The 57,671-nt window shown below is 59.5% G+C and carries 48 protein-coding genes (1 of these 48 cut by a window edge); 34 read left to right on the plus strand and 14 right to left on the minus strand.

What is annotated here, in order from left to right; translation table 11 throughout:
* The 4 genes from ccoN (MCB86_RS20650) to ccoN (MCB86_RS20665) form a co-directional block, all read right to left on the minus strand.
* The coding region (ccoN, locus tag MCB86_RS20650) for a cytochrome-c oxidase, cbb3-type subunit I (protein WP_239612031.1) at window positions 1-1,149 on the minus strand (1,149 nt) is incomplete at its 3' end.
* Window positions 1,150-1,504: 355 nt separating this feature from the next.
* Window positions 1,505-2,440 carry a cytochrome-c oxidase, cbb3-type subunit III gene (ccoP, locus tag MCB86_RS20655; RefSeq protein WP_239612032.1) on the minus strand — a complete coding sequence of 312 codons (936 nt, stop codon included), beginning with the start codon at window positions 2,438-2,440 and terminating at the stop codon, window positions 1,505-1,507.
* Window positions 2,441-2,539: 99 nt separating this feature from the next.
* Entirely contained in the window at window positions 2,540-3,151 is a 612-nt protein-coding gene (ccoO, locus tag MCB86_RS20660; protein WP_045161479.1) for a cytochrome-c oxidase, cbb3-type subunit II, read from the minus strand.
* Between the two features lie 10 nt (window positions 3,152-3,161).
* Window positions 3,162-4,586 carry a cytochrome-c oxidase, cbb3-type subunit I gene (gene ccoN, locus MCB86_RS20665; RefSeq protein WP_045161481.1) on the minus strand — a complete coding sequence of 475 codons (1,425 nt, stop codon included), beginning with the start codon at window positions 4,584-4,586 and terminating at the stop codon, window positions 3,162-3,164.
* Window positions 4,587-4,668: 82 nt separating this feature from the next.
* Here ccoN (MCB86_RS20665) and MCB86_RS20670 point away from each other — a divergent pair, with 82 nt between their 5' ends.
* Entirely contained in the window at window positions 4,669-5,352 is a 684-nt protein-coding gene (locus MCB86_RS20670; RefSeq protein WP_045161482.1) for an alpha/beta family hydrolase, read from the plus strand.
* 78 nt (window positions 5,353-5,430) lie between these two features.
* On the opposite strand, the gene MCB86_RS20675 is transcribed toward MCB86_RS20670, so the two are convergent.
* Both MCB86_RS20675 and acnA read right to left on the minus strand, forming a co-directional pair.
* The gene (locus tag MCB86_RS20675) at window positions 5,431-6,999 is read right to left on the minus strand and encodes a PAS domain-containing methyl-accepting chemotaxis protein (protein WP_239612033.1); all 1,569 of its coding nucleotides are present in this window, start codon (window positions 6,997-6,999) and stop codon (window positions 5,431-5,433) included.
* A gap of 190 nt (window positions 7,000-7,189) precedes the next feature.
* Entirely contained in the window at window positions 7,190-9,865 is a 2,676-nt protein-coding gene (acnA, locus tag MCB86_RS20680; protein ID WP_239612034.1) for an aconitate hydratase AcnA, read from the minus strand.
* Between the two features lie 300 nt (window positions 9,866-10,165).
* Here acnA and rlmM point away from each other — a divergent pair, with 300 nt between their 5' ends.
* The gene (rlmM, locus tag MCB86_RS20685) at window positions 10,166-11,215 is read left to right on the plus strand and encodes a 23S rRNA (cytidine(2498)-2'-O)-methyltransferase RlmM (protein WP_239612035.1); all 1,050 of its coding nucleotides are present in this window, start codon (window positions 10,166-10,168) and stop codon (window positions 11,213-11,215) included.
* Window positions 11,216-11,279: 64 nt separating this feature from the next.
* Window positions 11,280-11,531, plus strand: coding sequence for a sulfurtransferase TusA (gene tusA, locus MCB86_RS20690; protein WP_045161485.1), 252 nt, complete (start codon window positions 11,280-11,282; stop codon window positions 11,529-11,531).
* 42 nt (window positions 11,532-11,573) lie between these two features.
* Here tusA and MCB86_RS20695 read toward each other — a convergent pair whose 3' ends face one another.
* Genes MCB86_RS20695 through coxB form a run of 3 tightly spaced genes read right to left on the minus strand, consistent with a single transcriptional unit; the run spans window position 11,574 to window position 15,354 of the window.
* The gene (locus MCB86_RS20695; RefSeq protein ID WP_045161486.1) at window positions 11,574-11,933 is read right to left on the minus strand and encodes a hypothetical protein; all 360 of its coding nucleotides are present in this window, start codon (window positions 11,931-11,933) and stop codon (window positions 11,574-11,576) included.
* Entirely contained in the window at window positions 11,933-14,464 is a 2,532-nt protein-coding gene (gene ctaD / locus MCB86_RS20700; RefSeq protein WP_045161487.1) for a cytochrome c oxidase subunit I, read from the minus strand. The genes MCB86_RS20695 and ctaD overlap by 1 nt, the downstream gene beginning before the upstream one ends.
* Window positions 14,461-15,354, minus strand: coding sequence for a cytochrome c oxidase subunit II (gene coxB, locus MCB86_RS20705; protein WP_045161740.1), 894 nt, complete (start codon window positions 15,352-15,354; stop codon window positions 14,461-14,463). Before coxB ends, ctaD begins: the two co-directional genes overlap by 4 nt.
* 147 nt (window positions 15,355-15,501) lie before the next feature.
* Between coxB and MCB86_RS20710 the strand changes: the two genes are divergently transcribed.
* On the plus strand, window positions 15,502-15,966 hold the full coding sequence (locus MCB86_RS20710) for a DUF2231 domain-containing protein (RefSeq protein ID WP_045161488.1): 465 nt from the start codon (window positions 15,502-15,504) through the stop codon (window positions 15,964-15,966).
* 68 nt (window positions 15,967-16,034) lie between these two features.
* Here MCB86_RS20710 and MCB86_RS20715 read toward each other — a convergent pair whose 3' ends face one another.
* Both MCB86_RS20715 and MCB86_RS20720 read right to left on the minus strand, forming a co-directional pair.
* Window positions 16,035-16,448, minus strand: coding sequence for a CopD family protein (locus tag MCB86_RS20715; RefSeq protein ID WP_045161489.1), 414 nt, complete (start codon window positions 16,446-16,448; stop codon window positions 16,035-16,037).
* A gap of 148 nt (window positions 16,449-16,596) precedes the next feature.
* Entirely contained in the window at window positions 16,597-17,448 is an 852-nt protein-coding gene (locus MCB86_RS20720) for an ion transporter (protein WP_239612036.1), read from the minus strand.
* Window positions 17,449-17,681: 233 nt separating this feature from the next.
* Between MCB86_RS20720 and moaA the strand changes: the two genes are divergently transcribed.
* The 21 genes from moaA (at window position 17,682) to fliT (ending at window position 45,475) form a co-directional block, all read left to right on the plus strand.
* Entirely contained in the window at window positions 17,682-18,677 is a 996-nt protein-coding gene (gene moaA, locus MCB86_RS20725; protein WP_045161491.1) for a GTP 3',8-cyclase MoaA, read from the plus strand.
* Window positions 18,678-19,067: 390 nt separating this feature from the next.
* Window positions 19,068-22,556, plus strand: coding sequence for a chromosome segregation protein SMC (gene smc / locus MCB86_RS20730; RefSeq protein ID WP_239612037.1), 3,489 nt, complete (start codon window positions 19,068-19,070; stop codon window positions 22,554-22,556).
* A 180-nt stretch (window positions 22,557-22,736) separates the two neighbouring features.
* Window positions 22,737-23,552, plus strand: a complete 816-nt coding sequence (zipA, locus tag MCB86_RS20735) for a cell division protein ZipA (RefSeq protein WP_045161493.1) — start codon at window positions 22,737-22,739, stop codon at window positions 23,550-23,552.
* A 177-nt stretch (window positions 23,553-23,729) separates the two neighbouring features.
* Window positions 23,730-26,081, plus strand: coding sequence for an NAD-dependent DNA ligase LigA (gene ligA, locus MCB86_RS20740; RefSeq protein ID WP_239612038.1), 2,352 nt, complete (start codon window positions 23,730-23,732; stop codon window positions 26,079-26,081).
* Window positions 26,082-26,279: 198 nt separating this feature from the next.
* Complete coding sequence (gene rfbF, locus MCB86_RS20745; RefSeq protein ID WP_239612039.1) at window positions 26,280-27,050, plus strand: glucose-1-phosphate cytidylyltransferase; 771 nt, start codon at window positions 26,280-26,282, stop codon at window positions 27,048-27,050.
* Complete coding sequence (rfbG, locus tag MCB86_RS20750; protein WP_045161496.1) at window positions 27,047-28,123, plus strand: CDP-glucose 4,6-dehydratase; 1,077 nt, start codon at window positions 27,047-27,049, stop codon at window positions 28,121-28,123. The genes rfbF and rfbG overlap by 4 nt, the downstream gene beginning before the upstream one ends.
* Complete coding sequence (gene rfbC, locus MCB86_RS20755) at window positions 28,114-28,671, plus strand: dTDP-4-dehydrorhamnose 3,5-epimerase (protein WP_239612040.1); 558 nt, start codon at window positions 28,114-28,116, stop codon at window positions 28,669-28,671. Before rfbG ends, rfbC begins: the two co-directional genes overlap by 10 nt.
* Complete coding sequence (locus MCB86_RS20760; protein WP_239612041.1) at window positions 28,668-29,891, plus strand: class I SAM-dependent methyltransferase; 1,224 nt, start codon at window positions 28,668-28,670, stop codon at window positions 29,889-29,891. Before rfbC ends, MCB86_RS20760 begins: the two co-directional genes overlap by 4 nt.
* Window positions 29,888-31,012 carry a DegT/DnrJ/EryC1/StrS family aminotransferase gene (locus MCB86_RS20765; RefSeq protein ID WP_239612042.1) on the plus strand — a complete coding sequence of 375 codons (1,125 nt, stop codon included), beginning with the start codon at window positions 29,888-29,890 and terminating at the stop codon, window positions 31,010-31,012. The genes MCB86_RS20760 and MCB86_RS20765 overlap by 4 nt, the downstream gene beginning before the upstream one ends.
* On the plus strand, window positions 31,009-31,737 hold the full coding sequence (locus tag MCB86_RS20770) for a WbqC family protein (protein WP_052679279.1): 729 nt from the start codon (window positions 31,009-31,011) through the stop codon (window positions 31,735-31,737). The genes MCB86_RS20765 and MCB86_RS20770 overlap by 4 nt, the downstream gene beginning before the upstream one ends.
* Window positions 31,734-32,459, plus strand: a complete 726-nt coding sequence (locus MCB86_RS20775; protein WP_239612043.1) for a class I SAM-dependent methyltransferase — start codon at window positions 31,734-31,736, stop codon at window positions 32,457-32,459. The genes MCB86_RS20770 and MCB86_RS20775 overlap by 4 nt, the downstream gene beginning before the upstream one ends.
* The gene (locus tag MCB86_RS20780; RefSeq protein WP_239612044.1) at window positions 32,459-33,334 is read left to right on the plus strand and encodes an NAD(P)-dependent oxidoreductase; all 876 of its coding nucleotides are present in this window, start codon (window positions 32,459-32,461) and stop codon (window positions 33,332-33,334) included. Before MCB86_RS20775 ends, MCB86_RS20780 begins: the two co-directional genes overlap by 1 nt.
* Window positions 33,324-34,310, plus strand: coding sequence for an ATP-grasp domain-containing protein (locus MCB86_RS20785; protein WP_239612045.1), 987 nt, complete (start codon window positions 33,324-33,326; stop codon window positions 34,308-34,310). Before MCB86_RS20780 ends, MCB86_RS20785 begins: the two co-directional genes overlap by 11 nt.
* Complete coding sequence (locus tag MCB86_RS20790; RefSeq protein ID WP_239612046.1) at window positions 34,307-35,014, plus strand: metallophosphoesterase family protein; 708 nt, start codon at window positions 34,307-34,309, stop codon at window positions 35,012-35,014. The genes MCB86_RS20785 and MCB86_RS20790 overlap by 4 nt, the downstream gene beginning before the upstream one ends.
* A complete protein-coding gene (locus MCB86_RS20795; protein WP_045161503.1) occupies window positions 35,011-35,757 on the plus strand; it encodes a cephalosporin hydroxylase family protein in 747 nt (248 codons plus the stop codon). Before MCB86_RS20790 ends, MCB86_RS20795 begins: the two co-directional genes overlap by 4 nt.
* A gap of 59 nt (window positions 35,758-35,816) precedes the next feature.
* A complete protein-coding gene (locus MCB86_RS20800) occupies window positions 35,817-41,000 on the plus strand; it encodes a glycosyltransferase (RefSeq protein WP_239612131.1) in 5,184 nt (1,727 codons plus the stop codon).
* A gap of 505 nt (window positions 41,001-41,505) precedes the next feature.
* On the plus strand, window positions 41,506-42,669 hold the full coding sequence (locus tag MCB86_RS20805; RefSeq protein WP_045161505.1) for a flagellin: 1,164 nt from the start codon (window positions 41,506-41,508) through the stop codon (window positions 42,667-42,669).
* 72 nt (window positions 42,670-42,741) lie between these two features.
* A complete protein-coding gene (locus MCB86_RS20810; RefSeq protein ID WP_239612047.1) occupies window positions 42,742-43,101 on the plus strand; it encodes a flagellar protein FlaG in 360 nt (119 codons plus the stop codon).
* Window positions 43,102-43,166: 65 nt separating this feature from the next.
* Window positions 43,167-44,588: a flagellar filament capping protein FliD gene (fliD, locus tag MCB86_RS20815; RefSeq protein WP_239612048.1), complete on the plus strand. Its 1,422-nt coding sequence runs from the start codon at window positions 43,167-43,169 to the stop codon at window positions 44,586-44,588.
* A 132-nt stretch (window positions 44,589-44,720) separates the two neighbouring features.
* Window positions 44,721-45,107 carry a flagellar export chaperone FliS gene (fliS, locus tag MCB86_RS20820; protein WP_045161509.1) on the plus strand — a complete coding sequence of 129 codons (387 nt, stop codon included), beginning with the start codon at window positions 44,721-44,723 and terminating at the stop codon, window positions 45,105-45,107.
* 74 nt (window positions 45,108-45,181) lie between these two features.
* On the plus strand, window positions 45,182-45,475 hold the full coding sequence (gene fliT / locus MCB86_RS20825; protein ID WP_239612049.1) for a flagellar protein FliT: 294 nt from the start codon (window positions 45,182-45,184) through the stop codon (window positions 45,473-45,475).
* A gap of 137 nt (window positions 45,476-45,612) precedes the next feature.
* Here the strand turns inward: fliT and MCB86_RS20830 are convergent, their stop codons facing one another.
* A complete protein-coding gene (locus MCB86_RS20830; protein WP_239612050.1) occupies window positions 45,613-45,894 on the minus strand; it encodes a pyrimidine/purine nucleoside phosphorylase in 282 nt (93 codons plus the stop codon).
* A gap of 115 nt (window positions 45,895-46,009) precedes the next feature.
* A complete protein-coding gene (locus MCB86_RS20835) occupies window positions 46,010-46,351 on the minus strand; it encodes a DMT family protein (RefSeq protein WP_045161513.1) in 342 nt (113 codons plus the stop codon).
* 151 nt (window positions 46,352-46,502) lie between these two features.
* Here MCB86_RS20835 and MCB86_RS20840 point away from each other — a divergent pair, with 151 nt between their 5' ends.
* Together MCB86_RS20840 and MCB86_RS20845 are read left to right on the plus strand one after the other, a co-directional pair.
* A complete protein-coding gene (locus MCB86_RS20840; protein ID WP_080890569.1) occupies window positions 46,503-46,754 on the plus strand; it encodes a YkgJ family cysteine cluster protein in 252 nt (83 codons plus the stop codon).
* A gap of 28 nt (window positions 46,755-46,782) precedes the next feature.
* Entirely contained in the window at window positions 46,783-47,400 is a 618-nt protein-coding gene (locus MCB86_RS20845) for an START domain-containing protein (RefSeq protein WP_239612132.1), read from the plus strand.
* A 187-nt stretch (window positions 47,401-47,587) separates the two neighbouring features.
* Here MCB86_RS20845 and gltA read toward each other — a convergent pair whose 3' ends face one another.
* The gene (gene gltA, locus MCB86_RS20850) at window positions 47,588-48,859 is read right to left on the minus strand and encodes a citrate synthase (protein ID WP_239612051.1); all 1,272 of its coding nucleotides are present in this window, start codon (window positions 48,857-48,859) and stop codon (window positions 47,588-47,590) included.
* A gap of 350 nt (window positions 48,860-49,209) precedes the next feature.
* On the opposite strand from gltA, the gene sdhC reads away from it, so the two are divergent.
* From sdhC to lpdA, 7 genes are all read left to right on the plus strand, one after another.
* The gene (gene sdhC / locus MCB86_RS20855) at window positions 49,210-49,596 is read left to right on the plus strand and encodes a succinate dehydrogenase, cytochrome b556 subunit (protein WP_196298642.1); all 387 of its coding nucleotides are present in this window, start codon (window positions 49,210-49,212) and stop codon (window positions 49,594-49,596) included.
* Window positions 49,590-49,958 carry a succinate dehydrogenase, hydrophobic membrane anchor protein gene (gene sdhD, locus MCB86_RS20860; RefSeq protein WP_045161516.1) on the plus strand — a complete coding sequence of 123 codons (369 nt, stop codon included), beginning with the start codon at window positions 49,590-49,592 and terminating at the stop codon, window positions 49,956-49,958. The genes sdhC and sdhD overlap by 7 nt, the downstream gene beginning before the upstream one ends.
* Before the next feature lie 3 nt (window positions 49,959-49,961).
* On the plus strand, window positions 49,962-51,734 hold the full coding sequence (gene sdhA / locus MCB86_RS20865; RefSeq protein ID WP_045161517.1) for a succinate dehydrogenase flavoprotein subunit: 1,773 nt from the start codon (window positions 49,962-49,964) through the stop codon (window positions 51,732-51,734).
* Window positions 51,735-51,744: 10 nt separating this feature from the next.
* Window positions 51,745-52,449 carry a succinate dehydrogenase iron-sulfur subunit gene (locus MCB86_RS20870; protein ID WP_045161518.1) on the plus strand — a complete coding sequence of 235 codons (705 nt, stop codon included), beginning with the start codon at window positions 51,745-51,747 and terminating at the stop codon, window positions 52,447-52,449.
* 288 nt (window positions 52,450-52,737) lie between these two features.
* Entirely contained in the window at window positions 52,738-55,569 is a 2,832-nt protein-coding gene (locus MCB86_RS20875; protein WP_045161520.1) for a 2-oxoglutarate dehydrogenase E1 component, read from the plus strand.
* A gap of 68 nt (window positions 55,570-55,637) precedes the next feature.
* Entirely contained in the window at window positions 55,638-56,864 is a 1,227-nt protein-coding gene (gene odhB, locus MCB86_RS20880) for a 2-oxoglutarate dehydrogenase complex dihydrolipoyllysine-residue succinyltransferase (protein ID WP_239612052.1), read from the plus strand.
* A 95-nt stretch (window positions 56,865-56,959) separates the two neighbouring features.
* A protein-coding gene (lpdA, locus tag MCB86_RS20885) for a dihydrolipoyl dehydrogenase (protein WP_045161523.1) crosses the window boundary here: on the plus strand, window positions 56,960-57,671 show its 5' end (the start). 725 nt of this gene lie beyond the right edge of the window; 712 of the gene's 1,437 nt are visible here — the first part of the coding sequence; its start codon is at window positions 56,960-56,962; its stop codon lies beyond the right edge, outside the window.

Below are 57,671 nucleotides of genomic sequence, written 5' to 3' on the forward strand. Positions count from 1 at the left end.
GTTGATCAGACCGATGCTGTACATCTGTTCACGGGCGAAGACTTTCGGAATCAAGTGATAGATGGCGCCGATGGAAATCATCGCCACCCAGCCGAGGGCGCCGGCGTGTACGTGGCCGATGGTCCAGTCGGTGTAGTGGGACAGTGCGTTGACGGTCTTGATGGCCATCATCGGGCCTTCGAAGGTCGACATGCCGTAGAACGCCAGGGAGACCACCAGGAAGCGCAGGATCGGATCGGTGCGCAGCTTATGCCAGGCGCCGGACAGGGTCATCATGCCGTTGATCATGCCGCCCCAGCTCGGTGCCAGCAGGATGATCGACATCACCATGCCCAGGCTTTGCGCCCATTCAGGCAGTGCGGTGTAGTGCAGGTGGTGCGGACCGGCCCAGATGTACAGGGTGATCAGCGCCCAGAAGTGAACGATCGACAGGCGATAGGAATAGACCGGACGGCCAGCCTGCTTGGGTACGAAGTAGTACATCATGCCCAGGAAGCCGGTGGTCAGGAAGAAGCCCACGGCGTTGTGGCCGTACCACCACTGCACCATCGCATCGGTCGCGCCCGAGTAGATCGAGTAGGACTTGAACCAGGTAACAGGTACTTCCAGGTTATTGACGATATGCAGCATCGCCGTCACCAGGATGAAAGCGCCATAGAACCAGTTGCCTACGTAGATGTGGGCAGCCTTGCGCTTCATGATGGTGCCGAAGAAAACTACCGCATAGCTAATCCAGACGATAGCCAGCAGGATGTCGATAGGCCATTCCAGCTCAGCGTATTCCTTGGAGCTGGTGAAGCCCTGCGGCAGTGTGATCACGGCCAGAACGATGACCGCTTGCCAGCCCCAGAACGTGAAGGATGCGAGTCCGTCGGAGAACAGGCGGGTCTGGGAGGTCCGCTGAACCACATAGAAGGACGTGGCCATCAATGCACAACCGCCAAACGCGAAAATCACTGCGTTGGTGTGCAGCGGGCGCAAACGACCGAAGCTGGTCCAGGGCAGGTCGAAGTTGAGTTCAGGCCACACCAGCTGTGCGGCGATAAACACACCTAGGCCCATTCCGATAATTCCCCACACCACCGTCATGATGGCGAATTGGCGAACCACCTTATAGTTATATGCAGTCTCACTTATTGCTGTGCTCATGCAAGGCTTCCACGCTAAAGGCATATCAAGGGGCAAAAACGGCGGCAAGTATGGAGAAAGGAGGGGGGCAATGCAATCGACGCCCAGGCCATCTCGTGCCGTTCGGACCCTGATCCCAAGCGTTTTCCATGCTCTTTGCAGGGTCGTTTATCACATCATGCCGATGTGCTGAATCGAGGGTTTCGCCTTGTAGTTCTGCGGGGGTTCGGCGAGTGGCAAGACTATAGAAGCAGTCAGGCTGATGGGCAAAGATGGCAGAGGCTGGACGGTCTGCGACAGAGCGTCGCACTGCCACCTTTTGGGGCGGGAATTGATACAGAACAGGGCGGTACGACCTACCGCCCTGTAAGAGGTTTTACTGCTTCGCCAGGCGTTCTGGGTGTTGCGAAAGGCTGTACACGTAGGCGGCCAGCAAGTGCACTTTGTCGTTCCCCAGATACTGTTCCTGCGCCGGCATCTGACCGTTGCGTCCGTGACGAATGGTCTGTTGCAGCTGCGGCAGGCTCGAACCATAGATCCAGCCGGCGGGGTTGGCCAGGCTCGGCGCGCCCAATGCGGCTGTGCCTTGACCGTTAGCGCCATGACAGACCGAACAGGTCTGCGCATACACCTGGGCACCTGCTGCCATATCTGCATCACTGCCTTCCGGCAGGGGCAGACCGGCCAGATCAGCGCGCACATAGGCTGCGACATTCTTCACGCCGTCTTCACCGATGACCTGTCCCCATGCCGGCATCGCCGCAACGCGACCGTGGAGGATTGTCGCCTTGATGGTTTCCGCGTCGCCACCCCAGCGCCATTCACTGTCCGCCAGGTTGGGGAAGCCGTTCGCGCCTTTGGCATCGGAGCCGTGACAAACCGAGCAATAGTTGGCGAACAGACGACCGCCGATCTTCAAGGCCCTTTCGTCTTGGGCGACCTGCGCGACTTCCATAGCGGAGTACTTGGCGAAGATCGGGCCGAATTTCGCATCAGCCTGGTCGACTTCGTGCTGCCACTGCTTGGTTTGGGTCCAACCGCCCTCGTAGCCTGGGAGTACGCCTTTCCAATTGCCCAGGCCGGGATAAAGCACCAGATAGAGAATGCCGAACACCAGCGTGCCGATGAACAGCATGAACCACCACTTGGGTAGCGGGTTGTCATATTCTTCGATGCCATCGAAGGAATGACCCATGGTCTTGTCGGTCGTGCCGGCGGACTCGCCCTTGCGGGTGGCGAAGATCAGCCAGAACAGAGCGACAATGGTGCCCAGCGTCAGCAGGGCGATGTATCCACTCCAGAAAGCGTTCATTTGTTACTCCTGGACAGCCCGAACGCTCGAACTGCCCGCGATGTTAGGTCCCTGACGGCTGCCCCTGCAGCGCGTCGTTCTCGATAGCCTGGTGTTGTGTCAGCGCTTGTTCTGCAGCGCGGTGCCGAGCACTTGCAGATAAGCCACCAGCGCGTCCATCTCGGTTTTGCCCTTGACGGCAGCTTCGGCGGAGGCGATGTCCTCGTCGCTGTAGGGCACACCAACGGCGCGCAGCGCTTTCATTTTCTTGGCGGTGTCCTGGCCATCGAGCGTGTCCTCCACCAACCATGGGTAGGAGGGCATCTTCGACTCGGGCACGACGTTGCGCGGGTTGTAGAGATGCGCGCGGTGCCAGTCGTCGGAATAGCGGCCGCCGACGCGGGCCAGGTCCGGGCCGGTACGCTTGGAGCCCCACAGGAAGGGATGGTCATAGACGCTCTCGCCGGCCACCGAATAGTGACCGTAGCGCTCGGTCTCGGCGCGGAATGGGCGGATCATCTGCGAGTGGCAGCCAACGCAGCCTTCGCGGATATACAGGTCACGACCTTCCAGCTGCAGCGCGGTGTAGGGCTTCATGCCTTCCACCGGCTCGTTGACCACGTCCTGGAAGAACAGCGGCACGATCTGGGTCAGGCCGCCGATACTTACCGCCAGCGCCATGAATAGGGTCAGCAGACCGACATTCTTTTCGAGTATTTCGTGCTTCTTCATTCTCTGCTCCTCAGGCGATCTGCGCGGCGGCTGCGTATTCGGCTGGCTTGGAGGCACTTACAGTGCGCCAGGTGTTGTAGGCCATCAGCAGCATGCCGGCGAAGAAGATCGCACCGCCGATCATGCGCACCACGAAACCGGGGTGACTGGCTTCCAGTGCTTCGACGAAGGAGTAGGTCAGGGTGCCGTCTTCGTTGATCGCGCGCCACATCAGGCCCTGGGCAATGCCGTTGACCCACATCGAAGCGATGTAGAGCACGGTGCCGATGGTGGCCAGCCAGAAATGTGCGTTGATCAGGCCGATGCTATGCATTTGCGGCCGGCCGAAGACTTTCGGGATCAGGTGATACAGCGCGCCGATGGATACCATGGCAACCCAGCCGAGGGCGCCAGCGTGTACGTGGCCGATGGTCCAGTCGGTGTAGTGGGACAGCGCGTTGACGGTCTTGATGGCCATCATCGGACCTTCGAAGGTCGACATGCCGTAGAACGCCAGGGAAACCACCAGGAAGCGCAGGATCGGGTCGCTGCGCAACTTATGCCAGGCGCCCGAGAGAGTCATCATGCCGTTGATCATGCCGCCCCAGCTCGGTGCCAGCAGAATCAGCGACATCACCATGCCCAGGCTCTGCGCCCAGTCCGGCAGCGCGGTGTAATGCAGGTGGTGCGGGCCGGCCCAGATATAGACGGTGATCAGCGCCCAGAAGTGGACGATCGACAGTCGATATGAATACACCGGACGTTCGGCCTGCTTGGGTACGAAGTAATACATGATGCCGAGGAAGCCGGCAGTCAGGAAAAAGCCCACCGCATTATGGCCGTACCACCACTGCACCATGGCGTCGGTGGCACCGGAGTACAGCGAGTACGACTTCATCGCGGTGACCGGCACTTCCAGGTTGTTGACCACGTGGAGCAGCGCGACGGTCAGGATGAAGCCGCCAAAGAACCAGTTACCTACATAGATGTGCTTGACCTTACGGGTGGCCAGGGTGCCGAAGAACACCACCGCGTAGGACACCCAGACGATAGTAATCAGGATATCGATAGGCCATTCCAGCTCGGCGTACTCCTTGGAACTGGTGTATCCCAGCGGCAGGCTGATTGCGGCCAGCAGAATGACCAATTGCCAGCCCCAGAAGGTGAAGGCCGCCAGCTTGGGTGCGAATAGCGTGGTCTGGCAGGTGCGCTGGACGGAGTAGTAGGAGGTCGCGAACAATGCGCAGCCACCAAAAGCGAAAATCACCGCATTGGTGTGCAAGGGTCGCAAGCGACCGAAGCTGGTCCAGGGCAAGTCGAAGTTGAGAAACGGCCAGGCCAATTGCGATGCGATGAGAACGCCGAGCCCCATCCCGACGATTCCCCACACCACCGTCATGATGGCGAATTGGCGGACCACCTTATAGTTGTAGGCGGTACTGGTTGCTGTGTTCATGTATGGGCTTCCATCCACGGTAGTGAGCATGTTTTTGTTGCGCTGAGCGGGACATTTCTTTCGATCGAAAGCGAGGGCAAGGATGGGCAAAGGGCAAATGGCCGGTATTGACGCCGATCAATACTCACAGGGCGGTGAAATTCCGTTCGTCCGGGTCGATCAGCCGCAGGGGGGAGCTCGCAGCAGCCTGATCCTGGCGCATGGCGCGGGCGCGCCGATGGACAGTCCCTTCATGCAGCAAATCACCGAGCGGCTTGTAGCCCGGGGCATTGCCGTGTTCCGCTTCGAGTTCGCCTACATGGCCGAACGGCGGGCGACCGGGCGCAAGCGCCCACCCAATCCGCAAGCGCAGCTGTTGCAGCAGTGGCGGGGGGTATACCAATCGGTGCGACAGCAAACCGCAGGCCGCCTAGCGATCGGTGGCAAGTCGATGGGGGGACGGATGGCGAGCCTGCTGGCCGACGAACTGAAGGTCGAGGCACTCGTGTGTCTGGGGTATCCCTTCTACGCTGCGGGCAAGCGGGAAAAGCCCCGTGTGGCGCATCTAGCCGAACTGCGCACGCCCACCCTGATCATCCAGGGTGAACGCGACGCGCTGGGTGATCGGAATACCGTCTCTGGCTATTCGCTGTCACCCGCGATTCGTTTCCATTGGCTGACGGCAGCCGATCATGATCTCAAGCCGCTCAAGAAGTCAGGGCTGACCCAGGAACAGCACCTGGACAGTGCCGCGGACGTCGTCGCGGCGTTCTTGCTCCGCCGCTGATGGCATCAGTGGAAAGTAGAACGCCCGTCGCAGTCCTGCGAGCGGGCGTGTCGTGTGGCGACAGGGCCAGGCTCGCATTCAGCGGTTGAAACGCTCCACCAGCGAGTACTGCGAATGCGCCGTGGCGGCCAAGCCCTCGGAAAGTAGCGCCGAGCTCTGTGCATCTCCCGATGTCTGATCGGCGAGGCGAGCAATGTTGCTGACGTTGTGGCTGATCTCCTCGGCAACCGAACTCTGCTGCTCGGTTGCCGAAGCAATTTGCGACGTCATGTCGATGATGCGTTCTACTGCCGTAGTGATGCCCGAGAGCGCCTTGTCCGAATCGATCATCCGTTCTACGCCACGGTTCGCCTGTGCACGGCCTTGCTCCGTCGTCTCGACGGCCTGGCGCGCCTGTAGCTGAAGCTTTTCGATCAATTGATGGATCTGACCCGTGGCGGCGGAGGTGCGCTGGGCCAACTGGCGGACCTCGTCGGCGACCACTGCGAAACCACGGCCGCTTTCCCCGGCACGGGCCGCTTCGATGGCCGCGTTTAGCGCGAGCAGGTTGGTCTGGTCGGCGATGCTTTTGATCACGTCGACCACGGTACCGATCTCATCGCTGTTCTGTGCCAGCTCCGCCACCGCATCGCCGGTTTCCTTCACGGCATGAGCCAGCAGCTCGATAGCCTTGCGGGTTTGGCCACTGATTTCCTGCCCTTGGGCAGCAAGCCGGTTGGCTTGCTCGGTGGCCTCTGCCGCCAGGGCCACGTTGCCCGCGACTTCCTGGGTCGTCGCGGCCATCTGGTTAATGGCCGTGGCGACCTGTTCGGTTTCGTGATGTTGACGAGCCAGACCATCCGAGCAGCTGTGTGCCAACTCATCGGCCTGTTTGGCCTGCTGCTGTAGTTGTACAGCGCTGTCCTGCAGGCGAGTCAGGCAAGTTTTCAGGCGCGCATGTTCGCTGAGCATCGCCATTTCCAGGCGGGCTTCAACGCCATGGCTGTCGGTGTACATCTGTGCGATCAGAGGATCGCTGGTGGATTGCTCGGCCAGGCGCACCAGACGGTTCACCCCGCGCATCTGCCAGTGACGCCCAGCGAGGCCCAGTGGCACGGAAAGCAGCGCGGCCAGCGCAAAGCCCCAAGCATGATCGAACCATGTGCCGATCATGAACCCGATCTGGCTGATGACGATGAAGGGTAGCCAGTTGATCGCAACCGGCATCCACTTGTCGCGCTGCGGTACACCGCTCTTGCCGGCGTTGAGGCGCGCATAGAGTGCTTCGGCGCGCTGCACCTGTTCGCGTGTGGGCTTGGTGCGGACCGACTCATAGCCGATGACGGTGCGCTGCATGTCCAGCACCGGCGTTACGTAGGCATTGACCCAGTAGTGGTCGCCGTTCTTGCGTCGATTCTTGACGATGCCCATCCAGGGTCTGCCGTCCTTGAGCGTGGCCCACATGTGCGCGAACACGGCGGATGGCACATCGGGATGACGGATCAGGTTGTGTGGAGAGCCGATAAGCTCGCTGTGCTCGAAGCCGCTGACTTCGGCAAAGATGTCATTGCAATAGCTGATTTTGCCTTTCAAATCGGTTGTGGAAATCAGCCGTTGCTGGTCGGGGAACGCATATTCGCGCTGGGTGATGGGCTGGTTGTTTCGCATTGGGTACGCCTGGCAGTTCGGGGAGGGGCTGGTGCGTGTCTTTCTTGTAACGTGGTCGGCTGACCAACTTTTTTTTTAACGGCCGGCCACTGGATAAATTGAGCGCGGTTCGACAGATGGCCCGCTCAGAGCGAAACGCCCGCGGCAGCTGGGCTGCGAGCGGGCGTTTTGGTGTGACAGGTGACGGGTTTTAGGCTGCGATCAGCTGTCTCAACACATAGTGCAGGATTCCGCCTGCCTTGAAGTACTGCACCTCGTTGAGCGTGTCGATGCGGCAGAGCACCTGGAAGTTATCCCGCGAACCGTCTGCGCGCTGTATATCCACGGTCAGCAGCTGGCGGGGTTTTATATCGGCGCCCAGGCCACGAATAGAGAGCTGCTCATTGCCAGTCAGGCCCAACGACTGCCGGGTCTGATCGCCGACGAACTGTAGCGCCAGCACGCCCATACCGATCAGGTTGGATCGGTGGATGCGCTCAAAGCTTTCCGCAATCACCGCCTTGACGCCGAGCAGGTTGGTGCCCTTGGCGGCCCAATCCCGACTGGAGCCGGTGCCGTATTCCTTCCCGGCAACCACCACCAGCGGCACGCCTTCAGTTTGATAGCGCATCGCCGCATCGTAGATCGACATCCGCTCGCCGCTGGGTTGATGAAGCGTATTGCCGCCTTCTTCGCCGCCCAGCATCTCGTTCTTGATGCGGATGTTGGCGAATGTGCCTCGCATCATCACTTCATGATTGCCCCGACGCGAGCCGTAGGAATTGAAGTCTTCCGGTTTCACCCCCAGTTGCTGCAGATACAGTCCGGCTGGTGAGCTGGCCTTGATGTTGCCGGCTGGCGAGATGTGGTCGGTGGTGATGGAGTCGCCAAACAGCGCCAGGATGCGCGCATTTTCAACATCTTTTGGCGGTGCCGGCGGCTGGCCGATGTCTTCGAAGAACGGCGGGTTCTGCACGTAGCTCGAATTATTGTTCCATTTGTAAGTGTCGCCTGCGGTCACGGCAATAGATTGCCAATGCTCATCGCCACTGAACACGTCCGCGTAACGTGTACGGAACATCTGGCCATCGATCTTGCTGACGGCTTCGTTCACTTCGGCGCTGGTGGGCCAGATGTCCTTGAGATAGACCGGACGATTCTGTTCGTCGTAACCCAGCGGGTCCTTGTCCATATTGATTCGCGTGGTGCCGGCCAGCGCGAACGCCACGACCAAGGGTGGCGAAGCCAGCCAGTTGGCCTTGACCATCGGATGCACGCGCCCTTCGAAGTTGCGGTTGCCAGACAGTACCGAGGAGACGATCAGGTCGTTCTCGGTGATCGCCTGGCCGATCGCGTCGGGTAGCGGACCGGAATTACCGATGCAGGTGGTGCAGCCATAACCGACCAGGTTGAAGCCGAGTTGGTCCAGATAGGTCGTCAGGCCGGCGCGCTCCAGATAATCAGTGACCACCTTGGAGCCTGGCGCGAGCGAGGATTTAACCCAGGGCGCGCGTTTCAGGCCGCGCTCGAGTGCCTTCTTGGCCACCAAGCCGGCGGCCATCAAGACGTTCGGGTTGGAGGTGTTGGTGCAGGAGGTAATCGCGGCAATCACCACCGCGCCGTGTTTGAGATCGAAGCTTTCGCCGACGACAGGCACCGCCGTGTCTGCATGCTGAATCTTGCCGCTGGTTTCCAACAGAAGATCGAAGCTGGCACCGATGTCACCCAGCGAGACCCGATCCTGAGGACGCTTTGGCCCCGCGAGGGAGGGCTGGACCTGACCGAGATCGAGCTCCAGCGTAGCGGTGAACACCGGGTCCGGTGAGTTGCTGTCGCGCCACATGCCCTGCGCCTTGCTGTACGCCTCGACCAGAGCGATGCGGTCCGGATCTCGGCCTGTCAGGCGCAAGTAATCGATGGTGATCTGGTCCACCGGGAAGAAGCCGCAGGTGGCGCCGTATTCGGGCGCCATGTTGCCGATTGTAGCGCGATCGGCGAGCGGAAGATGATCCAGGCCCGGGCCGAAGAACTCGACGAACTTCCCCACCACGCCGTGCTTGCGCAGCATCTGCGTGACGGTGAGCACCAAGTCGGTAGCCGTGACGCCTTCGTTGAGCTTGCCAGTCAGGCGCATGCCGATGACTTCGGGGATCAGCATCGACACGGGTTGGCCGAGCATCGCCGCTTCCGCTTCGATACCGCCCACGCCCCAGCCCAGTACGCCGAGGCCGTTGATCATGGTGGTGTGCGAATCGGTGCCGACCAGGGTGTCCGGATAGGCGATGGTTTCTCCATCCTCTTCTTTCGTCCAGACCACCTGACCCAGGTATTCGAGATTGACCTGATGGCAAATGCCGGTTCCCGGCGGTACCACGCGGAAGTTGTCGAAGGCCTGCTGGCCCCAGCGCAGAAACTCGTAGCGCTCTCCGTTGCGTTGCATTTCGATCTCGACGTTCTGCGCGAACGAGCTGTTGCTGCCGAAGCGGTCGACCATCACCGAGTGATCGATGACCAGGTCCACGGGTGACAGTGGGTTGATGCGCTGAGGGTCAGCACCGGCACGTGACACCGCATCGCGCATGGCCGTCAGGTCCACCACTGCGGGAACACCGGTGAAATCCTGCATCAGCACCCGCGCGGGGCGATACTGGATTTCGCGTTCCGATGTGTGAGTCTTCAACCACACCGCCAATGAAGTGAAATCGTCGGTGCGTACCGTGACGTTATCTTCCCAGCGCAACAGGTTTTCCAGCAGCACCTTGAGCGAGGTCGGTAGGCGGCTGATGTCGCCGAGCTGCTTCGCCGCTTCGGGGAGGCTGAAGTAGTGATAGGTTTTGCCGTTTACATCGAGGCTTCGTCGGCAATTCAGGCTGTCCAGGGATGGCATTCGTCTCTCCTTGTGCCCGCACGGTCGGGCTGGCTGAGTAGGGAGCGGTCTGTTGAAGCTAGCCCTTGGCGAATCATTTCGCCACGAACGGGCCGCCGATCCAGTTGGCAATGGAATCCGGGCCAAGGCATCGAGTGATGTACAGCAGGCAATGCCGTATGCGGCCGCAATTATTCCGAGGTGACTGTTCACTGGACCGGGGCAGTAAGCCCCGGGTTCCCCAGTCGGCTATCATGCGCGGCTTTGGTCGCAGAGCGCTTCGACGCTATTGCACCTTCGCGCGACAACAGGGTTCGTACCATGAATACATTGCTGCTGCATTGCCGCCCAGGCTTCGAAAACGAAGTCTGCGCCGAGATCAGCGACCAGGCCGCCCGACTGAGCGTGGCCGGCTACGCCAAGGCGAAACCGAACAGTGCCTGCGCCGAGTTTATTTGCAGCGAGCCGGAACAAGCGCAGCGCATGATGCGCGGCGTGCGCTTCGCCCGCTTGATCTTCGTTCGGCAATGGGCGCGTGGCGAGCATCTGGCATTGCCAGAGACCGACCGTATCGGCGTATTGCTCGAACACCTCAAGACCTACCCAGTATGCGGCAGCGTCTGGCTCGAGGTGCTGGATACCAACGACGGCAAGGAACTGTCGAACTTCTGCCGTAAGTTCGAGGCCCCGTTACGCAAGGCGCTGACCAAAGCCGGGCGGCTGGTCGAAGATGACCCGGGGCCGCGCCTGCTGCTGACTTTCAAAAGTGGTCGCGAGGTATTTCTTGGCATTGCCGAGGCAGAGAACAGCGCCATGTGGCCAATGGGCATTCCCCGTCTGAAGTTCCCTCGGCAGGCGCCGAGCCGCTCGACACTGAAACTGGAAGAGGCCTGGCACCACTTCATTCCCCGTGACCAGTGGGATACGCGATTGGCGCCTGGGATGACCGCGGTGGACCTGGGTGCCTCGCCAGGCGGCTGGACTTGGCAGTTGGTCAACCGGGACATGGAAGTGATGGCGGTGGATAACGGTCCGATGAACGAGGAATTGCTCGAATCCGGTCTGGTCGGCCATTACCGAGCCGACGGGTTCGCTTTCCGTCCGAAGCGGCCGGTGGACTGGATGGTCTGCGATATCGTCGAGAAGCCGGCTAAGAATGCCGCCCTGCTGGAAACCTGGATCGGTGAAGGTTTGTGTCGAGAGGCGGTGGTCAACCTCAAGTTGCCGATGAAACAACGTTACGCGGAGGTGAAGCGTCTGCTGGAACGCATCGCCGATGGGCTTGCCGAACGGGGGGTGAAAGCGAGCATTGGCTGCAAGCAGCTTTACCATGACCGCGAGGAAGTGACCTGCCATTTGCGTCGCCTGTGACGCGGCAGCGGGTGACCGCATGATCTGTCTGGGCGACAATGCCGTTCTGTTTTAGGAGCCTGTGATGTCTCAATCTGCTGAACTGTCTGCCGACGCGGTGCTCGATGCCAGCGGCCTGAACTGTCCCGAGCCAGTGATGATGCTGCACAACAAGGTGCGCGGACTCGGCGGCGGCGAACTGCTCAAGGTGATCGCAACCGATCCGTCCACCCAGCGTGATATCCCCAAGTTCTGCGTGTTTCTCGGGCACGAGCTGGTGGAGCAACAGATCGAAGAGGGCACCTATCTCTACTGGATCCGCAAGAAGACCGACTGAGCGTGCTGCTCGGTCTGAAACCATCGCCGGGTTGTCGTTCGGTCAGACGCAGGGCGGCAAGAAAGCCAGCTGAAGCCCGACGAATACCGTCGCCAACGCGGCGATGAAATGAATTCCCGATGCGACCTTGGTGACGAATACCTGCCGCTCATTGAGCTCATGCGGCTTGCGCGACAGCTTCCAGGACCGACGGCCCAACCAAAGCAGCAGCGCGACCACCATCAGCGTGAACACGCCGAAACTGGCGTTCAGCCAATTGAAGATGTCCTGACCCGGGTCCGGCGGCGCGATCGAGCAGACCACGGCCTGCGAGCCGTACATGGTGGCGAACCAGAAGCTCCAGATGGTCAGCCCGAATGGGATCTGCATCGGATGGAAAATCGAGGTGCGGCGGTATTTCATCAGGCACCTCCCACGGCCGACGGGAACAGAGCGATCGCCGCATAAGCACTCCAGACCACCCCCAGGTTGTAGTACCAGAGTTGCTCGACCACCACCGGTTCGTAGGGCGCCTTCTCACCGACATAACCGTAATGTACCCGTAGCATCTGTAGCAGCGTGCAGATCGCCGCGAGCCCACAATGGATCAGGCTGTAGGCGAGGATCACGAAGATCACCGCATCGTGGGCGGTTTCGGTGATTCGCAGATTGGCGCCCAGCAATACCCACAGCAGCATGCCGAACTGGACCACGCCGATCGCGGCAACCATGCCCAGATTGCTCTGCAACCGGGTGTTGTCGCCCCGACGAAGCCGCGCCGGTATACGGCGCATCCATAGCGTCCCGATCGTCAGCACAATGGCACTGGCCAACATCAGCCAGGTGTTGAGGTCGGATCGCTGCGGAACCTGCCATTCCGGCGAAACGGTCCACAGGTAGAACCAGCCGAACAGCAGCGACAGATACAGGGTGGCGTTGGCCAGCAAGGTGACGCCCATGCCCCACAATCCCGGACCGTCGAAGGTGCGCGAGTGCAGCGGGGGTTCGCCCGGCTGGGTGTGTGCGTCCGGAGCGGCCGCCGGGTGCGCGCCGTTTTCCCATGACCAGCGCAAAAGCACGACCAGCGTTACGAGGGTGGCAATGAGCGCGACCCAGTAGAACTTGTTCAACAGGCTCAGGCATAGCACGGCGAGAAATACCGAGGCCACGAACGGCCACCAGCTGTTGCCCGGCAAATGAATGATTTCCCGCGCCTCGCCAGTCAACGGATCCGAACCCCAGGTTTCCCGTCGACCGTGATCGATCGTGGTCAACGCGTGTTCGCCACGCGCAATGCTCTTCGGCAGTCCCGGGTCTTTCCACAGAGGATGCCGGTCGGTGATATCCGGTAGGCTGACGAAGTTGTACGGGCTCGGTGGCAGGGCCGTGGCCCATTCCAGCGTGTCGGCGTTCCAGGGATTCTCTTTTGCCGGCTGACCGAAGCGGAAATGCAACACGATGTCGAGCAGGATGGTGCCGATGCCGATCGCCATGACGAAGCTGCCAATCGACGAGACCAGGTTGGGTATGTCCCAGCCCAGGCCCGTGTCGTAGGTATAGACCCGACGCGGCATGCCCAGCAGGCCTGTCCAGTGCATGATCAGGAAGGTGGTGTTGAAGCCGATGAACACCAGCCAGAAGCCCCAGCGGCCCAGGCGCACCGAGGGCATGCGCCCTGAAAAGTGCGGCAACCAATAATAGAGGCCGGCCATCAGTGGGAAGAACATGCCGCCGACCAGCACGTAATGCATGTGTGCCACTACGAAATGGGTGTCATGCACCTGCCAATCGAAGGGCACTAGGGCCACCATGACACCGGTCAGGCCACCGCAGACAAAGACGATCAGAAAGCCGACCAGCCAGAGCATAGGCACGTGATAGACCGGTTTGCCCAGCCAGAGCGTGGCGACCCAGGCGAAGATCTGCACCCCGGTGGGGATTGCCACCAGCATGCTCGCCGCGGAAAAGAAGCCCAGCGCCAGCGCCGGAATGCCCACCGTGAACATATGGTGTACCCAGAGCCCGAAGCTGAGAAAACCGGTGGTCAGCACGCCGAGCACCACCCAGCGATAACCGACCAAGGGCCGTTGGCAAAACACCGGCAACAGCGTCGAGACGATGCCCGCTCCGGGTAGGAAGATGATGTACACCTCGGGATGGCCGAACAGCCAGAACAGATGCTGCCAGAGCACTGGATCGCCGCCCTTGGCGGTGTCGAAGAAGGGCAGGCCGGCGGCGCGCTCCAACTCCAGCAGAATGCTGCCCAGGATCAGCGGTGGGAAGCCGAACACGATCATCAGCGCCATGACCAGGATGTACCAGGCATAAAGCGGCATCTTATGCAGCGCCATGCCATTGGTGCGGGTGCGCAGGATCGAGACCACCAGCTCGACGCCGGCGCTGACCGCGGAGATCTCGACGAAGGTGATGCCCAGCAACCAGAAGTCCGAATTCACCCCCGGCATGTGCGAAGAGCTGGAAAGTGGTGTGTACATGAACCAGCCGGCTTTCGGCGCGACCCCGAGAAACACGCTGGACAGCAGAATGATGCCGCCGAACAGGTAGCAGAAGTAGCCGAGCGAGGAGAGCCGCGGGAAGATCAGGTCGCGCGCGCCGATCATTTTCGGGATGAGATAGACCGCCAGGCCTTCCATCATCGGCACGGCGAACAGGAACATCATCACCGAGCCGTGCATGGTGAAGACCTGGTTGTAGACGTCGGGCTCCATCAGCACATAGCCGGGCATGGCCAGCTGGGTGCGGATCAACATCGCCATCAGCCCGCCGATCAGGAAGAACACACCGCCGGTGATCAGAAAGCGCAGGCCGATGCTGGTGTGATTGACGATGGTCAGTGCGCGCCAGCCGCGTGGGTTGCCCCAGACGTCGTTGAACTGGTCGTGGAGCTGATCGGGATCGGTAGACGGGGCGCTGCCCCTGAACGAAGCATTCATGGCGCGAGCGTCTCCAGCCAAACAGCGATCTGGTCGAGGGTTTCCGGCGGAACGTCGTCGTGCGCCGGCATGCCATTGCCGAATTTGAGTTCCTTGTGCTCACGCAGCCAACGACGCAGACCTTCGCGGTTGTTTTCGATCACCCCGGCACCCAGGCTGGGGCGGGTGGCGAGGTCGGTGAGGTCTGGCGCACGATTGCCATCGGTAATGCCTGCAACACGATGACACTGGCCGCAGCGATCGTTGAACACCTGACCGGCCGCACCCGGTGCGCGCTGCTCGAATGTCAGGTTTTTCCTGGCGGCGATCCAGGTCTCGAAGTCAGCCGCTGGCTGGGCCTCGACATGGAGTTTCATACGTGTGTGCTGGAGACCGCAGAACTCCGAACACTGGCCGTGGAAGATTCCGGCGTGCCCGGCCTCGATGCGAATCACATTGGTGCGTCCCGGAAGCATATCCATCTTGCCGCCAAGTCTGGGGATCCAGAATGAGTGGATGACGTCGGCGCTGGTGACCTGAACGTCGATCAGCCGGCCAGCCGGAATGATCAGCTGGTTCGCTGTGGTTACGCCGCTGTCGGGGTAATGGACCTCCCACCACCATTGATGGCCGGTGACTCGCACCTTCAGCGGTTGCTCGCCTTCCACCGGGAGGGGCAGCATGCTGCGGCCAGTCGGGATGCCAACTATCAGCAGTACGATAATGCTCAGGCTAGGCAGGACGATGCCGCCACCAATGACCCAACGGCGGTTGAGTCGTATCGCCTGTTCCTCGCTGGTCTGGCGTGGCTCGCGGGCCAGCGCATAGATCCAGATCGCAGTGACCGCCACCAGCACCAGGCTGGCGAAGCCGAACATGCCCCACCAGACGTTGGCCACCTGCCGGGCCATGGGGCTGGCCGGATCGAGGGTGGAAAGTGGGCCACCGCAGCCGGTCAACGAAGGAACTGCCAGCGCCAGCGTGGTCCATTTCAAGAGACGGCCGGCACGTTCGAGCGGTTGCGTGGCCCGTCCCCCTTTCTGACGTTGGAGTGCCGGATGGCCAAATCCCAATATTCGATTCATAGCCGCGCCGCTATTGCCGGGCATCCTCTGCACCCGATGTTGATTCATTTCCCGGTTGCGGCTTTGACTGGCCTGCTGCCGGTCGATCTCGCCCATCTCTGGACGTTGGACGATTTTTGGTGGCGTGCCGGGCTCTGGCTGGCTGGCGTGGGTGCACTGGGAGGCTGGGTCGCGAGCATTTTCGGGCTGATCGATCTGCTCACGGTGCGTGAGATTCGACTGAAGATAACCGCCTGGTGCCATGCGATCCTGGCCGTGATGATGCTCTCGCTGGCCTCGCTCAACTGGCTGTTGCGTTTTCAGAACAAGGGAGGCGGCATGGAGCTTTGGGCTTTGTATCTGTCGGCCGTCACCGCGGCGCTGATCGCCCTGGCTGCCTATCTCGGCGGACGGTTGGTGTACGAGCACGCCGTCGGGGTCGACGTGGAAAAGGTCTGATCCGGGCGATACATTCAGCTTGGGTCGTTCGGTCATGAGCATCATTCGGTTCTGTCGAACGGTTTGGGCTAGAACGGCTTGGCCAGTACCAGCCAGAGTGTCGCGGTTATAAAGGCCGCTATGGCCGCGCCAAGAAACAGGCAACGGAGGTTCACGCTCTGTTCCGGCTCCCGCTCGATGTGCAGCACCATGACCCCGCATAGGGCATGACACAGCACCATGCCAGCGACAGTGCTGAGCTTGACGATCAACCAGCCGGCCAGAATCCCATCACGCAAAAACAGCGCCGTGCCTGAGCCGATCGTGATAAGCGCGGCGGGTGTGCCGATGAGCGTGAAGACCATGCGTGTCAGATGCGCGTGGTCCCGATAGAAGAGGGCGCTGGTTTGCCGGGTGCCAGCGGCGACGAGCGCAGGCAGGTACAGCAGCGTGCCGCACCAACACAGCAGGCTCGCGAAGTGCAGCAGTTTGAGCAGGGGCATTCGCGTCTCCATCCGGCCCGCGGCAAGTCAGAGGTTGTGACAACCCTCCGCCGAGGCGGTTCGGATGGCGCGCGCTGATGATGGCTGCCCAGTTGTGGCGGTAAGAGCGCGAGGCCTCCTGGGCAATTGAGCGAAGGACGAGCCGGTGTCAGCTGTCGGCGCCGTGTTCTGCCCGCTTGAAGAGTTGGCTCCCGCAGCGGCTGCAGAAGGCCGCATTGGGTTCATGGCTGAGTTTTTCGCAGGTCGGGCAGCGGTGCTGCAGGCTGTCGGTCCGCATGGCGGTAGCCAGTTCGGCCGTGAAAATGCCGGTCGGTACCGCGATGATCGAATAGCCGGTGATCATTACCAGGGTGGCGAGAGCCTTGCCCAACGGTGTGTGCGGGACGATATCGCCGAAGCCCACCGTGGTGATGGTCACCACGGCCCAGTAGATGCTCATGGGGATGCTGGTGAAGCCGTTTTCAGGGCCCTCGATGACGTACATGAGCGTGCCGTAGATCAGCACCATAGTGGTCACGCTGAGCAGGAAAACAATGATCTTCTGCTTGCTTCCACGAAGGGCAACCAGTAGGAAGTTGGCTTGGCTAAGATACTGAGTCAGCTTCAGTACCCGGAACACTCGCAGCATCCGAATAGCGCGCACCACCAGCAGATATTCGGCGTCTGGATAAAACAGCGCAATAAAGGCAGGCACCACCGACAGGAGGTCGATCGCGCCGTAGAAACTGAATACGTATCTGCGTGGCTCCGGATGGCAGTAAATGCGGACCAGATACTCGATTAGAAAGATTCCGGTGAACAACCATTCCAGTCCGTCCAGCAGAACACCATACCGATCGCTGTAAACAGCCACGCTGTCGAGCATGACAACCAAGAGACTGGCCAGGATAACGAACAGAAGCCAGGTATCGAAGCGTCTGCCCGCCGATGTATTGGTGAAGAAGATGATGACGTAGAGGCGCTCGCGCCAGCCCATCGATCGGAGGGCGTCGTTGTCCATTTGCGGAAGCTCCCGGAAATCGGTGAATTCGAAAATTATCCCAGTGTTCGAACCGTAGCCGCAAAGCATCGTTGCGGCCCGGATGGCAAAAATATCGGACGGAGTCGTTCTGCCTTGGTTGGGTGGGCTGTTTAAGTGGCGTCACTTCGTGGTGACCATTCAGCTCTGCACCTTTGCCTCGCGCCACGTTCCGGCATAGTCTTAGGCATGCGTATCAGGCCTCGGAGAGCGACATGCCAGATTCCCAGTTGGTCGATCCGTTCGGCCGACGCATCACCTACCTTAGGCTGTCGGTTACCGACCGCTGCGATTTTCGCTGCACCTATTGCATGAGCGAGGACATGGTCTTCGCTCCGCGTGCGCAGATCCTCTCGCTGGAAGAGCTCTACGCCGTGGCCGACGCCTTCATCAGGCTAGGCGTCAAGCGCATTCGTGTGACCGGTGGCGAACCGTTGGTACGCAAAGGCTTGCCGACTTTGTTGAGTCGTCTGGGCGCGCGTGAGGAACTGGAAGATCTGGCGATCACCACCAATGGCTCACAATTGCCGACTCTCGCACCGGTGCTGCGCGATGCGGGCGTCAAGCGTCTTAACATCAGTCTCGATTCCCTCAAGCGAGAACGTTTCGCCGAGCTTACCCGCCGTGACAAGCTCGACCAGGTCATCGAGGGCATCGATGCGGCGCGTAACGCCGGGTTCCGCCGAATCAAGCTCAACAGTGTGATTCAGAAAGGCCGCAATGACGACGAAGTGCTCGACCTAGTGAATTTCGCCGTGGACCGCGGGCTCGATATCAGCTTCATCGAAGAAATGCCCCTGGGCAACATCTCCAGCCACGAGCGGGAAATCACCTTCTGTTCCAGCGAGGAGGTGCGTGAACGAATCGAGGTGGGGCACCAACTGATACGCAGTAGCCACACCACGGGCGGCCCATCGCGCTATTGGCAAGTTGCCGGCAGCGATACCCAGGTCGGCTTCATCTCACCGCACAGCAATAACTTCTGCGGCAGTTGCAACCGTGTGCGCGTCACCGCTGAAGGTAAGCTGGTGCTCTGCCTGGGGCACGAGGGCGCGCTCGATCTCAAGACCCTGATGCGGCGCTATCCGGGCGACAGCGAGCGGCTGCGCCAGGCGCTGATCGACGCACTGCAACTGAAGCCGGAGAAGCACGAGTTTCGTACCGACGAGCAGGTCCAGGTGGTGCGCTTCATGAGCATGACGGGCGGTTAAAGCGAACATGCGATGCTCCACTGCCATAGTTGAGTAGGGTGGGCTGGGCGGCATCCCGCTTCATTCCAGATTCCAGCCCGCACCGGAACGGAGCTGGCATCCTTCACACTTGATCGGTTTCGCTCCTGCACGATTTTGGTTGTCGCCGCGTAAACATTGCCGCCACTGGTGGGTTGGGCGGCCCCAGTAGGATGACCTGGTAGCGCTCCGCTTCAGCCCACCCGCATGCACATCCCAGTCACCGAAAGTGCGCATCCATCCCCGCGATGGCCGTTAGGCAGCATGATAAACTCCGGCGTTTCGTGACAGCACCCACTCGATGCCAGGAATCCCGATGTTCGCGGCGACTCTGCTTGTTCATCCTCACGCTGATGCCATGGATAGGCCCACATGCGATTGAAAAGCATCAAGCTTGCCGGCTTCAAATCCTTCGTCGATCCCACCACGGTGAGTTTTCCGAGCAACATGGCGGCGGTCGTCGGGCCGAATGGCTGCGGCAAGTCCAACATCATCGATGCGGTGCGCTGGGTGATGGGCGAGAGCTCGGCGAAGAATCTGCGCGGCGAGTCGATGACCGACGTCATCTTCAATGGCTCCAATACGCGCAAACCGGTGACCCAAGCCAGCATCGAACTGATCTTCGACAATTCCGACGGCACCCTGACGGGCGAATACGCGGCGTTTGCCGAGATATCCATCCGCCGGCGAGTCACGCGCGACGCGCAAAACACCTATTTTCTTAACGGCGTGAAATGCCGCCGCCGCGATATCACGGATATCTTCCTTGGCACCGGTCTGGGCCCGCGCAGCTATTCGATCATTGAACAGGGCATGATTTCCAAACTGATCGAGGCCAAGCCGGAGGATTTGCGCAATTTCATCGAAGAGGCGGCGGGTATCTCCAAGTACAAGGAGCGTCGTCGAGAAACCGAGAACCGGATTCGCCGCACCCACGAGAACCTGGCGCGTCTGACAGATCTGCGCGAAGAGCTCGAACGCCAGCTCGAGCGCCTGCACCGCCAGGCCCAGTCGGCGGAGAAGTATCAGGAATACAAGGCCGAGGAGCGCCAGCTCAAGGCGCAACTGTCAGCCTTGCGCTGGCAAGCGCTGAATGACCAAGTCGGCCAGCGCGAGCAGGTCATCGGCGACCAGGAGGTCGGTTTCGAGGCGTTGGTCGCCGAGCAGCGCAACGCGGATGCCAGTATCGAGCGGCTGCGCGACGGCCATCATGAGCTGTCCGAGAGGTTCAATCTTGTCCAGGGACGCTTCTACTCGGTCGGCGGGGATATCGCACGGGTCGAGCAGAGCATCCAGCACGGTCAGCAGCGTTTGCGCCAGCTGCAGGACGACCTACGCGAAGCGGAACAGGCACGCCTGGAGACCGAGTCGCACCTGGGCCACGACCGTACCTTGCTCGCCACCCTCGGCGAGGAGCTGGCAATGCTCGAGCCCGAGCAGGACATCGCGGGCGCGGCGGCCGAGGAAACGGCTGCGCAGCTCGAAGAAGCCGAAACAGCCATGCAGACCTGGCAGGAGCAATGGGAACGCTTCAACCAGCAGAGCGCCGAGCCACATCGCGCAGCCGAGGTGCAGCAGTCACGTATACAGCAGCTGGAACAGAGCCTGGAGCGTCTAGCCGAACGCCAGCGCCGACTGGAAGATGAGCGTGCGTCGCTCGCCGTCGACCCGGAAGACGCAGCCGTCGCTGAGATGGGTGAATTGCTGGCGGTCGGCGAGTTGAATCTCGAAGAGCTGTCGGCTGCACAGGAACAGGCTGAGCAGCGCCTCGAGCAACTGCACGAGCGATTGCAGCAGGCTGTTCGGGCCGAGCAGCAAGCGCAAGGTGAGCTTCAGCGACTGAACGGCCGCATCGCATCGCTGGAAGCCTTGCAGCAGGCTGCGATGGATCCGGGCAAGGGCGTTTCGGAGTGGCTACAGGAACGAGGTCTCGATCAACGGCCGCGTCTCGCCGAAGGACTGCGCGTCGAGCCGGGCTGGGAGCTGGCGGTCGAAACCGTACTGGGCGCTGATCTGCAGGCGGTGTTGCTGGATTCGTTCGACGAGCTTGATATGAGTGGCTTCGAACTGGGTGATCTACGTCTGGCCAGTCCTTCTCCAGCGGGCGGGGCGGTCAGCGGCAGCCTGCTGGACAAGGTGACGTCAGCCGTCGACCTTTCTCCCTGGCTGGGGCGGGTACGGCCAGTCGAGGATCTCGACCAGGCCCTCGCGCAGCGTGGTTCGCTGGCCGCTGACGCGAGCCTGATCAGCCGCGACGGCTATTGGGTAGGCCGGCACTTTCTGAGGGTCCGGCGGGCCGGGGAGGCCGAGTCCGGATTGCTCGCCCGCGGGCAGGAGCTGGAACGGCTGCAGGCCGAACGGGACGAACGCGAGGCCAGCCTGGAGCTGTTAGGCGAGCAGCTCGGCCAGCTTCGCGAGGCGCAACGAGAAGAAGAAGATCGGCGCGAGCAGCAACGTCGCCGTCACCAGGATTTGTCTCGTCAACAAGGCGAGCTGAATGCGCGCCTTTCCGCCAGCCAGGCCAGGCTGGAGCAGTTGAGCTTGCGCCGTCGTCGTCTGGAGGAAGAGCTGGCCGAACTGTCCGAACAGCGGGCGCTGGAAACCGAACAACTGGGCGAGGCGCGACTGCATCTGCAGGATGCGCTCGACGCCATGGCGCTTGATACCGAACAGCGCGAGACATTATTGGCGAGCCGCGACGGCATCCGTGAGCAGCTTGATCGCATTCGACAGGAAGCACGTCAGCACAAGGATCATGCACACCAGTTGGCCGTACGAGTCGGCTCGCTGAAAGCACAGTTCGATTCGACTCGCCAGGCACTGGAGCGCCTCGAGCAGCAGTTCGAGCGTGCCGTGGAGCGGCGCGAGCAGCTCAATTTGAATCTGGAAGAGGGTGAGGCGCCACTCGAAGAGTTGCGCATGAAGCTCGAAGAGCTGCTGGAGCGGCGCATGGGCGTCGAGGACGAGCTCAAGCTGGCTCGCCTGGCGCTCGAAGATGCCGATCGTGATCTGCGCGACGCCGAAAAACGCCGGACTCAAGCCGAGCAACAGGCGCAGCTGTTACGCGGCCAGCTCGAACAGCAGCGGATGGAGTGGCAAGCGCTCAGCGTCGGACGCAAGGCGCTGCAGGACCAGTTGCATGAAGACGGCTTCGATTTGCACGGTGTGCTCGCCACACTACCTGCCGGAGCTGGCGAGCCGGAGTGGGAGGCCGAGCTGGAGCGCCTAGGCGGGCGCATTCAGCGTCTGGGCCCGATTAACCTTGCGGCGATCGATGAGTATCAGCAGCAGTCGGAACGCAAACGCTACCTCGATGCACAGAACGACGACCTCGCCGAGGCGCTGGATACGCTGGAAAACGTCATCCGCAAGATCGACAAGGAAACTCGCAACCGTTTCAAGGAAACGTTCGACCTGATCAATGGTGGCCTGCAGGCGCTTTTTCCCAAGGTTTTCGGCGGTGGCAACGCTTATCTGGAACTTACCGGAGAAGATTTACTCGATACCGGGGTGGCGATCATGGCGCGTCCGCCGGGCAAGAAAAACAGCACCATCCACCTGCTATCGGGTGGGGAGAAGGCTCTGACCGCTCTGGCGCTGGTGTTTGCGATCTTTCAGCTCAATCCGGCGCCGTTCTGCATGCTCGATGAGGTGGACGCTCCCCTGGACGACGCCAACGTTGGACGCTACGCGCGTCTGGTCAAGGAAATGTCTGAGAAGGTGCAGTTCATCTACATCACGCATAACAAGATCGCGATGGAAATGGCCGACCAGCTAATGGGGGTGACCATGCACGAGCCGGGTTGTTCGAGGCTGGTAGCGGTCGACGTGGAGCAGGCAGTGGCGCTCGCGGAGGCTTGAGCCGCGCCTGTTTCGAGCAAGGTCGAGTTAAACGGGGATCAATAAAAGAGCCGCGTCGGGCGGTGCAAATCTACCGTTCGTCGTGCTAGTTTAGAGCGCAATTTTTACGATGCGCGGATGAGCCTGTTCAGCGGCTTTGAATCTGCGTCTTTATCATCGATTTCAGGGGTTTAAGCATTAATGGATATCGGTCTGCGCGAATGGCTGATCGTCATCGGCATCATTGTCATCGCCGGCATTCTTTTCGATGGCTGGCGACGGATGCGCGGTAGCAAGGGCAAGTTGAAATTCAAGCTGGACCGCAATATTGCGAGCAATCTGCCAGACGATGACGAGTCCAACGAGCTGCTGGGGCCGCCGCGAGTCGTGAGCCGCAACAACGAGCCAGCCTTGGACGAAACCGATCTTCCATCGATGAGCGCGCGCGAGACGAGCAAGCGCCGCAACAGCGATCCCCAGCAGGGCGACCTGCATTTCTCCGATGATGAACCGGTTCCAACCCTGCTGGATCCGGTAGCGGGTGACGATGAAAGGGCAAGCGAATCTGATCAGGATCTGCCCCCGGTTGAGGAAGTACTGGTCATCAACGTGATTTCCCGAGATCCGCACGGTTTCCGTGGGCCCGCGTTGCTGCAGAATATTCTGGAGAGCGGTCTGCGGTTCGGTGAAATGGACATCTTCCATCGCCATGAAAGCATGGCGGGTAATGGCGAGGTTCTGTTTTCCATGGCCAACGCAGTCAAGCCCGGGACCTTCGATCTGGACGACATCGATCACTTCACGACGCCGGCCGTCAGCTTCTTCCTCGGTTTGCCTGGCCCGCGCCATCCCAAGCAAGCCTTCGATGTGATGGTCGCCGCTGCACGCAAGCTGTCGCAGGAACTGAACGGCGAATTGAAAGACGACCAGCGCAGCGTACTGACCGCACAGACCATCGAGCACTACCGCCAGCGCATCGTCGATTACGAACGCCGGCAAATGACCACCAAACGTTGATCAAAAAAACCGCTCCCTGGAGCGGTTTTTTGTGGCCTGCCGATCCCTCTCGAAGCCGCCTGAAAGCCAGTCCACACCTGCCGGCGGCCACAGGATCGGCTAGAATCCCGCGTCTGATATCAACCAAGGCGCGCTGATACTGTCTGATCAGCATTGCCACAGCTACGGCTCCGTCATATGCCTTCCGCCCAAACCGCCGCAGAGCGCATCGCCGAACTGCGCAGCGAAATCGACGCCCACAACTACCGCTACTACGTACTCGACGAGCCCAGCGTCCCTGACGCGGAATACGACCGCTTATTCAAGGAGCTCAGGGCGCTTGAGGGCGAGCATCCGGAGTTGGTCACCCCGGACTCGCCAACCCAGCGGGTCGGTGGCGCCGCGTTGGCGGCCTTCGGCCAGGTCCGTCATGAAATACCAATGCTGAGCCTGGGCAATGCCTTCGAAGAGCAGGATCTGATCGACTTCGACCGACGCGCGCGCGAGGGGCTGGATTTGCCGGCGGATCTTCTGGGTGACGGCGCCGCGCTGGAATACAGCTGCGAGCCAAAGCTCGACGGTCTGGCCGTGAGCTTGCTCTATGAAGACGGCAAACTGGTTCGTGGTGCCACTCGCGGCGACGGCAGTACGGGCGAAGACATCAGTGCCAATGTGCGCACCATTCGCAATATTCCGTTGAAGCTACACGGTAGCGGCTGGCCCGCCGTGCTGGAGGTGCGCGGTGAAATCTACATGCCCAAGGCCGGATTCGAGGCGCTCAACGCGCGTCAGCTGGAAGCGGGTGGCAAGCCCTTCGCCAATCCACGCAACGCCGCCGCTGGCAGCCTGCGCCAGCTTGACTCGAAGATTACCGCCAACCGGCCGCTGGAGCTGTGCGCCTATGGCGTGGGCCGCAGCGATGGCGAGCTGCCGGACACCCACATCGGCATTCTTCAGGCCTTGAAAGCTTGGGGCTTGCCGATTAGCCGTGAGCTCAAGCTGGCCAAGGGGGTGCAAGAATGTCGCGACTACTACCACGCCATCGGCGAGAAGCGCGATGCGTTGCCGTATGAAATTGACGGCGTGGTGTTCAAGGTCAACTCAACTGCTCAGCAGCGCGAGCTGGGCTTCCGTGCTCGCGAACCGCGCTGGGCCATCGCGCATAAGTTCCCCGCCCGTGAGGAAGTCACCGAGCTGCTTGATGTGGAATTCCAGGTTGGTCGCACCGGCGCCATCACGCCCGTCGCGCGGCTGAAGCCCGTACAGGTCGCCGGCGTGACGGTTTCCAACGCCACGCTACACAACATGGACGAGGTCGCTCGCCTGGGTGTGATGATTGGCGACACGGTCATCGTGCGTCGCGCTGGCGACGTTATTCCGCAAATCCTCGGGGTGATTCCGGAGCGCCGTCCCGCCGGTGCGCGTGAAGTTCAGGTGCCTGAACAGTGCCCGGTCTGCGGCTCGGCCGTGGAGCGCACCCAGCTGATCAAACGCAGCAAGGGTCGCGAGTCGATCAGCGAGGGCTCGATCTACCGCTGCGTGGGACGTCTGGCCTGCCAAGCGCAGCTCAAGCAGGCGATCATCCATTTCGTTTCCCGCAGGGCCATGGACATCGACGGCCTGGGAGACAAGATCGTCGAGCAGCTGGTGGATACCGGACTGGTCGGCTCGCCAGCCGATCTGTACTGCCTGACCTTCGAGCAGGTGTTGGCGCTGGAAGGTTTCGCCGAGGTGTCGAGCCGCAACCTGCTCAAAGCCATCGATGCGAGTCGTACGCCGTCCCTGGCACGCTTCATCTTTGCCCTGGGAATTCCGGATGTCGGCGAGGGCACTGCCAAGCTGCTGGCGCGTGCTCTTGGATCGCTCGATCGCATCAGTCGAGCGATGCCGGACGTGCTGGTCTATCTGCCGGATATCGGTCTGGAAGTTGCGCACGAGATCCACAGCTTCTTCGAGGACGAACATAACCAGCTCGTCATCGCGCAGCTGCGCGAGCGCGGGGTGCAGTTGCAGGAGGAGGGCGAGGTGCACCCTGAGTTTGCGGCCTGCGCAACGCTTTCCGGCCTGCTCGATCGGCTCAACATTCCGTTCATCGCCAGTACCGGTGCCCAACGTCTGGCTGATCGCTTCGGCAGCCTCGAAGGCATCATCGGTGCCGACTGGCTGGATTTGCGTCAGGTCGAGCGCCTCAATGAAAAGGCCGCCCGTGCGCTACGCGACTATTTTGACGATCCGGCCAACGCCGAGCGCGCCCGCACTATCGAAGCCCAACTACGTGAGTTCGGGATGCATTGGCAAAGCGAACGGAAGGCCGCGCAAGGACTCCCTTTGGCGGGCCAAACCTGGGTGCTCACCGGCACCCTGGAAAGCATGAGCCGCGACGAGGCCAAGGCCAGGTTGGAAGCGTTGGGAGCGAAGGTCGCTGGTTCCGTTTCGGCCAAAACTGCCTGTGTTGTAGCGGGCCCGGGCGCGGGATCCAAGCTGGCCAAGGCGACCGAACTGGGGGTAAAAGTCATGGATGAACAAGCGCTTGTGCGTATGCTCGCCTGAACGACATCCAGGTGCTGGAGTCGTCTCGGTAAATCTGCCTACGAGGAACTTCAAGTTCTGAGCGTTGCGGCAGGTCACCGAGCAGGGTTTGCACCAGGCTAAAGGGAATGGCCTGCTTATTGCTGAAGTCGGATACTGAAGAACAAAAATGTCGCTTAATTGACAGTTGGTTCAGCATCCGAAGTCGAGGGCGTTGCGATGAAGGCAGTTATTCTTGCTGGCGGATTGGGTACGCGCATCAGCGAAGAATCCCATCTCAGGCCCAAGCCGATGATCGAAATCGGCGGAAAGCCAATTCTTTGGCACATAATGAAGATCTATTCCCATCACGGCATCAGGGAATTCGTGATCTGCCTGGGTTACAAAGGTTATGTGATCAAGGAATATTTCGCTAATTACTTCCTGCATATGTCAGACGTGACGTTCGATATGTCGACCAACTCCATGGAAGTGCACCAACGCTACGTCGAGCCCTGGCGAGTTACTTTGGTCAACACTGGAGACGACACACTAACGGGAGGCCGGCTGCGCAGAGTACGCGAGCACCTGGGTGACGATCCGTTCTGCTTTACCTATGGCGACGGTGTTGCGGATATCGACGTTAGTGCACTCGTCGAGTTTCACAAATCCCATGGCAAGCCGGCCACGGTGACGGCGATCCAGCCACCTGGTCGTTACGGGGCGCTTGACATGGACGGAGACCGCGTCGGTGCCTTCCAAGAGAAACCCGCAGGCGACGGCTCCTGGATTAATGGAGGTTTTTTCATTCTCAACCCTTCGGTCATCGATTATATCGATGGCGACCAGAGCAGCTGGGAGGGCGGTCCGCTGATGCAGCTTGCGGATGAGTCAAAATTAATGGCGTTCCGTCACCGCGGGTTTTGGCAGGCGATGGACACGCTGAGGGATAAGAATCAACTGAACGACCTCTGGCTGAGCGGCAATGCGCCGTGGAAGGTTTGGCAATGAACCAATTCGCGGAGTGCTACCGGGGGCGCAAGGTATTGCTGACAGGGCATACCGGCTTCAAGGGTAGTTGGCTCGCAGCATGGTTGGTTGAGCTCGGCGCCGATGTGGTCGGTTTTTCACTGCCAAGCGACCCAAAGGAAAAAGTTAGCCATTGGGATGGGCTGGGGCTCCAGATACCCGACCTGCGCGGCGATATCCGCGATGCGGGCGAACTGCACCGTGTGATTGGGGCACATCGTCCGGAAATCGTATTCCATCTCGCCGCCCAGACGCTGGTGCGGCCGTCCTATCGGCAACCCCTGCAGGCTTGGACGAGTAACGTGCTGGGCACCGCCAATCTGCTAGAGGCCTGCCGACAAACGTCTAGCGTTGCCGCCGTGGTGGTCGTAACAACCGATAAGGTATACGCAAATCATGAATGGCCTTGGGGCTACCGTGAGCGCGACGAACTGGCCGGACATGACCCCTATAGCGCCTCTAAAGCGGCCGTCGAGCTTCTTTGCGCCAGCTATCGAAAGTCTTTCTGGAGCGAGATTGGCCCTCTGCTGGCAACGGCTCGGGCGGGAAACGTCATCGGTGGTGGTGACTGGGCGGAAGACCGTCTGATACCCGATCTAGTACGTGCAGTGCAGGCGGGGCAGACTCTGGAAATCCGTTCGCCCACTGCAACCCGGCCCTGGCAGCACGTGCTGGAGTGTCTTTCCGGCTACTTGCTGCTAGGGCAACGCCTACTAGAGGGCGACCGTACCTTCGCCGAGGCCTGGAACTTCGGCCCGTCGCCGGAGGCTAACCGCTCCGTGGCAGATGTTCTCCGCGCCTTGCAGAGGCACTGGCCGGCGGTGACCTGGCAGGTCTCACCTGGCGATGGCTTGCACGAAGCGCAGCTGCTCTATCTGGACAACGCTAAGTCGCGTGCGGGGCTACGCTGGGCTCCCGTATGGGAATTGTCGACTGCCCTCGAAGCTACCGCTGACTGGTACCGCCACTTCCATGAGCGCGGTGAGGTCTGCACTCGGGCGCAGTTGGGTTCGTTCAGTGAAGCGGCAAAAGCGGCAGGATGCGTATGGGCTTGATTCCGGTCGCGACGCCCATTGATGACCTGCTATGCGTCAAGTGCGATTCCCGACGTGACGAGCGCGGTTCCTTCACCCGTTTGTTTTGTGCTGAGGCGCTGGCTTCGCTGCTGGGCGAGCGTCGAATCGTGCAAGTCAATCAATCGGTCACTCGGCAGGTTGGTGCCCTCCGCGGTCTTCACTTTCAGCATTTTCCTCATGCCGAGATGAAGCTGGTGCGCTGTATCCGTGGCCAAGTGTGGGATGTGGTAGTGGACCTGCGCCGCAACTCTTCGACTTTTCTGTGCTGGCACGCAGAACGCCTGAGCGCCGAAAACCAGCGCATGCTGGTTATCCCGGAAGGCTGCGCTCACGGTTTTCAGGTGTTGGAGGAGGACAGCGAAATGCTCTATCTGCACACCGAGTTCTACCGGCCCGATGCTGAAGGCGGGGTGCGCCACGACGATCCGGCGCTGGCGATCGACTGGCCCCTGCCGGCGCGGGATCTGTCGGCGCGCGATCAGCAGCATCCCCTGATCACCTCAGATTTCATCGGGCTGGCACCATGAACTGCCGTCATTGCGAAGCGCGGCTGCGATATGCCTTCCTCGACCTGGGCCATGCACCACCGTCGAACGCTTATCTGACAGAGGCGGATATGAATCGGCCCGAGCGCTACTACCCGCTGCGCTTGTGGGTTTGCGAGCACTGCTGGCTGGTGCAGACCGAGGATTATGCCGAGGCCGGCGAGCTTTTCGACGCGGACTACGCTTATTTCTCGTCCACCTCCAGCAGCTGGCTCGCGCATGCCCGTGACTACGCCGAGCGCATGCGAAAGACGCTCGCGCTGGGGGCGGACAGCCTAGTGGTCGAGGTGGCTTCTAACGATGGCTACCTGCTACGCAATTTTGTCGAGGCCGGCGTGCCCTGCCTGGGCATCGAGCCGACCGCTAGCACCGCCGATGCTGCCCAGCGCCTGGGTGTTCCGGTGCTGCGTGAGTTCTTCGGGGAGTCGCTCGGCCGTCGGCTGGCCGGAGAGGGCAGGCAGGCCGATCTGCTGCTGGGCAACAATGTGTTCGCTCACGTGCCGGACATCAACGATTTTTCCCGCGGCCTCAAGGCTGCGCTCAAGCCCGGTGGTACCCTGACCCTGGAATTTCCGCACCTGCTGCGCCTGATCGAACGGGTGCAGTTCGATACCGTCTATCACGAGCATTTTTCTTACCTGTCGCTGTACAGCGTCCGACGTATTCTCGAAGCTGTTGGTCTGCGCATCTACGATGCCGAAGAGCTGACCACTCATGGCGGCAGCCTGCGCATCTTCGCGTGCCATGGAGATGACCCACGTTCTCGTGCGGCTGCGGTGGATGTCGTGTTGCAAGCGGAGGCCAATGCTGGTCTCCGCGAGTTGGCTGTCTACAGCGGATTCCAGGCCAGGGCGGACCGAGTGAAGAATGATCTGCTGAGCTTTCTGCTGGAGCAGAAGCGCGCGGGCCGGCGGGTTGCAGCCTATGGAGCTGCCGCCAAAGGCAACACCATCCTCAACTATGCTGGCATCAAGCCCGACCTGTTACCTTGCGTGTTCGATGCTGCACCGTCGAAGCAGGGCAAATATCTACCAGGCAGCCACGTGCCGATCCGATCTCCTCGGGATTTGGACGAGATACGTCCGGATCTGCTGCTCGTGCTGCCTTGGAACATCGCCGAAGAAGTGATGAAGCAGAACGAGCGAATCCGTGAATGGGGTGGCCGTTTCATCACTGCCGTTCCTCGTCTGGAGGTGAAATGAAGCCGCGCATCCAGTACACCCAACCGTCCATTTCCGAGCTGGAAGTGCGGTATGTGACCGATGCGACTCGTCACGGTTGGGGACCGCGCTGCTACGAGTACATCGAACGCTTCGAAGAAGCCTTCAAACAACACCTCGGGGTGAAATACGCCATCGCGACATCAAGCTGCACCGGTGCCCTTCACATGGGGCTGGCGGCGCTTGGCATTGGAGCAGGCGACGAAGTGATTCTCGCCGACACCAATTGGATTGCCTCTGTGGCACCAGCCGTGCACCTTGGGGCGACCCCGGTATTCGTCGATATTTGCCAGGACAGCTGGTGCCTGGACCCGGCGCAGGTAGAGGCAGCCATCACGCCTCGTACTCGAGCGATCATCGCTGTCCACCTGTACGGCAACCTCTGCGCTATGGATGAACTGCTGGCCATTGGCGAGCGGCATGGTGTTCCGGTGATCGAGGACGCGGCTGAAGCCATCGGCGCCGAGTGGCATGGACGACGTGCGGGCAGCATGGGCCGCTTCGGTGTGTTTTCCTTCCACGGCACCAAGACCATGACCACCGGTGAAGGTGGCATGTTTGTCACCAACGACAACGAGTTGTTCGAGTATGTCCTCGGCCTGTCCAACCACGGCCGGATAAAGGGGCAGACGCGCCAGTTCTGGCCCGACCTGCTGGGCTTCAAGTACAAGATTTCCAACCTGCAGGCCGCGCTCGGCTGTGCCCAGATCGAGCGTATCGGCGAGCTGATCGAGCGCAAGCAGGCCATCATGGCGGCCTATCGTGAGCGTCTGGGTGGCCTGCATGGCCTGCATCTGAATCCTGAACCCGAGGGAACGCGCATCGGCGCCTGGATGCCCACGGTGGTCTTCGATGCCGCACTCGGCATCACCCGGGAGCGATTGCTGGAGCGCTTCGCCGAGAACAATATCGATGCGCGGGTGTTCTTCTACCCGCTCTCTGCACTGCCGATGTTCCAAGGCCGCGTACCGGCTGCCGGTGGCCATTCCGCTAGCATCCCGGAGCGAGCCATCAATCTGCCAAGCTTTCACGACATGCGCGACTTGGATATTGACCGTGTCTGCGCTGTGGTCGAGGCGTTGCACGACGAGGCGGGACGGTGAGTACGGTGGTGATCTCTCAGCCCATGTATTTCCCTTGGGTTGGGATGTTCGAGCAGTGGCGGCTGGCCGATGACTTCGTGTTCTTCGACGACGTGCAATTCGCTCGCGGCTTTATCAACCGGGTGCAGTACAAGACCCCCAACGGCAGCGCCTGGCTGACCGTGCCTCTGCGCCAGCACAGCCGCGACGCGCGGATCTGCGATTTGGAATGTGTTGAAGACTCGGGGTGGCGCGACAAGCACTTGCGTACGCTGGCCTTGGCGCTGGCTGGCGCTCCGCATCTGCAGGATGCGCTCGGGCTGGCCGAATCGGTGCTGCTGCGCCGCGATCTGGGCTTCTGCGAGCTACTCATCGAAGGTATGCAGGTGGTAGCGGACTACTTCGGCCTGCTGCAAGGCAAACGACTGCATCGCTCCTCGCAACTGGCGGTGACGGGGCGCAAGAGCGATCTGATCCAGGGGCTGGTATCGCGCCTGGGCGGCGACCGCTACGTGACCGGCATGGGAGCCTTGAGCTATCTGAACCACGCAGCCATGGAGCAGGCTGGCATCAAGGTCTGCTACATGGATTACCGCAAGCGTGAGTACCCTCAGAAGTTTCCGCCGTTCACACCCTACGTCACCGTTCTCGATCTGGTGGCCAACTGCGGGAGAGACGGAAGGTTTTTCATCGATTCGGATGTGACCCATTGGCGCCAGGCGCTGGCAGCAAGGGATCAGGTATGAACAAGCTGAACGAAGTGACTTCGCAGTACAAACCCGGGGCGGCAACCTCTCTGGAGAACGAGTTGATCCTCAACTGGTATCCGCCGCGCATCCTGCGCCGTCTCGAAGGGGCATCGCCGAGTTCGCTACTGGAATTGGGACTGGGGCACGGCTACACCACCGCGTTGTTCAACCGCCATTTCCAACGTCATGTAGTGCTCGAGGGGTCGTCGGTCGTGATCGATCTGTTTCGGGACAACTATCCGGGACTGAACATCGAGCTGGTGGAAGGCTATTTCGAGCACTTCGATAGCAGCGAGCAGTTCGATGTGCTGTTGATGGGCTTCATCCTCGAGCACGTGGACGATCCCAGTCTTATCCTGCATCGCTTCCGTGACAATCTGCGTCCTGGTGGTCGGCTCTACGTGGCTGTGCCCAACGCCAAGTCGCTGAACCGTCGTCTGGGGTTGGCCATGGGCAAAATAGGCGACATCTACGAACTCAACGCCAATGACCATGCGTTGGGTCATCAGCGCCAGTTCTGTCGCGACACACTTAAGGCGCTGCTGCAGGCGGAGGGCTATGAAGTCACCTGGGAGGAAGGTATCTACCTCAAGCCGCTGCCGCTTGGTTACATGCAGCCCATGCCTGAGTTCGAGGAAAATTTGCTAGCCATGTGCGAGGTAGGGGTAGACTTTCCTGACCTCTGCGTCGGCCTTCTGATGGAAGTACAGGTGGTCTGATGCCGCGTGCATTAGTGGTGGGCCCAAGCTCAATGCTCGGCAGTAGGCTGAGTGAGCATTTGCGTACGCGGGGCTGGCAGGTCATCGGCGCGGGGCGCTCGGGCGACTGCGAGATACCGCTGGAATTGGATAGCGAAGCCCTGCGCACCGATTTTCCGCATATCAAGGTGGATGTGCTGTTCCACTGCGCGGCGGCCTTCGGTGATGACTCGCCGCACGGCGCGTGGCTGAACGACCGCGTCAATGTGCTCGGTGCCCATCAGGTATTGGCCCTGGCGCGTGCGGTCGGATGCCGGCGGGTGGTGTACGCCGGGAGTACTTCGTCGGCGCGGCGCGAGGGTACGACCTTTGCCAGCAGCTATGGCGCGTCAAAGGCACGCGCGGAAGCAATATTGGCGTGGGGGCTGGAGCAGAGCGGTCAGGATTTCATTAGCCTGCGCTTTGCCCAGCTATACGATGAGCGGGGCGAATGCGTTCGGCATCAACGCTGGTTCGGACGCATCGTCAGCCACGCTCGCAGCGGCCGTATTTTGCGTCTGCCTCCGGGCGACGCGCCACGCAATTTCGTTCACGTGCAAGACGCAGCCGCTTTGATGGTTGCCGCCAGCGAGGCGCACATACTTGGCGTTCTGCATGTCTGCCACCCCATGGGCGAGACCTATCTGGAAATCGCCCGCCAGGCCTACGCCGTTTTCGACGAAGGCGGAGGGATTGAGATCGCTCAGGAGAAGACGCCCTTCTGGCCGGCCTACTTCCCTCCGGCATCACCTGAATTGGCGGCGCTGGGCTTGGTTTTCACGCCGATGACGGATGGCCTGCGTGGCATCCGAGACGGTGGCCATGCTGCGTGCTTCGAGGTGTTCGATGTCGCCTGAGGCCGCTACGGTGCGAGTGCTGGTGACGGGCGTAGGCGCGATCATCGGTCAGGGTGTAGCCAAGTCGCTGCGTCAACTGCCGGGCGTTCGAATCATCGGTCTTGACCGCGATCCGCAAGCCTTCGGGCGTCACGCCTGCGACGCATTCCATTTCAAACCGGCGATGACGGAGACGGACGCGGCCTACGACCGTTTTCTGCTGCAATTGCTGGAGCGGGAAGCGATCGACTTGGTACTCCCTTGCATCGAGCAGGACGTCTTTTACTTCGACACTCGTCGTGAGCTTTTCAATGCTGCGGGAGTGGCCGTGGCACTTAACGACAGTCGCCTGATCAACCTGGCGCGGGACAAGTGGAGCCTGCACCTGGCGTTGTTGGAGGCCGGTCTTCCGACGATTCCTACCAGCCTTTCGACCGACTGGGCACAGGTACTGGCGCAGCTCGGCCCAGCGCCGCTTCTGTGCAAACCGCGCCGGGGGTCGGGTGGCCGTGGTCAGGCGTTGGTGGAGGACGAGGAAGACCTGCGTTATCAGGCGCGTAAGCAGGGCGACAATTTCATGCTACAGCGGGTGATCGGCAGCGACGACGAGGAATATACAGTCGGCCTGTTCGGCTACGGTGACGGCCAGTCCAGCCGCCCAGCCATCCTCCAGCGAACCTTAGGCCCGGGTGGCGCCACCTGGCGTGCCCGGAGCATCGACGGCGATGAGTTGATCGAGAGCGCCTGCGAGGCGCTGACCGCACATTTTCAGCCGGTGGGTCCGACCAACTACCAGTTCCGCAAGGCCGATGGCCGTGCCTGGCTGCTGGAGATCAATCCACGCCTGTCAGCTTCGGTATCGCTGCGTGCGGCGCTCGGCTTCAACGAGGCGGCCATGAGCATTGACTATTTTTGCCGAGGGCAGCGCCCGGTATCCGCCAACTGGCATACGGCGCTTTGCAGCCGCTATATCGAGGACCACATCGAGTACCTATGATCGCAGTGATATCGGATGTTCATGGCAATTTCCCGGCCCTATGCGCGGTACTGGCGGCGGCGGATCGACTCGGCTGTTCGCGAGTGATATCCCTGGGCGACGTGACCGGCTACTACGCCGAGCCGGACAAATGCATTGATCTACTGGCGGAGCGCGGCGCCGTACAGCTGCTCGGCAACCACGATAGCTACTTGGTGGAAGGCACAGGCTGTCCTCGCTCGCGGCTGGTGTCATCGCTGCTGGAACATCAGGCTCGGGTGGTACGCCGGGACCAGGTCGAAATGCTGGCTGGCTTGAGCTCTCAGTACGAGGAGGGCGACGCTTGCTTCGTGCACGGCGGTTGGGAAGACCCTCGCGACCAGTATCTCTATCGCGTTTCCCCGGACAAGCTGAGTGGCCCGTGGCGCTACTACTTTTCGGGGCATACCCATGTTCAGGTGCTGGCTTCGCTGGGCGAGAAAATCTATTGCAACCCCGGTTCTGTTGGCCAGCCGCGCGATGGCGACCCTCGTGCTGCCTTCGCCCTGTTCGACGGCACGAGCATCGTCCTGCAACGGGTGGCCTACGATATCGACGAGACGGCTGCTGCGATGCGCAGTGCCGGCTACGACGAGCCGCGGCTATGGGAAAACCTCTACATCGGCGCCCAGATCGGTGGGCGCATCGACAAGATCGAAATCATCGAGCGAGAGCACACAAAGTGAGCGCAAACGACGAGTTCCAAGCGGAAGTGCAACGCAATATCGAGGCCGCCGGCCAGGACCAGGGACTCAAGGAACGTTCTCTGGACTGGATGCTGGAGGCGGGCGGCAAGTATCGCTACTCCTACAACTTCAGCTGGCTGGGCCGGCCAATCATTCAGTATCCGCAGGACATCGTAGCCATGCAGGAGCTGGTGTGGACCGTTCAGCCGGAGCTGATCGTCGAGACTGGTATCGCCCATGGCGGTTCGCTGATCCTGTTCGCCTCGCTGCTGGAACTCAACGCGGCCTGCGGTGGCCCGCAGAATGCCAGAGTGCTGGGTATCGACATCGATATTCGCCAGCACAACCGCGAAGCCATAGAGGCACATCCCATGTCACGGCGCATCGACATGATTCAGGGTTCGAGTATTGCCTCCGAAGTGGTTGAGCACGTGCGCCAGACTGCTCAGGGCAAGCGGGTGCTGGTGTCGCTGGACAGCAACCACACCCACGATCATGTGCTGGCCGAGTTGAAGGCCTATGCGCCGCTGGTATCGCCGGGCAGCTACTGCGTGGTGTTCGACACCGTGGTGGAGGACACGCCTGACGAGTTGCAGGCCGAACGACCTTGGGGCAAGGGCAACAGTCCGAAGTCGGCGGTACGCGAATATCTGCATGCTCATCCAGAGTTTCAGGTGGACGCGCGCATGGACAGCAAGTTGCTGATCAGCGTGGCGCCGGAAGGCTACCTGAAGCGGGTCTGACAAGAATTACGGGTCCCCGGCCTAGCCGGGGCGTGAAGAATCAGGATGTGGGGGTGTGCATGCACAAGTTTGAAAACAGGATAGTGGTCAGTGTCCCGGTGTACAACGAGGGGGCCTACGTCCTGGAAACACTTGAGTCGCTCGCTGCCCAAACTCACTCCGACTTCCTGGTGCTGGTGGCCGACAATGCCTCCACCGATCGAACGGGTGACATTTGCCGGGAGTTCTGCACGCGCGACTCTCGCTTCCACTACGTGCGCCACGAACGCAACGTCGGTGCCTCCGCCAACTTCCGCTACTGCTTCGAACACACTACGTCTGAGTTCTTCATGTGGCTCGGGGGGCACGACGTGCTGGCTCCCGAATTCCTCGCCGAAGCCTATGCACGGATGCAAGACGATGATCGGATAAGCCTGGTCTACAGCCGGACCCAGTGGATTGACGACACCGGTAGGGTGCTCGGCCAGACCAACGGCGGCAACTACATATTCGCCGAGCCGTTGGCGCCCCACGAGCGCTATCTCAAGTTATTGCACGCACTGGATCGTTGCGAGGCGGTCAACCAGCTAATCCGTCGCTCCTTCATTGATCTGGATTTTCGCCCGGTGGTGAGCGCCGATCTGGCCTTCCTCTGTCACTTGGCCGCTCATGGGCCCTTCGCCCGCATCGAAAAGCCGCTATATATTCGCCGGGAGATCCGCAAGCGCGACACGACGGCGATGGAGCGCATGACCGGTAGCAAGAGCGCCGCTCACTACCATCAGCTTGCTGAGCTATTTGTGCACAGCATCACCACGCACCGAGCCATCGCCTCAGAGCAAAAACTGGAGCTGATCGGGCAGGTGCTGAATTGGCTGAACAAGCGCTTCCAGCTATTCAGCGAAACGGCGCCGGCTCCGCAGACAATGGCTCCGGCGCCTCGGGCTGTCGCGGAGACGGCGACCTCGCCCGTGCCATTCTTCAGCGTTGTCATGCCCATGTACAACCGCGAGTGCTACGTGAAAGAAGCGATCGAATCGGTGCTGGCGCAGGGCGATCCGGACTTTGAGCTAATCGTCGTCGACGATGGATCCACTGACCGTTCGTTGGATATCGTAGGCGAGATCGACGATCCGCGACTGCGGCTGTTGCGCAACCAGCACGGCGGCGGCGCGGCGGCGCGCAACACGGGCATCGATGCTGCGCGCGGCGAGTTCATCGTCTGGATTGACAGCGACGATCGGCAAGCGCCGGGCGCACTGGCCGCGCTGCGCAGGACCATACAGGCCTGCCCGGACGCCGATGTCTATTACGGCGACTTGGAGATATTCGACGACACCCGTCCAGATAAGCTGTGGCGTACCGAATATCCAGATTTCTATGGCGAGGCGCTGTTGCCACGGTTGATCCGTGGCAACTGCCTGCCCAACCCTGGCACGGCTGTGCGTCGGTCGCTATACCAACGCTACGGTGGCTACGATGTCGCCTTCGTCCGTTGCCATGATTTCCACATGTGGACTCGACTTGCCGATAGTGCCCGCTTCAAGAAGGTCGACAACATCGTCTGCCACTGGCGTCAGCACGGTGAAAGTCTTTCCAGTGCCAAGACCCGTGCTTTCGAAGCCAAGGTCGCGCAGGACATGGTTGAGCGTTACTCCCCCAGCCGACTGTTCCCTGACCTGAGTGACGATTCGCAGGGGCAGGGTGCGGCTCTATGGCGGGTTTCGCATATCCACCAGGAACTGGGCGAGCCGGCGCAGGCGTTGCGTGCCGCCTATCGTGCGCAGGCGCTGGGCGTCGGTGATCAAGACCGGATTAGGGAACTTGAACGCCTGTCCGGCAGCCGCTATGAACCGTTCTTCAGCGTCGTGCTGACGACCTTCAATCGCCCGCAACTTCTGTTGGATGCGCTAGCAAGCCTTGAAAAGCAGCAGTTCCGCGATTTTGAAGCGATTCTGGTCAACGATCATGGTGAGGAAGTGGAGCCGTTGCTGGCGCGCTTCCCTTATTGCATCACCTATATTCGCCAAGGCCGGAATCGAGGGCCGGCCGCCGCACGAAACGCAGCGCATCGCGTGGCTCGCGGACGATATGTTGTGTATCTGGATGACGACGACATCTTCCTGCCGGATCATCTACAGACTCTGGCTGACGCACTGCAGGAGCACCCGGGCGAGGTGGTGTACAGCGATGCGTTGTTCGTGGCTGAAAGAATCGAAAACGGTGTGCGCCACAGCCTTCAGGAGGAGCGACGGTATCCGCATGACAGCTATTCGCGCGAGCGCTTGTTCGTTGACAACTATATACCGGTTAACACGTTTGCCTGGCCACGTGCAGTGGCCGCCGAGGTCGGCGAATTTGACGAGACGCTATCGGGCCTGGAGGACTGGGATTTCCTGCTGCGATTGGCGATAAAGCTACCTTTCCACCATGTGCAGCGAGAAACGGTACAGGTGCGCATGCGCGTCGGTGACGCCGCGCCCGATCGTCGCTCCCTGCACGCTTTTAAAGATTACCCAGCGCTGTACCGTGAACTGTATTCGCGGCATTCGGATTTGGACGATGCCAGCATCAAAAGCCAGCGTGCCGCCAAATTAACGCAGCTCGGACAGATGTCCAGCGGGAGTCCAGGGGATATTGTTCGGACATGGCTCGCGGCGCGTCTGCCGAATCCTTTGCAGCAACGATTGATCGAAGAGCACCTCGAGGACAATCAGGGTGGACCACGCATCGGTGTTCTGGTGCTTGATCTACAGGGCCACGTTGAGTCTGTCACGCAGACGCTAGCCAGCCTGCGGGACGATCAACAAGGGTATCGGCACATCGAAGCAAAAGTGCTGACCGTCGGTGATTTCGGCGGTGATGCGCTTTCTGGCGACGTGCCCATCCAGGTAACCCTGGAAAACTACGTAACGGCGCTTAACCAGGCCGCGGCGCAGCTGGATTGTGAGTGGTGCTTGCTAGTGCAAGCCGGAGAGCGTTTTACAGCAAGCGGTCTGCTGATCGCTGCACTTGATCTTGTCGCAGCGCCAGACTGCCGTGCGATATATACCGACGAGATTCAAGTTGCTCCTAACGGTGAGCTGCTGCCTATCTTGCGACCAGATTTCAACCTCGATTTGCTATTGAGCTTTCCGGCCAGCATGGGGCGGCACTGGTTGTTTCGGCGTGACGTATTCACAGCTGCTGGCGGGTTCGATCGCTCCTATCCAGGTGCGCTCGAATTCGAGTTGGTGTTGCGCCTTATCGAACAAGGTGGCCTGGCTGGGCTTGGGCATGTGTCCGAGCCACTGTTGATGACGCCTGTGCTGCAACTGGAACATAGCGACGACGAAGTGAGGGCCATCAGAAAACATTTGGGAACCAGAGGATACGCGCAGGCCGAGATCGTACCGTTTCTGCCAGGACGTTATCGGTTGCAATATGGGCATGCCACGGCACCAGGCGTCTCGATCGTTATTCCGGCTTTTGCGCCTCTGGCCGCGTTTCAGCGGTGCATGGAAAGCATCCTGGAAATGACGCGGGATGTCCCTTATGAGCTGTTGCTTGTTCCTAGAAAGGAGCAGGGCGATGAGATGGTCACTTGGCTGAATGGCTTGAAGGCTATGGGCGAAGCCAACGTGCGTGTGCTGGACGAATGCGCGGCCAAAGGGTTACGGGCATCGCAAAACTACGCGGCTCAGGAAGCACGAGGGGACTATCTGCTTTTCATCACCGCGGATACGGCGGTCGTGATGGAGGATTGGCTCACCTCAATGCTGAATCATGCTCAACGGCCGGAAGTAGGCGCCGTGGGCGTCAAGATGGTCAGCTCGGCTGGGGCAATTCAGCACGCCGGTATCGTGCTTGGTCTGCAGGGGCCCGCTTGCTCTCCGTTCATAGGCGAGAAGTTGGATGCTTCGGGTTACATGAATCGCCTTGAAGTCGACCAGAACTACAGCGCGGTCAGTGGCGCGTGCTTGATGATTGCTCGCGAGAAGTTCCTGGAACTTGGTGGGTTGGACGAGTCGGGTGAGGCGGAAAACTGGGCTGACCTCGACCTTTGCTTAAAGGCCCAACAGGCCGGCTATCTCAATGTCTGGACTCCGCACGTCAGCGTAATGAAAGATCGCGCGGATGAGCCGTTGAGTACGGTTGAACAGGATCGCCTGTATAGCCGCTGGCTACCCGTTCTGGCACGCGACCCGGCGTACAACCGAAATCTGTCGTTGGTCAAGCCCGGTGGTTTCAAGCTTGCCGATAACGCAATCTCCTGGCGTCCTATGTCTTCTTGGAAGCCATTGCCGAACATATTGGTTCACCCTGGAGACATGTTCGGTTGCGGGCACTACCGGATGATTTATCCCTTCCAGGCGATGCAGTCCAGCGGACTGGCTGAAGGCGCAGTGTCGGTCGGTCTGATGCACCCCACGGATCTGGAGCGATACGAGCCGGATGCGATTATTCTGCAACGGCAGATCGGAGCAGATCGTCTGGAGGCGATGCGTAGGATTCAGGCCTTTTCGCGAGCGTTCAAGGTTTATGAGCTCGACGATTATCTACCGAACCTTCCAGTTAAGAGTGTTCATCGAACACAAATGCCGAAGGATATTGTCCGGTCTCTTCGCCAAGGGCTTGGTTTCGTTGATCGCTTCGTCGTTTCCACTGAGCCGTTAGCCGATGCGTTCAGGGGCTTCCACTCCGATATCCTGGTAATGCCGAATCGTTTGCCAGCCGAAGTCTGGGGAGGGCTCGAGCGTAAGCGGCTTCCTCGCGGCCGCATGAGGGTCGGCTGGGCAGGGGGATCCAGCCACACCGGTGATTTGGGGATAATCGCCGATGTCGTCAAAGAGCTTGCAGGTGAGGTTGACTGGATTTTCTTTGGCATGTGCCCTGAGTCACTTCAGCCTTATGTCAAGGAATGGCACCGGGGCGTAAGCATCGAGCATTACGCGCGAACGCTGGCGTCGTTGGATCTGGATCTGGCTATCGCACCGTTGGAACACAATGCATTCAACGTTTGCAAGAGCAACCTGAAACTCCTGGAGTATGGTGCCTGTGGTTATCCGGTGGTGTGTACCGACATAGAACCGTATCGTGGCGCTATGCCCGTGACGCGAGTCAGGAATCGATTCTCTGAATGGGTAGACGCCATCCGCGGTCACATGGCCGAGCGCGAGGCTACCGAACGTCTAGGTGATGAGCTTCGTACGTTGGTTTATCGTGATTGGCTGCTAACCGGCGATCCGGTGGATCAGTGGCTCGCGGCCTGGACGGGACGCTAACCTCGAGTTCGCATCGTGTTAAAAGGTGATCTTGCGATCTGAGCCTAGCCTTCTGAGCCCCTGTGGGCTTTGTTGGCTGGGCGAAACCCAGCGAGTACAAGGGTGACCTCAAGAGTTCTGACCGGGCATAGCTCTTTTCTTATAGTTGCTATAAAGCAAATCCCGTCATTACTAAGCTGAGCTGCGAACAAGTCACCTTGGACCCCATCCCGATACAAACCAGGCGTTCGCCTTCCTTCCGTAGCAATCCGCGGCAGTAAATTCTCCAGCTTTAAAGTACTTCGCCCTTTGGTCGATATAGATTCCGTTCGGCTCGGTTACCGGTCGTACAAGACTCTTGAGTCGGCACGCATGGGCAGCTTCAAAAAAAAAGTGAGCAGCCGCTAAAGGTCCCAGACGAAGCGCCGATACAAGAGATGAATGCGAACTCTCTGGTTGCCTGAGCATTGCAGGCTAGGGTCGCAACCCAGGCAATACAAGCTAGGTCCGATGGAGGACAAACATCATGGCTTTGACAGTAAACACCAACGTTGCTTCCCTGAATACTCAGCGCAACCTGAACAACTCGTCCAACTCGCTGGCTACTTCTATGCAGCGTCTGTCGACGGGCAGCCGGATCAACAGTGCAAAAGATGACGCCGCCGGCCTGCAAATCGCGAACCGTCTGACCAGCCAGGTGAATGGTCTGGGTGTTGCTGTGAAGAACTCCAACGACGGCATCTCGATGGCTCAAACAGCCGAAGGTGCCCTTCAGCAGTCCACAAACCTGCTGCAGCGTATGCGTGATCTGGCTCTGCAATCTGCAAACGGATCCAACAGTGACTCCGAGCGCAAGGCACTGAACTCGGAAGTGAGTGAGCTGAAAAAAGAACTGGATCGTATTTCGAACACCACCACCTTCGGTGGTAAGAAATTGCTGGATGGCAGCTTCAAGACCACCACCTTCCAGGTGGGTAGCGCGGCTAACGAAACCATTAGCGTCAAGATTGACGAAATGAGCACCGACTCTCTCAAAGGTAAGTCCTTTGAAGGGTCTGTTGCTGCCGCAGCCGGAACCGCGAGCGCTTCGGGTACCGTTACTGTGAGTGGAACCGTTAACGGTGAAGACTTCACCGTGACTACCACCATCGCGAGTGGTACTTCAGCCGCCGATGCAACTCAGCAAATCGCGACCGCGATCAACGATGCGAACGTGGGCTTGGGCGCCTTTGTAACTGAAGGTGGAGATACCAAGATCATCTCCTCGCTAGATACTGATGGTTCGGCGAACGCGCTCACCGCTTTGTCTGTAAGTGCGCTGCCTACGGGTCTGACAGCTGGTGCGGCTTATACTGCAGCTACATCGGCAACAGAAACCAAAGTATCGGCGATTGATGTAAGCACGGTGCAGGGATCTCAAGAGGCTGTGATGGTGATCGACCAGGCCATTCGAGATATCGATTCGCAACGTGCTGACCTTGGTGCTGTTCAGAACCGATTCGAGAACACTATCGGTAACCTGCAGAACATCGCTGAGAACGTCTCTGCCGCCCGCGGTCGTATCCAGGACACGGACTTCGCCGCGGAAACCGCTAACCTGAGCAAGAACCAGATTCTGCAACAGGCCGGTACCGCGATTCTCGCGCAGGCCAAGCAGCTGCCACAGGCAGTCCTGAGTCTGCTGCAGTAACACGCGGCTCTGATATGGCGTAAGGATGGGGAAGTGCTTGCACTTCCCCATCGATTCATTTCGAGGTGAATCATGGACGTCGCAAAAGCAACCTGGATTGGACCCGCGTTGAACCCGCTCAGTACGGCACCCAGACTCTCCAAGGAGCCTGGGTTTTCGTCGTCTGATCGGCAAGAGGTAGCAGCACCTAGCGATGACCAAGCTGCCCAGCCGACGGCTGTGGGCGAGGCGGTGGAGAAATTGCTTGCACAAATGCAAAGTGCCCAACGCGATTTAAGTTTCAGTATTGATGATTCAACAGGCGACCTGGTCGTTCGAGTGGTCGATGGCGAGTCGGGAACGGTAGTTCGGCAAATCCCTTCCGAAGAGATCCTTCGGTTAGCCGAACGGCTTGACGAGATGCGCAGCCTACTATTTGAGACCAAGGCGTGAGCGGCACGTTTATTGAATGATATGCGGATCGCACTGTAACGATGGTTTTTTGACGAGGTAAGGCTATGGCAGGCATAACGGGTCTAGGCGGTTCCGGTCTCGATATCGATAGCGTGGTGGCCAGCATGGTTGCGGCGGAGCGTGCGCCGAAGGATGCGCAACTCAGCAGGCTTGAGGCCAAAACCACGACGCGGATTACGGCGATCGGCACGCTGAAAAGTGCCATAAGCGAGTTTCAGACTGCCTTGGGTAAGCTTGGCAAGCCCGATGTTTTTCAGGCCAGAGCTGCAACCTCTTCTAATACTGATCTCGTTGCGGTAACGGCAGGCGTATCCGCTGGTGCCAGCAGCTATAAGGTTGAAGTCAGCAAGCTTGCGGCTGGAAGCAAGGTAGCGCTTCAGGCAATAGTTGATGATCCGAAATCGCCGGTAACCTTGGGTAGCGGGACTCTCACTGTCAGCGTCGGTAATGTTGCGCTGCCTGCTATCACGGTGGCTGAGGGCAACAACACACTGGCGGGGATCCGGGATGCAATTAACAAAGCCGGCGCTGAGAAGGGCCTGAGCGCGACCATAGTGACCGACAGTTCTGGTTCACGTTTGGTGCTCAATAGCTCGACTACAGGTGCAGGCGAGGACATCACGGTCGCTGTCACAGGCGAAAGCGGCGATTTGTCCAAACTCGCATTTGCTGGGGGAACAGCAGCGCCGGGTAACGATGGTTCGGCGGGTGTGATCACGAAAGCCAGCAACGCCGAGCTCACAATCGATGGGCTGAATGTCAGCAGCAAGACCAACAAAGTCGGGACGGCCATCGAAGGTGTGACGTTGGAGTTGAAAGGCCTTACGGAGGCCGACAAGCCGATCACGGTCGGTGTGAGTTTGGATAAGGCTGGAGTGACGAAGCAGATCCAGAGCTTCGTCGATGCATATAACAAGCTCATAGGCGTTGTTAATGCCCAAACCAAGGTTACTCCGGTAGGTGACGGTAAAACCCCGGTAACCGGCGCGCTGGTTGGAGATGCGACTGCTCGCAATTTGCTCAATACCATTCGCAGCGAGTTGGCAAAAGTGGACGGGGCGAATGGAATCCGTGCGCTTAGCGATATCGGTATTACCACCCAGAGAGACGGCACGCTCAAAGTGGATAGCGAAAAGCTGACCAAGGTCATGGACAATAGCTTCGAGGGGCTGTCTGCATTGTTTGCTGGCGAGAGCGGCTTAGCAACTCGTCTTGATAACAGGCTCAAGCCGTACACTGAAACTGGCGGTATTCTTGAGCAGCGCAATAAGGTAATGACCGAAACCATCTCTGGTATTGACAAGCAGAAGGAGGATTTGAACCGTCGTATCACCTCGCTGCAGGAGCGTCTCTACAAGCAATTCAACGCAATGGATCTACTTGTTGGCCAATTAGGCAACACCTCCAACAGCTTGCTCGCGTCGTTGGAGAACTTGCCCTGGGCAGCCAGCAACTCTAAAAAGTAGCGTTTCGTGAAACTGAAAAGCCGCCTTGCCCAGGCGGCTTTCTTCGTTAAAAAGCTCGTCCAGCCATAAAGTTCGCCCGCGCTCGTCCGATACATTGGATATACGAACTGATGTGGCAAGGGGCTCATCCAAATGAATGCTATGGCAGCAATGAAGCAGTATCAGCAGGTCGGCGTTAAGGTTCAGGTCAACGAGGCTGATCCGCACCGTTTGATCCAGATGCTGATGCAGGGTGGCCTGGACCGTATTGCGCAGGCGAAAGGCGCCATGGAACGTGATGCGTTCGCGGAAAAGGGTGTGCTGGTTGGCAAGGCCATCAACATCATTGGTGGTTTGCGCGATGCGCTTGATAAGAGCGTCGGCGGCGAGCTGGCGGAGAATCTGGACCGCCTTTATGAGTACATGACGATGCGTCTGTTCGAGGCGAGCCGGCATAACGATATCGACAAGCTGAACGAAGTGGGCAGGTTGCTGGGCGAAATCAAGCTGGCCTGGGATCAAATCGCACCACGGCCATAATCCGACCTGTCCGACGCACTGTTTACTTTGCGCTACATTTACGCCTTACCCATTCGCTTTCTTCGAGGATGCACATGCAGTCACGCAAACAGGCATTCGCTACGCTGACTGACAAGCTGCGCGGCGCGCTGGAGGCGACCGATTGGGAAGCGGTAACGATATTGGACCTGGAGTGCCGCGCTCTGGTAGCGGCACTGCGCGACGAAGATGCTTCCGATGCCGGTCTGCATGAGCAACTCGTACAACTGTCGCGCTTGTATGACTGTCTTCAGCAGTCCGGCAACGCGGAGCGCTCGCGTGTGGCTGGGGAGTTGACACGCTTAAATCAGTCCAGGCAGGTCAATCAAGCCTACAAGGCGCTGGATTGAGCCTCTCTCAGACCGAGAGACTTCCTGCAAATTTCGATGAAAACGCTCCGCGATATTTCACGGAGGCCATCCACCCTAGGGTACCTAAGGTGGACTCCATGTAACGAGCGTGTGTTTTTCGCGCCTGGTCTTGCCGTTTAGCGGTACTCGCACAGATAAGCCGTATCCGCTGCCACCTTCAGCTGAAACTTGCTGTTGGCTGGCACGGTGAATTGGCTGCCCGCCCCGAAGGTTTGATAGCTTTCGCTGCCAGGGAGCTTTACGTCCAGGCTGCCGGCCACTACATGCATGATTTCCAATTGTTTGGTGCCGAACTCGTAATCGCCCGCGGCCATGACGCCGATGGTGGCTGGGCCTGCCGCCATATCAAAGGCAATGGATTTGACTGTGCCGTCGAAGTACTCGTTGACCTTGAACATTCGAAACCTCTTGAAGGTGCGGAAAGGGCGGCCAGTATGCCGAAGCGCTGTGGTGGCGTCATCAGGTCTCGGCGGCCGGCTGAAGGCTGATGACGTTGTGTTTTGCGAGTCGCGCTCATGATCGGAAAATGAAATATACCGCCCCAAGCAAGCACAGCCCGGCCCATAGGTAATCGAGTTTCAGCGGCTGTTGCATGTACAGCACGCTGAACGGAACGAAGATGGCGAGGGTGATCACTTCCTGCATGATCTTCAACTGGCCGATCGACAGTTCGGTGTAGCCGATGCGATTGGCCGGCACCATGATCAGATACTCGAACAGGGCGATCCCCCAACTGATCAGCGCAGCGATCAGCCAGGGTTTGCCGTTGAGTGTCTTCAAATGCCCGTACCAGGCGAAGGTCATGAAGAGGTTCGAAGCGCAGAGCAGGGCAGCGGTCTGAAGCCAGATGGGCATGAAGGATTCTCGGAAGGACGACGACGGATCCTATTTGGCCGCCGCACGGTCCCGCAAGTATCTGTTAAGCGCCTCGTGTCCTGGTACTAGTGTCTTTTATTCAGGCAGCCATTATTATCGCCGCCCCGTTTTTTCATTTCGGGTGATTGGAATGAATTGCCGCCCCGGTTGTGGTGCCTGTTGCATCGCTCCCTCTATCAGCTCACCGGTACCTGGCATGCCGTCCGGTAAGCCAGCTGGAGAACGCTGTTTACATCTCTCCGAATCGAATCGGTGCGAGCTGTTTGGTCTTCCTTCACGGCCTGCGGTATGTGCCGCTTTCCAGGCTGACCCTAGTGTTTGTGGCGATAATCGGGAGGATGCGATTCGGCTGCTTGGCTGGCTGGAACAGGTCACTGCCTGATATATCGGAGCGCTTAGACATTCTGGAAATGGGAAGCCTGTGTATGAGGGCGTTTGTTCGTTGGCTGGCGATGGGGTTGGTCTGTGCTTCGATAGCTCATGCGGAGGGGAAATGGCGCCTGGCTCAGGACAAGGATGGAGTTCAGGTGTATTTGAAGCCGGTCTCGGGCTCTGCCTATAAAGCGTATCGTGGCGTTACGACAATCCAATCCGACCTCGGTACGTTGCGTGCTCTGCAGGAAGATGTGGTCGACGCCTGCGCCTGGATCCATCAGTGCATGAAGCAGGAACTGTTGCAGATCAAGGGAGCTAACGCTTGGAGCTATATCCAGTTCAGCTCGCCATGGCCTGTAGCGCCTCGCGACTTAGTGGTGAAGGTTACGAGTAGAGAACTTGAGGGGGGTGCGCTTCGGCGGGAGCTGAATGGCGTTCCAGATTATGTGACGGAGAATGAAGGCTTCGTCAGAGTCACCAAGGTCGAAGGCTTTTGGCTGTTCGAGCCGATGGGCGAGGGTGGAGTGCGGGTCACCTATCAGATGCACACGGAGCCGGGTGGCAGTGTGCCGTCATGGCTAGCAAACAAGTTTGTCGTCGAGGCGCCGTACAACACACTGCGGGATCTGCGCAAACGAGCAGAATATCGTTAAGGGAGGATCTTGATGTCGTCCGCGGCTACGAAGCAAGCCGCTGTGCTACGTCGAGCGGAAAATAGGAAGCTATTTGCACCTCCGAACAAGCCGCGCGCGAAAGCAAAGGTATAAAAAGAAACCCCGCCTATTGAGCGGGGTTTCTTTAGCAGCAAGTGCAGCTTGCTATTATCGTTTCCCAGGCGGCTCAGCGAGGCAGGTCGCGCTGCGGGTGGCCGGTGTAAAGCTGGCGCGGGCGACCAATTTTCTGGCCCATCGCGATCATTTCCTTCCAGTGCGAGATCCAGCCAACGGTACGCGCCAGGGCGAAGATCACGGTAAACATGCTGGTCGGGATGCCGATGGCCTTGAGGATGATGCCTGAATAGAAGTCCACGTTCGGATACAGGTTGCGCTCGGCGAAGTAGGGATCGTTCAGCGCGATCTCTTCCAGCTTCATCGCCAGCTCGAGCTGCGGATCGTTGATGCCCAGCTCACCCAGTACTTCGTCGCAGGTCTGCTTCATGACCTTGGCGCGCGGATCGAAGTTTTTGTATACGCGGTGACCGAAGCCCATCAGCTTGAACGGATCGTTCTTGTCCTTGGCTTTGGCCAGGAACTTCTCGATATTCGACACGTCGCCAATCTCGTCCAGCATGGTGAGAACGGCTTCGTTAGCCCCGCCGTGTGCCGGCCCCCAAAGCGCTGCAATACCTGCAGCAATACAGGCGAATGGGTTGGCGCCAGTGGAGCCTGCCAGGCGAACGGTGGAAGTGGAGGCATTCTGCTCGTGATCTGCATGCAGAATGAAGATGCGATCCATTGCTTTGGCCAGAACCGGGCTGATCGGTTTCACTTCACAAGGTGTGTTGAACATCATGTGAAGGAAGTTTTCCGCGTAGTTCAGGTCATTGCGCGGATACATCATCGGCTGGCCCATGGAGTACTTGTAAACCATGGCGGCCAGGGTCGGCATCTTGGCGACCAGGCGTACTGCGGAAATTTCGCGGTGATGCGGGTCGTTGATGTCCAGGGAATCGTGGTAGAAGGCCGAGAGCGCGCCAACAACGCCGCACATGATGGCCATCGGATGCGCATCGCGACGGAAACCGTTGAGGAAGGACTTGAGCTGCTCGTGAACCATCGTGTGGTTCTTGATGGTGCTGATGAACCTCGCCTTTTCCTCGGCGGTGGGCAGTTCACCATTTAGCAGGAGGTAGCAGGTCTCGAGATAATCCGTCTTGTCGGCCAGTTGTTCGATTGGGTAGCCGCGATGCAGCAGAATGCCTTGGTCACCATCGATATAGGTGATTTTGGACTCGCAAGAGGCGGTGGACATGAAGCCGGGATCGAAGGTAAAGCGACCCGTGGAGGTCAGGCCTCGTACATCGATTACGTCAGGCCCTACGGTGCCGGTTAAAACGGGCAGTTCGATGGCGTCTGCGCCTTCGATGATCAACTGCGCTTTGTTGTCAGCCATGTATGGCCTCCTGTTTTATGCTTGGAATCATCATGGCCCCCCACGCAGGGCCCGCATCACTATAGTGAGATAAATCTCAAAGTCAATTTGCGCGGGCCGCCTGCAGCAGAGGGGTTTTACGGGTGAATTCGCAACACAGAAGAGCCTATTTACGGCATTTATAATTCGACGCGCCATCCGCCTTTAGTGGCACTTCACCACATTGTCATTAGCGACCTAACTGTTTATACTCGGCGACCGACCGGCAGGGGCCTAACAGGCAGTTTCCTGTGGGTTGTCACTCGTGGGTGGCGGGTACCGCTGCGTACTCTTCCCAACAACTTTGCCCTGCGTGTTAGGGGCTCTCAAGTGTGAAAAAAGCCGTGAAAAGCCAACGACCTGTAAACCTAGATCTTAGGACAATAAAACTCCCGATCACTGCTTACACCTCAATCCTTCACCGCATCTCTGGTGTGATTCTGTTTGTGGGTGTGGCCATTCTGCTGCTTGCGCTGGATACCTCGCTTTCTTCTGCCGAAGGCTTCGAAGAGGTGAAGGCGTATCTCGGTAGCCCATTGGCCAAACTGGTGATTTGGGTGCTGCTATCTGCGTTGCTGTATCACCTGGTGGCCGGTGTACGTCATCTGGTCATGGATACCGGGCATGGTGAGACGCTGGAAGGCGGCAAGCTGGGCTCGAAAATCGTTCTGGCCGTTTCGGCGGTGCTGATCGTGCTGGCGGGAGTGTGGATATGGTAACCAACGTCACGAACTTTTCGCGTTCGGGCCTGTATGACTGGATGGCTCAGCGTGTTTCTGCAGTTGTTCTCGCGGCTTATTTTCTGTTCCTGATCGGGTATCTGATCGCGAATCCAGGGCTGGAATATTCCCAGTGGCAGGGGCTCTTCTCGGCCAGTTGGATGCGCATCTTCAGTCTCCTGGCGCTGGTCGCCCTGAGTGTGCATGCATGGGTTGGTATGTGGACTATCTCCACTGACTACCTGACCAACATGGCAATCGGTAAGTGGGCTACCGGTGTGCGTTTCCTCTTCCAGGCCGTGTGTGGCATCGCCATGTTCACGTTCTTCGTCTGGGGTGTGCAGATTCTTTGGGGTATCTGATCCATGGCTAGCATTCGTACTCTTTCTTATGACGCCATCATTATTGGTGGCGGCGGCGCGGGTATGCGCGCTGCGCTGCAGTTGGCCCAGGGTGGCCATAAAACTGCGGTGGTGACCAAGGTTTTCCCGACTCGTTCGCACACCGTATCCGCCCAGGGCGGCATCACCTGTGCCATCGCTTCGGCTGACCCAAACGACGATTGGCGCTGGCACATGTACGATACCGTCAAAGGCTCCGATTACATCGGTGACCAGGACGCTATCGAATACATGTGTTCCGTCGGTCCGGAGGCCGTGTTTGAGCTCGAGCACATGGGCCTGCCGTTTTCCCGTACCGAGCAAGGCCGCATCTATCAGCGTCCGTTCGGTGGTCAGTCCAAGGACTATGGCAAGGGCGGGCAGGCCGCTCGTACCTGTGCAGCTGCTGACCGTACCGGCCATGCGCTGCTGCATACCCTTTACCAGGCCAACCTGAAGGCGGGCACGTCCTTCCTCAACGAATGGTATGGCGTGGATCTGGTGAAGAACCAGGATGGGGCCATCGTTGGCATCATCGCTATCTGCATCGAAAACGGCGAAACGGTCTATATCCGCTCCAAGGCTGTGGTTCTGGCTACCGGTGGTGCGGGCCGCATCTATGCGTCGACCACCAACGCCCTGATCAATACCGGTGACGGTGTCGGCATGGCGCTGCGTGCGGGCGTGCCGGTTCAGGACATCGAGATGTGGCAGTTCCACCCGACCGGTATCGCCGGCGCTGGCGTACTGGTGACCGAAGGTTGCCGCGGCGAGGGTGGCTACCTGATCAACAAGCATGGCGAGCGCTTCATGGAGCGTTACGCGCCGAACGCGAAAGACCTGGCGGGTCGTGACGTGGTCGCGCGTTCCATGGTCAAGGAGATCCTGGCTGGCAATGGCTGTGGTCCGGATGGCGACCACGTGATGCTGAAGCTTGATCACCTGGGCGAGGAAGTGCTGCACAGCCGTCTGCCAGGCATCTGCGAACTGTCGAAGACCTTCGCGCACGTCGATCCGGTCACTGCTCCGGTGCCTGTGGTTCCGACCTGTCACTACATGATGGGTGGTGTCGCCACCAACATTCATGGCCAGGCGATCACCCAGGATGCCAACGGCAACGACAAAATCATCGACGGCCTGTTTGCGGTAGGCGAAGTGGCTTGCGTATCCGTGCATGGCGCCAACCGTCTCGGCGGCAACTCGCTGCTGGATCTGGTCGTGTTCGGTCGTGCGGCCGGTCTGCATCTGGAGAAGGCGCTGAAGGAAGGTATCGAGCTTCGCGGTGCTACCGACACCGATCTGGACGTTGCCCTGAACCGCCTGTCCAGTCTGAACGAGCGGACTACTGGCGAAGATGTCGCTTCGTTGCGCAAAGAACTGCAGAACTGCATGCAGAACTACTTCGGTGTGTTCCGTACTGGCGAATACATGCAGAAGGGTATCGCTCAGCTTGCCGATCTGCGTCAGCGCATCGCTACCGTCAAGATTTCTGACAAGAGCCAGGCCTTCAATACCGCGCGTATTGAAGCACTGGAGCTACAGAACTTGCTTGAGGTGGCTGAAGCGACTGCCATCGCAGCAGAAAATCGCAAAGAGTCCCGCGGCGCGCATGCCCGTGAGGATTTCGAAGAGCGTGATGACGAGAACTGGCTGTGCCACACCCTGTACTTCCCAGGTGAAAAGCGTGTAGCCAAGCGGGCCGTGAACTTCTCTCCGAAGACAGTTCCGACTTTCGAACCCAAGGTCCGGACTTACTGAGGTCGCCGATATGTTGCAAGTGAGCGTTTATCGCTACAACCCGGATAAAGATGAAAAGCCGTACATGCAGGACTTCCAGGTCAATACCGATGGTAAGGACCTGATGGTGCTGGACGTGCTTGCCCTCATCAAAGAGCAGGACGAAGGCTTTTCCTATCGTCGCTCCTGCCGTGAAGGGGTTTGCGGCTCCGACGGTATGAACCTGAACGGCAAGAACGGTCTGGCCTGCATCACGCCATTGTCGTCCGTCGTCAAAGGCAACAAGCTTGTGGTTCGTCCGTTGCCTGGTTTGCCCGTTATTCGTGACTTGGCGGTTGATATGGGCATCTTCTATAAGCAGTACGAGAAGGTTCGTCCTTATCTGATGAACGATACGCCGGCTCCGGCTATCGAACGTCTGCAGAGCCCGGAAGATCGGGAGAAGCTTGACGGTCTGTACGAGTGCATTCTGTGTGCTTGCTGTTCGACCAGCTGCCCGTCCTTCTGGTGGAATCCGGACAAGTTTCTTGGCCCCGCTGCGTTGCTTCAGGCCTACCGCTTTCTGGCCGATAGTCGCGACACAGAGACCGAGAGCCGGCTTTCTGCATTGGACGATCCGTTCAGCGTGTTCCGCTGCCGCGGCATCATGAACTGCGTGAGTGTCTGCCCGAAAGGGTTGAACCCAACCAAAGCGATTGGTCATGTGCGCAACATGCTGCTGCAGAGCGCAACCTGATGTGCCCTAGGCGCCTGTGGTTATCCGTAGTTACAGGCTCTTAATGCTTCACCGCGACACCTACGGCGCCAGAGTTTGAACTCGGCGCCGTAGTCTTAGTAGGAATCCCAGCTTACAAGGCCGGGGTTTCGCTCTGAAAATTTGATGACCAGCAGGAGCATCCGGGGTGGTTCTCGGAAACTATCTGCGCGGTCCGTAGTGGCTTTACCCGGGTCGCTGCTTCAGAACTTGGGAAGTCATGCTGCGGTCTCCACGCTGGTGGTGTCTCCTTATCGAAGGTGACCAGACATGCAAGAAAGCGTAATGCAGCGCATGTGGGACAGTGCCCACCTATCCGGTGGTAACGCTGCCTATGTGGAAGAGCTTTATGAGCTCTACCTGCACGATCCCAACGCTGTGCCCGAAGAGTGGCGCACCTACTTCCAGAAGCTGCCTGTCAATGGCGGCGCTGCAGCCGATGTTTCGCATTCGACAATCCGCGATCACTTCGTCCTGCTGGCCAAGAACCAGCGTCGCGCCCAGCCGGTTTCTGCGGGTAGCGTCAGTAGCGAGCATGAGAAGAAGCAGGTTGAAGTCCTGCGTCTGATCCAAGCGTACCGGATGCGTGGCCACCAGGCTGCTCAGCTCGATCCGCTGGGCTTGCAGCAGCGCCCGGTTCCGGCTGATCTGGCCATTAACAACTATGGCTTGACCGATGCAGACCTGGATACGGTTTTCCGTACCGGTGATCTTGCCATGGGCAAAGATCAGGCTACCTTGCGTGAAATTCACCAGGCGCTGCAAGAGACTTATTGCCGTACCATTGGCGCAGAATTCACCCATATCGTCGATTCGGATCAGCGCAACTGGTTCATCCAGCGCCTGGAAAGCGTCCGTGGTCGGCCGACATTCTCACCGGAAATCAAGAGTCATCTGCTCGAGCGTCTGACCGCTGCCGAGGGTCTCGAGAAATATCTGGGCACCAAGTATCCGGGTACCAAGCGCTTCGGTCTGGAGGGGGGTGAGAGTCTGATTCCCCTGTTGGATGAGATCATCCAACGGTCCGGCTCGTACGGCACGAAAGAAATCGTGATCGGCATGGCCCACCGCGGTCGCCTCAATGTCCTGGTGAACACGTTCGGCAAGAACCCGCGCGACCTTTTCGACGAGTTCGAAGGCAAGAAGGTAGAAGGGCTTAGCTCCGGCGACGTCAAATATCATCAGGGCTTCTCCTCGAACGTCATGACCCCCGGTGGTGAAATACATCTGGCGATGGCATTCAACCCGTCCCATCTGGAAATCGTTTCGCCAGTGGTCGAGGGCTCCGTTCGCGCGCGTCAGGACCGTCGTTCCGATTCGGCCGGTGACAAAGTGCTTCCGGTAACCATCCACGGCGACGCCGCCGTCGCGGGTCAGGGCGTGGTCATGGAAACCTTTCAGATGTCCCAGACCCGAGCCTATCGGACTGGCGGCACTATCCGGATCGTGATCAACAACCAGGTCGGCTTCACGACAAACAAGCAGGAAGATGCGCGCTCCACCGAGTACGCGACCGACGTTGCGAAGATGATCCAGGCACCGATCTTCCACGTTAACGCAGACGATCCCGAGGCGGTGCTGTTCGTCACGCAGCTGGCGGTCGACTACCGCATGCAGTTCAAGCGCGACATCGTCATCGATCTGATCTGCTACCGTCGCCGCGGCCACAACGAGGCCGATGAGCCGAGTGGTACTCAGCCGCTTATGTATCAGAAGATCGCCAAGCAGCGCACCACTCGTGAGCTGTATGCCGACTCGCTGACCCAGTCGAAAGTGCTGGAAGAAGCGCAGGTTCAGGAGAAGGTCGACGAGTATCGTACTGCGCTTGACAACGGCCTGCATGTGGTCAAGAGCTTGGTCAAAGAGCCCAACAAGGAGCTGTTTGTCGATTGGCGCCCGTATCTGGGACACACCTGGACCGCTCGTCACGATACGCGCTTCGATCTGAAAGCCTTGCAGGAACTGTCCAACAAGATGCTGGCCATTCCGGAAGGTTTCGTGGTTCAGCGTCAGGTTTCGAAGATCCTTGAAGATCGTCAGAGGATGGGTGCCGGTGCGCTGGCCATCAACTGGGGCTATGCCGAGACGCTGGCTTACGCGACGCTGTTGTTCGAAGGCCACCCGGTGCGTATCAGTGGTCAGGACGTCGGCCGCGGGACCTTTTCGCACCGCCATGCCGCGCTGCACAACCAGAAAGACGGTAGCACCTACATTCCGTTGCAGCATCTGTACGAAGGGCAGCCACGGTTCGATCTATACGACTCCTTCCTCTCGGAAGAAGCCGTGCTGGCATTCGAATACGGTTATGCGACCACCATGCCCAACGCGCTGGTGGTCTGGGAAGCCCAGTTCGGTGACTTCGCCAATGGGGCGCAGGTCGTCATCGACCAGTTCATCACCAGTGGCGAGCATAAGTGGGGCCGTCTTTGTGGTCTGACCATGCTGCTGCCGCACGGCTATGAAGGGCAGGGACCGGAGCATTCATCCGCCCGCCTGGAGCGCTATCTGCAGTTGTGCGCCGAGCACAATATCCAGGTATGCGTGCCGACCACGCCGGCGCAGGTCTACCATATGCTGCGTCGTCAGGCGATCCGCCCGCTGCGCAAGCCGCTGGTGGCCCTGACTCCGAAGTCATTGCTGCGTCACAAGCTAGCGACCTCGACGCTGGAAGAGCTGACTCAGGGCTCGTTCCTGACCGTGATTCCGGAAATCGATCAGATCGAGCCGAGCAAGGTCGAACGCCTGATCATGTGCAGCGGCAAGGTCTATTACGATCTGCTGGATAAGCGCCGCAACGAAGGCCGGGAAGATATCGCGATCATCCGCCTAGAACAGCTCTACCCGTTCCCGGAAGATGATCTGGCCGAGGTGCTCGCGCCGTATCAGAACCTCAAGAGCATCGTTTGGTGTCAGGAAGAGCCGATGAACCAAGGCGCTTGGTATTGCAGTCAGCACCATATGCGTCGTGTTGCCGTCGCGCACAAGAGGGAGTTGTTCCTGCAGTACGCAGGTCGTGAAGCCTCTGCTGCGCCTGCGGTCGGCTATGCCTCCATGCACGCCGAGCAGCAGGAGAAACTGCTGCAGGACGCGTTCACCGTTTAAATCATTCTTGCAAGAGGCCGCGATCGCGCGGCCTCGATGTAGAAATCGAATCAAATAGGACCCAGCTAATGGCTATCGAGATCAAAGCCCCCCAATTTCCGGAATCGGTTGCTGACGGCACCGTTGCCACCTGGCACAAGCAGCCGGGCGACGCGGTCAAGCGCGATGAGTTGATCGTCGACATCGAGACCGACAAGGTCGTGATGGAAGTATTGGCCGAAGCGGACGGCGTGCTGACCGAAATCGTCAAGAATGAAGGCGACACCGTGCTCAGTGGCGAGCTGCTCGGCAAGTTGGAAGCCGGTGGTGCTGCCAGTGCTTCCGCGCCTGCCGCGGCCCCGGCTGAAGCTGCTGCGCCCGCTGCTGCTGCGCCGGCGCCTGCTGCCGGCGGTGAAGATGCCATTCTCGCTCCGGCGGCGCGCAAGCTCGCCGAAGAGAACGGTATCGACCCCAACAGCGTCAAGGGCACCGGTAAGGACGGCCGCGTCACCAAGGAAGATCTGGTCGCCGCCATCGAGGCCAAGAAATCCGCTCCGGCCGCCACCAAGCCTGCTGCCAGCGCCGCTGCTGCGCCTGTTGCTGCTGCCGGCGATCGTACCGAGAAGCGCGTGCCGATGACCCGTCTGCGCGCCAAGGTCGCTGAACGTCTTGTCGAAGCACAGTCGAACATGGCGATGCTGACCACCTTCAACGAAGTCGACATGACCGAAGTCATGGCCCTGCGCTCGAAGTACAAGGACCTGTTCGAAAAGACCCACAATGGTGTGCGCCTGGGCTTCATGTCCTTCTTCGTCAAGGCATCTGTCGAAGCGCTGAAGCGCTTCCCGGCAGTCAATGCCTCGATCGACGGCACCGATATCGTCTATCACGGTTACCAGGATATCGGCGTTGCCGTGTCCAGCGACCGTGGTCTGGTCGTACCGGTCCTGCGCAACGCCGAGCTGATGAGTCTGGCCGAAGTCGAAAGTGGCATCGCTACCTTCGGCAAGAAGGCTCGTGACGGCAAACTGTCGATCGAGGAAATGACTGGCGGCACCTTCACCATCACCAATGGAGGTACCTTCGGCTCGATGATGTCGACCCCGATCGTCAACCCGCCGCAAGCTGCCATCCTCGGCATGCACAACATTTTGCAGCGTCCGATGGCCGTCAACGGTCAGGTTGTCATCCGGCCGATGATGTATCTGGCGCTGTCCTATGATCACCGTCTGATCGATGGCAAGGAGGCGGTCAGCTTCCTCGTGACCATCAAGAACCTGCTGGAAGATCCTGCCCGTCTGCTGCTGGATATCTAACAAGCGTCACGGGCTGCAGCCGACAGGCTAGGCGTAAGCCGGGCTTGTTGATTGCGGCCTTTGACTTTTGCTGCACGTACTCAAGAGGATTTGCAATGAGCCAGAAATTCGACGTCGTCGTCATCGGTGCCGGCCCCGGCGGTTATGTAGCAGCCATTCGCGCAGCCCAATTGGGTTTGAAGACCGCGTGCATCGAGAAGTACCAGGGCAAGGAAGGCAAGACCGCGCTTGGCGGCACTTGCCTGAACGTCGGTTGCATTCCGTCCAAGGCGCTGCTGGACAGCTCCTACAAGTTTCACGAGGCGCACGAGAGCTTCAAGGTGCATGGCATCAGCACCGGCGAAGTGGCCATGGACGTTCCGACGATGGTTGCTCGCAAGGACCAGATCGTCAAAAACCTCACTGGCGGCGTTGCAGGCCTGATGAAGGCTAACGGTGTGACCGTTTTCGAAGGTCACGGCAAGCTGCTCAGCGGCAAGCAAGTCGAAGTCACCGGCCTCGACGGTAACACTCAGGTGCTGGGCGCCGAAAACGTGATTCTCGCGTCAGGCTCCAAACCGGTGGATATTCCGCCTGCGCCGGTCGACCAGAAGATCATCGTCGACTCCACCGGTGCGCTGGATTTCCAGAGCGTCCCGGCCAAGCTCGGTGTGATCGGCGCTGGTGTGATTGGTCTGGAGCTGGGTTCGGTATGGGCGCGCCTGGGCGCCGAAGTCACTGTGCTGGAAGCGATGGACAAGTTCCTGCCGGCCGCTGACGAGCAGATCTCCAAGGAGGCGTTCAAGGTGCTCAGCAAGCAGGGTCTGA

The organism is Pseudomonas sp. KSR10 (assembly GCF_022355455.1).
GTDB lineage: Bacteria > Pseudomonadota > Gammaproteobacteria > Pseudomonadales > Pseudomonadaceae > Stutzerimonas > Stutzerimonas stutzeri_E.

Excerpts from the sequence above, each read along its gene's own strand:
- ligA (WP_239612038.1), top strand. The coding sequence starts at position 23,730 with ATGCCTTCCGCCCAAACCGCCGCAGAGCGCATCGCCGAACTGCGCAGC.
- ccoN (WP_045161481.1), bottom strand. The coding sequence starts at position 4,586 with ATGAACACAGCAACCAGTACCGCCTACAACTATAAGGTGGTCCGCCAA.
- MCB86_RS20830 (WP_239612050.1), bottom strand. The coding sequence starts at position 45,894 with ATGTTCAAGGTCAACGAGTACTTCGACGGCACAGTCAAATCCATTGCC.
- MCB86_RS20715 (WP_045161489.1), bottom strand. The coding sequence starts at position 16,448 with ATGCCCCTGCTCAAACTGCTGCACTTCGCGAGCCTGCTGTGTTGGTGC.
- MCB86_RS20845 (WP_239612132.1), top strand. The coding sequence starts at position 46,783 with ATGGGAAGCCTGTGTATGAGGGCGTTTGTTCGTTGGCTGGCGATGGGG.
- acnA (WP_239612034.1), bottom strand. The coding sequence starts at position 9,865 with ATGCCATCCCTGGACAGCCTGAATTGCCGACGAAGCCTCGATGTAAAC.
- ccoP (WP_239612032.1), bottom strand. The coding sequence starts at position 2,440 with ATGAACGCTTTCTGGAGTGGATACATCGCCCTGCTGACGCTGGGCACC.
- rfbG (WP_045161496.1), top strand. The coding sequence starts at position 27,047 with ATGAACCAATTCGCGGAGTGCTACCGGGGGCGCAAGGTATTGCTGACA.
- MCB86_RS20765 (WP_239612042.1), top strand. The coding sequence starts at position 29,888 with ATGAAGCCGCGCATCCAGTACACCCAACCGTCCATTTCCGAGCTGGAA.
- MCB86_RS20805 (WP_045161505.1), top strand. The coding sequence starts at position 41,506 with ATGGCTTTGACAGTAAACACCAACGTTGCTTCCCTGAATACTCAGCGC.
- gltA (WP_239612051.1), bottom strand. The coding sequence starts at position 48,859 with ATGGCTGACAACAAAGCGCAGTTGATCATCGAAGGCGCAGACGCCATC.
- MCB86_RS20695 (WP_045161486.1), bottom strand. The coding sequence starts at position 11,933 with ATGAAATACCGCCGCACCTCGATTTTCCATCCGATGCAGATCCCATTC.
- MCB86_RS20840 (WP_080890569.1), top strand. The coding sequence starts at position 46,503 with ATGAATTGCCGCCCCGGTTGTGGTGCCTGTTGCATCGCTCCCTCTATC.
- rfbF (WP_239612039.1), top strand. The coding sequence starts at position 26,280 with ATGAAGGCAGTTATTCTTGCTGGCGGATTGGGTACGCGCATCAGCGAA.
- MCB86_RS20800 (WP_239612131.1), top strand. The coding sequence starts at position 35,817 with ATGCACAAGTTTGAAAACAGGATAGTGGTCAGTGTCCCGGTGTACAAC.
- MCB86_RS20835 (WP_045161513.1), bottom strand. The coding sequence starts at position 46,351 with ATGCCCATCTGGCTTCAGACCGCTGCCCTGCTCTGCGCTTCGAACCTC.
- MCB86_RS20785 (WP_239612045.1), top strand. The coding sequence starts at position 33,324 with ATGTCGCCTGAGGCCGCTACGGTGCGAGTGCTGGTGACGGGCGTAGGC.
- sdhA (WP_045161517.1), top strand. The coding sequence starts at position 49,962 with ATGGCTAGCATTCGTACTCTTTCTTATGACGCCATCATTATTGGTGGC.
- fliD (WP_239612048.1), top strand. The coding sequence starts at position 43,167 with ATGGCAGGCATAACGGGTCTAGGCGGTTCCGGTCTCGATATCGATAGC.
- smc (WP_239612037.1), top strand. The coding sequence starts at position 19,068 with ATGCGATTGAAAAGCATCAAGCTTGCCGGCTTCAAATCCTTCGTCGAT.
- rfbC (WP_239612040.1), top strand. The coding sequence starts at position 28,114 with ATGGGCTTGATTCCGGTCGCGACGCCCATTGATGACCTGCTATGCGTC.
- MCB86_RS20775 (WP_239612043.1), top strand. The coding sequence starts at position 31,734 with ATGAACAAGCTGAACGAAGTGACTTCGCAGTACAAACCCGGGGCGGCA.
- fliT (WP_239612049.1), top strand. The coding sequence starts at position 45,182 with ATGCAGTCACGCAAACAGGCATTCGCTACGCTGACTGACAAGCTGCGC.
- MCB86_RS20870 (WP_045161518.1), top strand. The coding sequence starts at position 51,745 with ATGTTGCAAGTGAGCGTTTATCGCTACAACCCGGATAAAGATGAAAAG.
- tusA (WP_045161485.1), top strand. The coding sequence starts at position 11,280 with ATGTCTCAATCTGCTGAACTGTCTGCCGACGCGGTGCTCGATGCCAGC.
- ctaD (WP_045161487.1), bottom strand. The coding sequence starts at position 14,464 with ATGAATGCTTCGTTCAGGGGCAGCGCCCCGTCTACCGATCCCGATCAG.
- odhB (WP_239612052.1), top strand. The coding sequence starts at position 55,638 with ATGGCTATCGAGATCAAAGCCCCCCAATTTCCGGAATCGGTTGCTGAC.
- MCB86_RS20670 (WP_045161482.1), top strand. The coding sequence starts at position 4,669 with ATGGGCAAAGGGCAAATGGCCGGTATTGACGCCGATCAATACTCACAG.
- MCB86_RS20760 (WP_239612041.1), top strand. The coding sequence starts at position 28,668 with ATGAACTGCCGTCATTGCGAAGCGCGGCTGCGATATGCCTTCCTCGAC.
- MCB86_RS20675 (WP_239612033.1), bottom strand. The coding sequence starts at position 6,999 with ATGCGAAACAACCAGCCCATCACCCAGCGCGAATATGCGTTCCCCGAC.
- MCB86_RS20710 (WP_045161488.1), top strand. The coding sequence starts at position 15,502 with ATGGCCAAATCCCAATATTCGATTCATAGCCGCGCCGCTATTGCCGGG.
- MCB86_RS20875 (WP_045161520.1), top strand. The coding sequence starts at position 52,738 with ATGCAAGAAAGCGTAATGCAGCGCATGTGGGACAGTGCCCACCTATCC.
- MCB86_RS20790 (WP_239612046.1), top strand. The coding sequence starts at position 34,307 with ATGATCGCAGTGATATCGGATGTTCATGGCAATTTCCCGGCCCTATGC.
- zipA (WP_045161493.1), top strand. The coding sequence starts at position 22,737 with ATGGATATCGGTCTGCGCGAATGGCTGATCGTCATCGGCATCATTGTC.
- moaA (WP_045161491.1), top strand. The coding sequence starts at position 17,682 with ATGCCAGATTCCCAGTTGGTCGATCCGTTCGGCCGACGCATCACCTAC.
- coxB (WP_045161740.1), bottom strand. The coding sequence starts at position 15,354 with ATGGCCCGGCAGGTGGCCAACGTCTGGTGGGGCATGTTCGGCTTCGCC.
- ccoO (WP_045161479.1), bottom strand. The coding sequence starts at position 3,151 with ATGAAGAAGCACGAAATACTCGAAAAGAATGTCGGTCTGCTGACCCTA.
- MCB86_RS20720 (WP_239612036.1), bottom strand. The coding sequence starts at position 17,448 with ATGGACAACGACGCCCTCCGATCGATGGGCTGGCGCGAGCGCCTCTAC.
- MCB86_RS20810 (WP_239612047.1), top strand. The coding sequence starts at position 42,742 with ATGGACGTCGCAAAAGCAACCTGGATTGGACCCGCGTTGAACCCGCTC.
- rlmM (WP_239612035.1), top strand. The coding sequence starts at position 10,166 with ATGAATACATTGCTGCTGCATTGCCGCCCAGGCTTCGAAAACGAAGTC.
- MCB86_RS20780 (WP_239612044.1), top strand. The coding sequence starts at position 32,459 with ATGCCGCGTGCATTAGTGGTGGGCCCAAGCTCAATGCTCGGCAGTAGG.
- sdhD (WP_045161516.1), top strand. The coding sequence starts at position 49,590 with ATGGTAACCAACGTCACGAACTTTTCGCGTTCGGGCCTGTATGACTGG.
- fliS (WP_045161509.1), top strand. The coding sequence starts at position 44,721 with ATGAATGCTATGGCAGCAATGAAGCAGTATCAGCAGGTCGGCGTTAAG.